General features: G+C 63.9%; 55 protein-coding genes and 4 pseudogenes. 25 read left to right on the forward strand and 34 right to left on the reverse strand.

The window, feature by feature from the left end; all coding sequences use genetic code 11:
• Positions 1-912 (reverse strand): efflux RND transporter permease subunit (locus tag VK804_RS06830; protein ID WP_325369200.1); only part of this gene is annotated, 912 nt, incomplete at its 3' end.
• 151 nt (positions 913-1,063) lie between these two features.
• A complete protein-coding gene (locus VK804_RS06835) occupies positions 1,064-2,170 on the reverse strand; it encodes an efflux RND transporter periplasmic adaptor subunit (protein WP_325369202.1) in 1,107 nt (368 codons plus the stop codon).
• A 457-nt stretch (positions 2,171-2,627) separates the two neighbouring features.
• Here VK804_RS06835 and VK804_RS06840 point away from each other — a divergent pair, with 457 nt between their 5' ends.
• From VK804_RS06840 to VK804_RS06855, 4 genes are all read left to right on the forward strand, one after another.
• The gene (locus VK804_RS06840; protein WP_325369204.1) at positions 2,628-4,142 is read left to right on the forward strand and encodes a DUF4173 domain-containing protein; all 1,515 of its coding nucleotides are present in this window, start codon (positions 2,628-2,630) and stop codon (positions 4,140-4,142) included.
• 5 nt (positions 4,143-4,147) lie between these two features.
• Positions 4,148-4,846, forward strand: coding sequence for a response regulator transcription factor (locus VK804_RS06845; RefSeq protein WP_325369206.1), 699 nt, complete (start codon positions 4,148-4,150; stop codon positions 4,844-4,846).
• Positions 4,843-6,456, forward strand: a complete 1,614-nt coding sequence (locus VK804_RS06850; protein ID WP_325369208.1) for a HAMP domain-containing sensor histidine kinase — start codon at positions 4,843-4,845, stop codon at positions 6,454-6,456. Before VK804_RS06845 ends, VK804_RS06850 begins: the two co-directional genes overlap by 4 nt.
• Before the next feature lie 147 nt (positions 6,457-6,603).
• Positions 6,604-6,987 carry a DUF2809 domain-containing protein gene (locus VK804_RS06855; RefSeq protein WP_414642730.1) on the forward strand — a complete coding sequence of 128 codons (384 nt, stop codon included), beginning with the start codon at positions 6,604-6,606 and terminating at the stop codon, positions 6,985-6,987.
• Positions 6,988-6,994: 7 nt separating this feature from the next.
• Here the strand turns inward: VK804_RS06855 and VK804_RS06860 are convergent, their stop codons facing one another.
• From VK804_RS06860 to VK804_RS06890, 7 genes are all read right to left on the reverse strand, one after another.
• Positions 6,995-8,158 (reverse strand): winged helix-turn-helix domain-containing protein, encoded by a 1,164-nt coding sequence (locus tag VK804_RS06860; RefSeq protein ID WP_325369212.1) that lies wholly within the window; start codon positions 8,156-8,158, stop codon positions 6,995-6,997.
• 42 nt (positions 8,159-8,200) lie between these two features.
• Positions 8,201-9,283, reverse strand: a complete 1,083-nt coding sequence (locus VK804_RS06865; RefSeq protein WP_325369214.1) for a WD40/YVTN/BNR-like repeat-containing protein — start codon at positions 9,281-9,283, stop codon at positions 8,201-8,203.
• Positions 9,284-9,361: 78 nt separating this feature from the next.
• Entirely contained in the window at positions 9,362-9,595 is a 234-nt protein-coding gene (locus VK804_RS06870) for a hypothetical protein (protein WP_325369216.1), read from the reverse strand.
• 174 nt (positions 9,596-9,769) lie between these two features.
• Positions 9,770-10,024 carry a hypothetical protein gene (locus VK804_RS06875; protein ID WP_325369218.1) on the reverse strand — a complete coding sequence of 85 codons (255 nt, stop codon included), beginning with the start codon at positions 10,022-10,024 and terminating at the stop codon, positions 9,770-9,772.
• Positions 10,025-10,277: 253 nt separating this feature from the next.
• The gene (locus VK804_RS06880; RefSeq protein WP_325369220.1) at positions 10,278-11,678 is read right to left on the reverse strand and encodes a caspase family protein; all 1,401 of its coding nucleotides are present in this window, start codon (positions 11,676-11,678) and stop codon (positions 10,278-10,280) included.
• 174 nt (positions 11,679-11,852) lie between these two features.
• Positions 11,853-12,191: a helix-turn-helix transcriptional regulator gene (locus VK804_RS06885; protein WP_325369222.1), complete on the reverse strand. Its 339-nt coding sequence runs from the start codon at positions 12,189-12,191 to the stop codon at positions 11,853-11,855.
• On the reverse strand, positions 12,188-12,574 hold the full coding sequence (locus VK804_RS06890; RefSeq protein ID WP_325369224.1) for a type II toxin-antitoxin system RelE/ParE family toxin: 387 nt from the start codon (positions 12,572-12,574) through the stop codon (positions 12,188-12,190). The genes VK804_RS06885 and VK804_RS06890 overlap by 4 nt, the downstream gene beginning before the upstream one ends.
• 145 nt (positions 12,575-12,719) lie before the next feature.
• Here VK804_RS06890 and VK804_RS06895 point away from each other — a divergent pair, with 145 nt between their 5' ends.
• From VK804_RS06895 to VK804_RS06905, 3 genes are all read left to right on the forward strand, one after another.
• On the forward strand, positions 12,720-13,358 hold the full coding sequence (locus VK804_RS06895) for an OmpA family protein (RefSeq protein WP_325369226.1): 639 nt from the start codon (positions 12,720-12,722) through the stop codon (positions 13,356-13,358).
• A 132-nt stretch (positions 13,359-13,490) separates the two neighbouring features.
• Positions 13,491-13,814, forward strand: a complete 324-nt coding sequence (locus VK804_RS06900; protein ID WP_325369228.1) for a hypothetical protein — start codon at positions 13,491-13,493, stop codon at positions 13,812-13,814.
• Between the two features lie 140 nt (positions 13,815-13,954).
• Positions 13,955-14,311 carry a hypothetical protein gene (locus VK804_RS06905; protein WP_325369230.1) on the forward strand — a complete coding sequence of 119 codons (357 nt, stop codon included), beginning with the start codon at positions 13,955-13,957 and terminating at the stop codon, positions 14,309-14,311.
• Between the two features lie 33 nt (positions 14,312-14,344).
• On the opposite strand, the gene VK804_RS06910 is transcribed toward VK804_RS06905, so the two are convergent.
• Positions 14,345-15,607 carry a phospholipid carrier-dependent glycosyltransferase gene (locus VK804_RS06910; protein WP_325369232.1) on the reverse strand — a complete coding sequence of 421 codons (1,263 nt, stop codon included), beginning with the start codon at positions 15,605-15,607 and terminating at the stop codon, positions 14,345-14,347.
• Between the two features lie 283 nt (positions 15,608-15,890).
• Between VK804_RS06910 and VK804_RS06915 the strand changes: the two genes are divergently transcribed.
• Positions 15,891-16,610 carry a FecR family protein gene (locus VK804_RS06915; RefSeq protein ID WP_325369235.1) on the forward strand — a complete coding sequence of 240 codons (720 nt, stop codon included), beginning with the start codon at positions 15,891-15,893 and terminating at the stop codon, positions 16,608-16,610.
• Positions 16,611-16,819: 209 nt separating this feature from the next.
• Positions 16,820-17,839, forward strand: a pseudogene (locus VK804_RS06920) (hypothetical protein); the annotation flags it as partial.
• A gap of 9 nt (positions 17,840-17,848) precedes the next feature.
• On the opposite strand, the gene VK804_RS06925 reads toward VK804_RS06920, so the two are convergent.
• Positions 17,849-18,424, reverse strand: a complete 576-nt coding sequence (locus VK804_RS06925; protein ID WP_325369237.1) for a TetR/AcrR family transcriptional regulator — start codon at positions 18,422-18,424, stop codon at positions 17,849-17,851.
• A 124-nt stretch (positions 18,425-18,548) separates the two neighbouring features.
• On the opposite strand from VK804_RS06925, the gene VK804_RS06930 reads away from it, so the two are divergent.
• The gene (locus VK804_RS06930; protein WP_325369239.1) at positions 18,549-20,042 is read left to right on the forward strand and encodes an MATE family efflux transporter; all 1,494 of its coding nucleotides are present in this window, start codon (positions 18,549-18,551) and stop codon (positions 20,040-20,042) included.
• Here VK804_RS06930 and VK804_RS06935 read toward each other — a convergent pair.
• From VK804_RS06935 to VK804_RS06945, 3 genes are all read right to left on the reverse strand, one after another.
• Positions 20,027-20,506, reverse strand: coding sequence for a VOC family protein (locus tag VK804_RS06935; protein ID WP_325369241.1), 480 nt, complete (start codon positions 20,504-20,506; stop codon positions 20,027-20,029). The two genes, VK804_RS06930 and VK804_RS06935, sit on opposite strands and share 16 nt — an antisense overlap.
• 188 nt (positions 20,507-20,694) lie before the next feature.
• On the reverse strand, positions 20,695-21,711 hold the full coding sequence (locus VK804_RS06940; RefSeq protein WP_325369243.1) for an alpha/beta hydrolase: 1,017 nt from the start codon (positions 21,709-21,711) through the stop codon (positions 20,695-20,697).
• Between the two features lie 71 nt (positions 21,712-21,782).
• Complete coding sequence (locus VK804_RS06945) at positions 21,783-22,304, reverse strand: cupin domain-containing protein (protein ID WP_325369245.1); 522 nt, start codon at positions 22,302-22,304, stop codon at positions 21,783-21,785.
• A 131-nt stretch (positions 22,305-22,435) separates the two neighbouring features.
• Here VK804_RS06945 and VK804_RS06950 point away from each other — a divergent pair, with 131 nt between their 5' ends.
• Complete coding sequence (locus VK804_RS06950; protein ID WP_325369247.1) at positions 22,436-22,651, forward strand: CsbD family protein; 216 nt, start codon at positions 22,436-22,438, stop codon at positions 22,649-22,651.
• A 180-nt stretch (positions 22,652-22,831) separates the two neighbouring features.
• Here VK804_RS06950 and VK804_RS06955 read toward each other — a convergent pair whose 3' ends face one another.
• The 10 genes and pseudogenes from VK804_RS06955 to ggt all read right to left on the reverse strand — a co-directional run bounded on the left by VK804_RS06955 (position 22,832) and on the right by ggt (position 33,193).
• Complete coding sequence (locus VK804_RS06955; RefSeq protein ID WP_325369249.1) at positions 22,832-23,812, reverse strand: D-2-hydroxyacid dehydrogenase family protein; 981 nt, start codon at positions 23,810-23,812, stop codon at positions 22,832-22,834.
• Between the two features lie 18 nt (positions 23,813-23,830).
• On the reverse strand, positions 23,831-24,280 hold the full coding sequence (locus tag VK804_RS06960; RefSeq protein WP_325369251.1) for an FKBP-type peptidyl-prolyl cis-trans isomerase: 450 nt from the start codon (positions 24,278-24,280) through the stop codon (positions 23,831-23,833).
• A 199-nt stretch (positions 24,281-24,479) separates the two neighbouring features.
• Positions 24,480-25,316 (reverse strand): transglutaminase family protein, encoded by an 837-nt coding sequence (locus VK804_RS06965; RefSeq protein ID WP_325369253.1) that lies wholly within the window; start codon positions 25,314-25,316, stop codon positions 24,480-24,482.
• A 149-nt stretch (positions 25,317-25,465) separates the two neighbouring features.
• The gene (locus VK804_RS06970; protein WP_325369255.1) at positions 25,466-25,801 is read right to left on the reverse strand and encodes a low affinity iron permease family protein; all 336 of its coding nucleotides are present in this window, start codon (positions 25,799-25,801) and stop codon (positions 25,466-25,468) included.
• Positions 25,785-26,317: pseudogene (locus tag VK804_RS06975) on the reverse strand (DUF4142 domain-containing protein). The gene VK804_RS06970 and the pseudogene VK804_RS06975 overlap by 17 nt, the downstream one beginning before the upstream one ends.
• Before the next feature lie 136 nt (positions 26,318-26,453).
• Complete coding sequence (locus tag VK804_RS06980; RefSeq protein WP_414642731.1) at positions 26,454-27,383, reverse strand: SDR family oxidoreductase; 930 nt, start codon at positions 27,381-27,383, stop codon at positions 26,454-26,456.
• 100 nt (positions 27,384-27,483) lie between these two features.
• A complete protein-coding gene (locus VK804_RS06985; RefSeq protein WP_325369259.1) occupies positions 27,484-29,775 on the reverse strand; it encodes a xanthine dehydrogenase family protein molybdopterin-binding subunit in 2,292 nt (763 codons plus the stop codon).
• Positions 29,776-29,777: 2 nt separating this feature from the next.
• A complete protein-coding gene (locus VK804_RS06990; protein ID WP_325369261.1) occupies positions 29,778-30,794 on the reverse strand; it encodes a xanthine dehydrogenase family protein subunit M in 1,017 nt (338 codons plus the stop codon).
• A gap of 4 nt (positions 30,795-30,798) precedes the next feature.
• Complete coding sequence (locus tag VK804_RS06995; protein ID WP_325369263.1) at positions 30,799-31,434, reverse strand: (2Fe-2S)-binding protein; 636 nt, start codon at positions 31,432-31,434, stop codon at positions 30,799-30,801.
• A gap of 172 nt (positions 31,435-31,606) precedes the next feature.
• Complete coding sequence (gene ggt / locus VK804_RS07000; protein ID WP_325369265.1) at positions 31,607-33,193, reverse strand: gamma-glutamyltransferase; 1,587 nt, start codon at positions 33,191-33,193, stop codon at positions 31,607-31,609.
• 155 nt (positions 33,194-33,348) lie between these two features.
• On the opposite strand from ggt, the gene VK804_RS07005 reads away from it, so the two are divergent.
• Together VK804_RS07005 and VK804_RS07010 are read left to right on the forward strand one after the other, a co-directional pair.
• Positions 33,349-34,095: a rhodanese-related sulfurtransferase gene (locus VK804_RS07005; RefSeq protein ID WP_325369267.1), complete on the forward strand. Its 747-nt coding sequence runs from the start codon at positions 33,349-33,351 to the stop codon at positions 34,093-34,095.
• A complete protein-coding gene (locus VK804_RS07010; protein ID WP_325369269.1) occupies positions 34,092-34,307 on the forward strand; it encodes a SlyX family protein in 216 nt (71 codons plus the stop codon). Before VK804_RS07005 ends, VK804_RS07010 begins: the two co-directional genes overlap by 4 nt.
• A gap of 117 nt (positions 34,308-34,424) precedes the next feature.
• On the opposite strand, the gene VK804_RS07015 is transcribed toward VK804_RS07010, so the two are convergent.
• Both VK804_RS07015 and VK804_RS07020 read right to left on the reverse strand, forming a co-directional pair.
• Entirely contained in the window at positions 34,425-36,323 is a 1,899-nt protein-coding gene (locus VK804_RS07015) for a diguanylate cyclase (RefSeq protein ID WP_325369271.1), read from the reverse strand.
• A 268-nt stretch (positions 36,324-36,591) separates the two neighbouring features.
• The gene (locus tag VK804_RS07020; protein WP_325369273.1) at positions 36,592-36,780 is read right to left on the reverse strand and encodes a hypothetical protein; all 189 of its coding nucleotides are present in this window, start codon (positions 36,778-36,780) and stop codon (positions 36,592-36,594) included.
• Positions 36,781-37,250: 470 nt separating this feature from the next.
• Between VK804_RS07020 and hemE the strand changes: the two genes are divergently transcribed.
• Positions 37,251-38,297: a uroporphyrinogen decarboxylase gene (gene hemE / locus VK804_RS07025; RefSeq protein ID WP_325369275.1), complete on the forward strand. Its 1,047-nt coding sequence runs from the start codon at positions 37,251-37,253 to the stop codon at positions 38,295-38,297.
• A gap of 4 nt (positions 38,298-38,301) precedes the next feature.
• Here hemE and hemC read toward each other — a convergent pair whose 3' ends face one another.
• Entirely contained in the window at positions 38,302-39,285 is a 984-nt protein-coding gene (hemC, locus tag VK804_RS07030; RefSeq protein ID WP_325369277.1) for a hydroxymethylbilane synthase, read from the reverse strand.
• A gap of 161 nt (positions 39,286-39,446) precedes the next feature.
• Between hemC and VK804_RS07035 the strand changes: the two genes are divergently transcribed.
• Positions 39,447-39,692, forward strand: coding sequence for a hypothetical protein (locus VK804_RS07035; RefSeq protein ID WP_325369279.1), 246 nt, complete (start codon positions 39,447-39,449; stop codon positions 39,690-39,692).
• Between the two features lie 16 nt (positions 39,693-39,708).
• Here VK804_RS07035 and VK804_RS07040 read toward each other — a convergent pair whose 3' ends face one another.
• Positions 39,709-41,313, reverse strand: coding sequence for a choline dehydrogenase (locus VK804_RS07040; RefSeq protein WP_325369281.1), 1,605 nt, complete (start codon positions 41,311-41,313; stop codon positions 39,709-39,711).
• Between the two features lie 185 nt (positions 41,314-41,498).
• On the opposite strand from VK804_RS07040, the gene VK804_RS07045 reads away from it, so the two are divergent.
• From VK804_RS07045 to VK804_RS07060, 4 genes are read left to right on the forward strand one after another with little or no spacing between them, the layout of a single operon-like run.
• Complete coding sequence (locus VK804_RS07045; RefSeq protein WP_325369283.1) at positions 41,499-42,719, forward strand: CoA transferase; 1,221 nt, start codon at positions 41,499-41,501, stop codon at positions 42,717-42,719.
• Positions 42,720-42,777: 58 nt separating this feature from the next.
• Complete coding sequence (locus VK804_RS07050; protein ID WP_325369285.1) at positions 42,778-43,782, forward strand: tripartite tricarboxylate transporter substrate binding protein; 1,005 nt, start codon at positions 42,778-42,780, stop codon at positions 43,780-43,782.
• Between the two features lie 9 nt (positions 43,783-43,791).
• Complete coding sequence (locus VK804_RS07055) at positions 43,792-44,259, forward strand: tripartite tricarboxylate transporter TctB family protein (protein WP_325369287.1); 468 nt, start codon at positions 43,792-43,794, stop codon at positions 44,257-44,259.
• Positions 44,260-44,269: 10 nt separating this feature from the next.
• Entirely contained in the window at positions 44,270-45,778 is a 1,509-nt protein-coding gene (locus VK804_RS07060) for a tripartite tricarboxylate transporter permease (protein WP_325369289.1), read from the forward strand.
• Between the two features lie 39 nt (positions 45,779-45,817).
• On the opposite strand, the gene VK804_RS07065 is transcribed toward VK804_RS07060, so the two are convergent.
• On the reverse strand, positions 45,818-46,243 hold the full coding sequence (locus tag VK804_RS07065; RefSeq protein ID WP_325369291.1) for a DOPA 4,5-dioxygenase family protein: 426 nt from the start codon (positions 46,241-46,243) through the stop codon (positions 45,818-45,820).
• A 174-nt stretch (positions 46,244-46,417) separates the two neighbouring features.
• On the opposite strand from VK804_RS07065, the gene VK804_RS07070 reads away from it, so the two are divergent.
• The 5 genes from VK804_RS07070 (at position 46,418) to VK804_RS07090 (ending at position 51,208) form a co-directional block, all read left to right on the forward strand.
• Positions 46,418-47,209 (forward strand): alpha/beta fold hydrolase, encoded by a 792-nt coding sequence (locus tag VK804_RS07070; RefSeq protein WP_325369293.1) that lies wholly within the window; start codon positions 46,418-46,420, stop codon positions 47,207-47,209.
• Positions 47,210-47,250: 41 nt separating this feature from the next.
• On the forward strand, positions 47,251-48,138 hold the full coding sequence (locus VK804_RS07075) for an MBL fold metallo-hydrolase (protein WP_325369295.1): 888 nt from the start codon (positions 47,251-47,253) through the stop codon (positions 48,136-48,138).
• Positions 48,139-48,175: 37 nt separating this feature from the next.
• Positions 48,176-49,138 carry a tripartite tricarboxylate transporter substrate binding protein gene (locus tag VK804_RS07080; protein WP_325369297.1) on the forward strand — a complete coding sequence of 321 codons (963 nt, stop codon included), beginning with the start codon at positions 48,176-48,178 and terminating at the stop codon, positions 49,136-49,138.
• 46 nt (positions 49,139-49,184) lie between these two features.
• The gene (locus tag VK804_RS07085; RefSeq protein WP_325369311.1) at positions 49,185-49,631 is read left to right on the forward strand and encodes a carboxymuconolactone decarboxylase family protein; all 447 of its coding nucleotides are present in this window, start codon (positions 49,185-49,187) and stop codon (positions 49,629-49,631) included.
• Between the two features lie 152 nt (positions 49,632-49,783).
• Positions 49,784-51,208 carry a fibronectin type III domain-containing protein gene (locus VK804_RS07090; RefSeq protein WP_325369299.1) on the forward strand — a complete coding sequence of 475 codons (1,425 nt, stop codon included), beginning with the start codon at positions 49,784-49,786 and terminating at the stop codon, positions 51,206-51,208.
• 69 nt (positions 51,209-51,277) lie between these two features.
• Here the strand turns inward: VK804_RS07090 and VK804_RS07095 are convergent.
• Positions 51,278-51,562 (reverse strand): annotated as a pseudogene (locus VK804_RS07095) (type II toxin-antitoxin system RelE/ParE family toxin); the annotation flags it as partial.
• A gap of 26 nt (positions 51,563-51,588) precedes the next feature.
• Entirely contained in the window at positions 51,589-51,858 is a 270-nt protein-coding gene (locus VK804_RS07100) for a ribbon-helix-helix domain-containing protein (protein ID WP_325369301.1), read from the reverse strand.
• 548 nt (positions 51,859-52,406) lie between these two features.
• Between VK804_RS07100 and VK804_RS07105 the strand changes: the two genes are divergently transcribed.
• Positions 52,407-53,852 (forward strand): DUF5107 domain-containing protein, encoded by a 1,446-nt coding sequence (locus VK804_RS07105; protein WP_325369303.1) that lies wholly within the window; start codon positions 52,407-52,409, stop codon positions 53,850-53,852.
• 25 nt (positions 53,853-53,877) lie between these two features.
• Here the strand turns inward: VK804_RS07105 and VK804_RS07110 are convergent, their stop codons facing one another.
• The 3 genes and pseudogenes from VK804_RS07110 to VK804_RS07120 all read right to left on the reverse strand — a co-directional run bounded on the left by VK804_RS07110 (position 53,878) and on the right by VK804_RS07120 (position 55,164).
• Complete coding sequence (locus tag VK804_RS07110; protein ID WP_325369305.1) at positions 53,878-54,111, reverse strand: hypothetical protein; 234 nt, start codon at positions 54,109-54,111, stop codon at positions 53,878-53,880.
• A 176-nt stretch (positions 54,112-54,287) separates the two neighbouring features.
• Positions 54,288-54,452 (reverse strand): annotated as a pseudogene (locus tag VK804_RS07115) ((2Fe-2S)-binding protein); the annotation flags it as partial.
• Positions 54,453-54,585: 133 nt separating this feature from the next.
• Complete coding sequence (locus VK804_RS07120; protein ID WP_325369307.1) at positions 54,586-55,164, reverse strand: DUF2939 domain-containing protein; 579 nt, start codon at positions 55,162-55,164, stop codon at positions 54,586-54,588.
• Between the last annotated feature and the right edge of the window lie 518 nt (positions 55,165-55,682).

Here is a 55,682-nt window from a genome sequence, read left to right on the forward strand (position 1 = left end):
TGCGACGTCCTTGCCCAATTCCAGAATATTCGCGCCCTTGGCGGTGACTACGCCGATGCCGAGCGCGGGCTTGCCTTCCTGACGCACCACGAAGCTGGGCGGATCGATATAACCGTGGCTGACGGTGGCGATGTCGCCTAAGCGAAACACCCGGCCATTACTTTCGACCGGCGTCTCCGCGACGGCCTTGACGCCATCGAGCGCGCCGGTGACGCGCAGCGGCACGCGCTGCGCGGACGTTTCCACCGTGCCGGTCTGTACGATGTTGTTCTGCTTGGCGAGGGAATCGAACAGCGCTTGTGGCGTGATGCCCAGCGTCGCCAGCTTGGCGTGCGGAAATTCAACGTAAATCTTTTCGTCCTGCGTGCCGTAGAGATCGACCTTGGTGACCCCAGGCACTTTCAGCAGCCGCTGGCGCATGCCTTCGGCGGCCTTCTTCAACTGCGCGTAGTCGGCGCCGTCGCCGGTCATCATATAGAGAATGGAATCGACATCGGAGAATTCGTCGTTGACAAAGGGGCCGAGCAGACCCGCCGGCAGCTGCGGCTGCACGTCGGCGAGCTTCTTGCGCAACAGGTAAAACAGATAGGGCACTTCCTTCGGCGGCGTCGAATCGCGGAAGGTGACCTGCATCGCGGTAAAGGCCGGCTTCGAATAGGTCTGCACCTTTTCGAAATAGGGCAATTCCTGCAGCTTCTTCTCGATGGGATCGGCGACCTGGGCCTGCATTTCCTGGGCGGTCGCGCCCGGCCAGATCGCCGAGACGTTGACCACCTTCACCGTGAAGAACGGATCCTCGGCGCGGCCGAGCCGCTCATAGGAGAAGAAGCCCGCCGCGCCGAGCGCGATGACCAGGAACAGGATCAGGGCGGGATGGCTGACCGCCCAGGCCGAAAGATTGAAATGTTTCATCGCGCCCTCCTGAGATTACAAAAAGATCGTCATTGCGAGCCAACGGGTCGGCGCGAAGCGCCGCCCGATGACAGGCTCCGCGAAGCAATCCATCGTGCGGCAAAGAAAGTGTGGATTGCTCCGTCGCTTCGCTCCTCGCAATTGACGGGGACTAGAACGACAGTGACGACACGACCCGGACTTTTTGCGCCGGATCGAGCTTCTGCACGCCGAGCGCCACCACCCTGGCGCCTTCGTCGACGCCACCGGTGATGACGACGTCGTTGCTCTCGTAGGATTTCACCGTGACCGGCTTCAGCGCTACCTCGCCCTTGTCGTCGACCACATAGAAGGAGGGATCGCCGCCTTCGCTGAACAGCGCCGACAGCGGCAGCCGCGCCACCCGCGTGGTCGCCGGATCGGCAAGCGTCAGGGTTGCGGTCATGCCGAGCGAGACGTGGTCGCCGGCGTCGGGCAGCGAGAATTTCGCCAGATAAGTGCGCGTGGCGGGATCGGCCGCGGGCGCGATCTCGCGCAGCTTTGCGGCATATTTCTTGTTCGCCTCCGACCACAGCGTCACGCTCGCAGTGCCCTCCTTGGCGCGGCCCAACAAAGTCTCGGGGATCGCGACCACGGCTTCCTTTTCGCCAAAGCGCGCGACGCGGATCGCGGTCTGGCCGGAAGCCACGACCTGGCCGGGCTCGACCAGGGTCGCGGTGACGACGCCGCGGCTGTCGGCAACCAGCGTGGCGTAGGACAAGGAATTTTTGGTGAGTTCGACCGAACGCTGGGCGCGGTTGAGCCGGGCGCGGGCCTCGTCGGCGGTGGCCTTGGCCTGGTCGAGCTGGGCGTCCGTGGTCCAGCCCTTGACGCGCAGATCCTTGGCGCGGGTTTCGGCGGCGGCGGCCTGCTCCAGCACGCCGGTGGAGGCGCGCAATTCCGCCTCGGCCTGCTCGGCCTGCAGCTTCAGGTCGATTTCATCAAGGGTGGCGAGCGGCTGGCCAAGTTCGACGGTCTGGCCGACCTCGACCAGGCGCTTGGCGACCTTGCCCGGGACCCGGAACCCCATGTCGGCCTCGATCCGGGGCCTGATGGTGCCAACAAAGCTGCGCTCGGGGGATTCGGCCTCGTAATGCACCGTGGCGACCAGAACCGGGCGCGACGGGACCAGCTTCTCGGCGACCTTGTCATTGCAGCCAGCCAGCGCCACGACCAGAAGTGCCAGCGATGCACCCACTAAAAGCCTGGAATAGCTCGGCAAAACGGATCGGACGAACATGGTGGCTTCCCTCGTTTAAGCTCAGAGGGACTATCGATTGTCTATTGATGAATGTCAATATTCATCAGTAATCATGATTTCGTGAAGCACGAAGCCGGTTAAGGGGCGTGAATTCCTTCCGACCGGCTCAACCCGAACTGTCGGGAATCATGCCGGTCCAGGATTCCGACCATCGTTCCGGTCGGGCGCTTTTCTGCGCGAAACCTGCACGAAAATCCGCAAATCCTGAACGGCCTGAGCAAACGGGCTGCCAATCGGCCGGGCATGGTTGCGGCCATGGCGAAGATCATCCCCTTTCGATTTCGGCGATCGCGGCTGCCCCGGCGGCTGCTGGCGAAGCGCTGGTGGCTGACACCGCCCGTTCGATCCGTCGTCATCACGCTGCCGAACGCCGGCGCGCCAAAGCCAAAGCCCAAAATCCGTCATCTCACCCTCCTGCACCCCGGAAAGTGAAATCATGTCGATCGCGACCGCCTCCGATTTCGAGATTGCTCCCGTTCCCGCGCGCCTGCTGCTGCTGCCGCTTGCGGCCGCCATAGCCTGCGTCGCGTTGGCCGACTGGCTGTTCTGGGACTGGCAGACCATCGGCGTCTCGCTCGCACTGTTCCTCGGCGCGCTCGGCGTTGTCGCCGTCTTTATCAATGGTGCGCGCGCGCCAAAGAATACTCAAATCGTCATCGGCGCTGCGTTCGTCATCGGCCTGCTGGCCGTGGTCGAGGATTGCAGCGATCTTTCCCGGACGGTAGCCGAGTTGGCAACCGCGCTATTCGTCATCATCATGACCGCCCCTGAAGCATCGTCCTGGCCACGTAACCTGCTCGAAGCCGTGACGCTTCCGTTTCGCGGACCGTTTCAACTGATCGGCGATCTGTTCGGCGCGCTTCGTCGCATGAAAAGCTGGACGCCCAATTGGCTGGGCTCGCTGGTGGCCTGGATCGTTCCGCTTTGCGTTTTCGCGGTTTTCCTGGCGCTGTTCGCACAGGCAAATCCATTGATCGAAAACACCCTGATGCAGATCGACCTGCGCGCCTTCCTCAATCTGTTCAACCTCTGGCGGATCGCATTCTGGCTGATGATGGCCTGCATCACCTGGCCCTTGATCCGGCGGCGTCTGCGACGCAAGCCGGTTCGGGAATCCGAACCGCGCGCCGCCGTCGCCACGCAAACCTCCGATCTCGATTTTCTCCTTGGCACGCGGGCCATGTTGCGCTCGCTGATCCTGTTCAATGCGCTGTTCGCGCTGCAGAGCGGACTCGACCTGACTTATCTCTGGGGCGGCGCCAACCTGCCCGACGGCATGAGCCACGCCCAATATGCCCATCGCGGCGCCTATCCGCTGATCGCCACCGCGCTGCTCGCTGCGGGTTTTGTCCTGATCGCGATGCGGCCGGGCGGGCCGTCGCAACAGTCGAGGCTGATTCGCCCGCTGGTGCTGCTGTGGGTCGGGCAAAACATCCTGCTGGTGATCTCGTCGATCTTCCGGCTCGACCTCTACGTCGCGGCCTACTCGCTGACCTATCTGCGGTTTGCCGCATTCATATGGATGGTCCTGGTCGCCATCGGCCTCGTGCTGATCCTGATCCAGATTGAGCTGAAAAAATCCAATCGCTGGCTATTGTCCGCCAATGCCATTTCACTGGTGCTCGCCCTCTACGCTTGCTGCTTCATCAACCTGCCGTACCTGGTGGCCTCCTACAACGTGCAACATTCACAGGAGATCGCGGGCGCCGGGCCTAAACTCGATCTGTGTTATCTTGGGTCATTGGGTCCGCAGGCCGAGCCTGCGCTCAGGCCGCATCTGAAGCAGATACCGGCACTCGAACACGTGATTAGTAGAGGCAGGAACGCCAACCATCGCCTCGGTTATCACGAAAACTGGCGGGGCTGGGGCTTCCGGACATGGCGCCTGGAGCGATATTTGGCTAACAATCCCTATACCCCGCCTAATCCCGATCAGAGCGGCAAAGGCTAGCGCACGTGGCTCATTCCATTCTCGTCGTCGATGACGACCCCCACATCCGCGACGTCGTGCGCTTCGCGTTCGAGAAGACCGGCATGGCGATTTCGATCGCGCCTGACGGCAAGGAGGCGCTGCGCCAGTTCGACCGCAACGTCCACGACCTCATCGTGCTCGACATCGGCATGCCGGAAATGGATGGCCTCGAAGTCTGCCGGCAGATCAGGAAGACCGCCGATACCCCGATCCTGTTCCTGTCGGCGCGCGACGAGGAGATCGATCGCATCCTCGGGCTCGAGATCGGCGGCGACGACTACGTCACAAAGCCGTTCAGCCCGCGCGAACTGGTGGCGCGCGTCAATGCGATCCTCCGACGCGTGCGGACCCCGCCTGCGCCTTTGGAAAGCAAAGTGCTGAGCCATGGCGGGCTCGCGATCGATGCGGATGCCCGCACCGCGAGTTTCGGCGATACGCCGGTATCGCTGACGGCGCTGGAGTTCTCGATCCTGCGCACGCTGCTGGCGCGGCCCGGATTCGTGTTCACGCGCGAACTGATCCTCGATGCCGCCTATGCCGGCAATATCCACGTCGCCGACCGCACCATCGACAGCCACATCAGGAACATCCGTGCCAAGATGGCGGCCGCCGGCTGCGATTCCGTGATCGAGACCGTTCATGGCGTCGGTTTCAAGCTCGGACGCTGCGAGGCATCGCGTTGATCGACGACGCCAGACCTGTGCCTGCGGCGCTGCGGAAGTGGCGGCCGAGCCTCAGCCTCGTGGTTTTCCTGGTGCTGGCGAGCGTGCTGTCGCTGCCGCTGTTCAGCCTGTATTTCCTGAAAGTCTACCAGAACGAGCTGATCCAGCAGACCGAGTCCGAGCTGATCGCGCAAAGTGCTGCGCTCTCGGCGATGTTCCAGCGCGAGGTGGAGACCGCTATTCCATCGACCGTAGCGTTGGGGACGAAGGTCCCGCCTCCCCCGCAAAAGCCGCCGGACGAACCGTATCAGCCGATCTGGCCGAAACTCGAACTGGCAAACGAGAGCGTGCTGCCGCCGCGGCCGCAAGCCCGCGAGCCGGCCGCGCCGGCGGATCCCGCCTTCACGGCGCTCGGCGCGCGCATGATGCCCGATCTCATCGCAACGCAATACGTGACGCTGGCGGGTTTTCGACTACTCGACCCCAACGGCGTCGTCATCGCCGGCCGCGAGGAAGTCGGGCTGTCGCTGGCGCATCTGGAGGAAGTCGCCGAGGCGCTGCAGGGGCGCTTCAGCGCCGTGTTGCGCGTGCGCATCTCCAAGCATGACCAGCCCTCGCTCTATTCCATGAGCCGGGGCACCGGCATGCGCGTCTTTACCGCGATGCCGGTGATCGCCCGCGGCCAGGTCGCCGGCGTCATCTATGCCTCGCGCACGCCCAGCAACGTCTTCAAGTATCTTTACGAACAGCGCGGCAAGGTCATTCTCGCGATCCTTTCCATGATCGTGCCGACGCTGTTGATCGGGTTTCTGTTTCACCGCACCATCACCGAGCCGATGCGGGAACTGATCGAGCGCACCGGCCCGATCGGCAAGGGCGACCGCGATGCCCTGCGGCCGCTGAAGCGCCGCGGCACGTCGGAATTCGCGCGGCTGTCGCAAAGCTTTCTGGAAATGGCGCGACGGCTGAACACGCGCTCCAGCTTCATTTCGACCTTCGCCACCCATGTGTCGCATGAACTGAAATCGCCGCTGACCTCGATCCAGGGCGCCGCCGAGCTGCTGCGCGACGACGTCGAGGCGCCCTCGATGGACGACGAGGACCGGCGAAAATTTCTCGACAACATCATCGCCGACACCGACCGGCTCACGAAAATCTCGGCTCGCCTGCGCGATCTCGCCCGCGCCGAAAATCCGGTGGCGCTGGGTGCTGCCAAACTGTCAGACACCATCGCCGCCTTGCGTTCGGCATTTCCTTCGCTCGAACTTCGCACCTCCGGTGAACTCGAGACGCCGATGCGGATATCGGAGGAGAATGCTTCCATCATCTTCTCCAATCTCGCCGACAATGCCTTGCGTCATGGCAGCACGGCCCTCGAACTATCCGCCACGCGGCAAGACAACCTGCTGCTGATCACAATAGCCGACAATGGCGAAGGCGTTTCGCCCAACAACCGCACCCAGATCTTCGACAGTTTTTTCACCACCCGGCGCGAGAAGGGCGGCACCGGCATGGGGCTGGCCATCGTCCGCGCCATGCTGGATGCCCATGGCGGGGCGATCCGCCTGCTCGTTTCCGAACGGGGGACGGCGTTCGAGCTGACGATCCCGATCGCGGACGCGCCGTCGTGATGTTGAAGGCGCCGTCAGAATGATTCACTCCTCGTCATGGCCGGGCTCGTCCCGGCCATCCACGTCTTTCTTCCCTAAGTCCAGCAAAGACGTGGATGCCCGGCACAAGGCCGGGCATGACGAGCATCGAGTTCGGAGGCGGCAGTGATCCTCCGTGTCGGCCTTTGCCTATCGATCATCGTCTGCGGACTCGCCTTGCGCCGGTTCGGTCTCGGCCTCGGCTTGCCGTCGTTTGTCGTGAAATATGGCGGCTCGATCCTCTGGGGATCGATGGTCTTCTTTCTCGTGGCGATGGCTGCTTCAAATCGGTCGCGGCCATCGATCGCGCTGATCTCGGCGGCGATCGCCGTGTGCGTAGAGCTGTTCCGGCTCGTCCATGCCCCCTGGCTCGACACTTTCCGGCTGACGCTTGCGGGCGCGCTGCTGCTCGGCCGCATCTTCTCGGTCTGGGACTTGGTCGCCTATGGCGTCGGGATCGTCCTGGCGATCGGGCTCGATCGCTTTGCAAGCTCCGTTCACAAGATTGCGTAGGATGCAATCACTCCCCCAGCTGAAACCGCTCGAACCGGTGCAGCTCTTGCTCGATACGGGGCTTCAATTCCTTGCGCGCGTCGCGCCTGGCGCCGGCGCCGACCCAGCTCCATTTCTGCACCAGCAATTTCCGGTTCTTGCGGTCGGTCTTCAGATCGAGCGCAGCGACGATGTCGCAGCCGGCGAGGACCGGCAACGCGAAATAGCCGAGCACCCGCTTTTCCTTCGGCACGTAAGCCTCGAAGCGATGTTCGTAGTCGAAGATCAGGTGCGTCCGCTTGCGCTGGATGATCAGCGGATCGAACGGGGAGAGGATGTGCACCAGCTCCGAAGCGCCGACATCCGAAACATCCAGCGCTTCCGGCCGCGCCCAGTGCTCCTTAGCTGCGCCTTCCAGCGCGACCGGGACCAGTTCGCCGGCGCGCACCCTCGCCTCGATCAGCCGGCTGACCTGCGCCTTGCTCGGCGCGTCGAGATGACAGATCGAATCGAGGCTGACGACGCCTTGCGCGCGCAAGCTCCGGTCGAGCAGATAGGCGGTGGTCTCGCGCGGCGAAGCGCCCTTCGGCTGATGGCCCCAGCCGAAATGCCGCGTCATCAGCTCGTAGGTCTTCAGCATGCCGCTGCGTTCGGAGATCGTAGCTATACCCTGGTAGAACAACAGCTGCAGCGCCCGCTTCGACGGCTTGCGGCTCGCCCATAGATGCTCCTTGTCGACCAGCACGTCGTCGTCGATGTCGCGGATGGTCAGCGCGCCGTCGCGGCGCAGCAGCCGCATCACCTTGCGCAGGTCGGCCGGTTTGACCGACGAGAGCCATTTGTGGCCCTCCCGCCGATGGCGCTTCATGGCGGGAATGAAGAACCGCAAATCCCGCGTCGGCACGTAGGACAACGCATGGGTCCAGTATTCGAATACGCTTCTGTCGATGCTCTGGGCCTGGCGCAGGTCGGCGCGGCGGTATTCGGGAATCCGGTTCCACAGAATATGATGGTGGCTGCGCTCGATGACGTTGATGGTGTCGATCTGGACATAGCCGAGATGTTCGACGGCTGCCGCCACAGCCTCCGGCCCCGCGCCGAACGGCGCCCGCGTGTCGAGGCGCTGGGCGCGCAGCCAGAGGCGCCTGGCCGCGGCCTTGGTCAGGGGATGTGAAATCTTCGGGCGGGACATCGCGCAGCAATGTAGCGGGATTCGCCCGTCCTGCCAGACCCGTCAGTGTGCCACGGGCGGAAGCTCGAGCTTGTAGATGTCCTTGCCGATGGCAAAGGCGGAGATGCCGCCATCGCGGCGTTGCACGAACCTGATCTTGTTGGTGGAAAGGCCCATGGCTTGCGCAGACCAGGTTTTGCCGCCGTCTGTCGTGCCGTAGCCGCCGGTCGAGCCGCCGACAAAGCCCCGCGCCTCGTCGATGAAGGCGATGCCATAGGGTATCCAGTCCCTGTCATGGCTGACGGTGAGGCGGTGCCAATGCTCGCCGCCATCTTCGGTCTTCACGACGTAGCCGCGCGCCTCGCCGGCCGGGGCCTGATAGCTGATGATGGTGGCGTAGCCGACCTTCGCGCTCGGGAAGGCCAGCTTCCAGTTGACGTCGCCGGCACGATCGCTGTCGAACACCGCGCGCCACGACCGGCCGCCATCCGACGTCTTCAGGATCCGCGCATGCGCCTTGTCTTCTTCGGCAGCACTTGCGCCGGCGATGAATCCGGTATTGGCATCGACAAAATGAATGTCGAGGATCATGCCGGTCAGGCGGCTCATGTCCCTGGCACGAAAGCTCTCGCCGCCGTCGAAGGATTCGAGCATGCCGGCCGGACCGCCGACCCGGCCCCCGGCGCGCACCGCCGCTACCTTGCCGTCGAGTTTGAGCACGTCGATCGCGCACACGCCGGTGATCTGGGCGCCTTGCGCCAGCCTGACCGCCGCCCAGTGCACCCCGCCGTCATGGCTCACGTAAAGCGGCTGCCGGTCGGTCACGCCTGGAAAATAGCCGGAGCCGACATTGCCGAGAAAGCCGGTATTTTCGTCGACGAATTCCAGCGCCCGCACATAGGTGCCTTGCTTGGTCCAGATCAAGGTCCAGGCCTCGCCGCCGTCATCGGTGCGATAGACGCGCCCCTCGCCGTTGCCGTACCAGCCGGTCAGGGCGTCGGCAAAGGCAATAGCATCCTGCTTGTTGTTCAGCGTGTAGGGCTCGGACGGCAGTTTCACCCAGCCGTCGCCCGCCATGGCTGGGGCTGCGAGCGCGAGCGTCAGTCCGATCGTCAGAATCGTCCGGTGCAGCCGGCGCGCCATCATGGGAACTTTCCGTCGCCGGTCTGCAGAAAGGCCGCACCGCCTCATCGGCGGCGCGGCGGTCTTCGGTCGCAGCCTTCGCTATTTCATCATGCTCATCTTCTGCGCCTTCATGTAGTGCATGCAGGCGCTGCGCGACTTGCCTTTGCTCATGTCCGTGTTGGCCATGGCCATTTCCTTGTTTCCGGGCGATTCGCCGGGGGGCATCATCATGGCGGATTTCATCATGTTGGCAGACGTGCATGCCATCATGGCCGCCGAAGCGGGTGACAGGGCCAAGGCCGAAAGCAGCGCAGCAGCGATCAATATCCTCATATGAACCTCGCTTCAGAGATGAAGCCAGCGGAATGCTGGCTATCGAGATACGTATTTTCTACCCGCCGCGTTTCAGCAGGAAGAAAATTTTGCATGTTGCAGCGCAATGAGAAGTCCCGCGTCAAGCGGGACAAGCGGAGCAGCCCGGCTTCGTGCGCGTCATGCGACGAAGACTCAGTGCTTCGGCTGCACGCCGATACTGCCGGTCGCGATGTCGGGCTCGCACGAGGCCTTGCCGCGTTCGGCGGCCTGGCATTTGTAGACGTTGCCGGTGAGACGGTCGATCAGCCACACATTATCGTCGTTCGGACTGTCCATGCCGATGAACCGCGTGCCGACCGCCGTGATCAGCGTCGACAACAGGATTGCGGCTGCGATGATGACAGCCCCGATCAAAATCGGTACCGAGCTTCCCTGGCGATCCGGCATAATCGCGCGATATCCCTGATACTCGCCGTATCTTTTCGGTGACTGAAACAAGGCCCTGACGCTTCGCTGTCTTTTGTTTTTCTTTTGTTTTGTACGCAAGCGTTTTCCTAGACGTGCATCTGGCCGATTTGTTGTTCGCACCCCGGCGCTGGCGCGACGGCTTTGCGACCTCTGCAAAGCCGGCACGAAAAAGGCGGCCCACAGGGACCGCCTTGATTTGAGAAGTTCCATCGGTCTTCTCGAAGAGTGACTTTCACCTCCGTCCGAACAGTCCGCCCATCATGCCGCCGAAGAACGCGCCCGGTCCGCCGCCGCGATAGTGACGACCACCGCCGCCTCCGCCGCCATAATGGCGGGAGTGGCGTGTCGACTCATCGTCGCCGTCGTCGGTCGAGGCAACCTTCGTGGCGGCGATTTCGGACTGCAGCGCCTTGAACTGCAGCGCGTTGAGGAAGCCGGACTTCGGATAGCCGCGCGCCGCCTGCCAGCGCGTGATCACGGCGCGGGTCTGCTCGTCGAACTTGCCGTTGACGCGGGTGTCGAAACCAACAGCGGTGAGGCGGCGCTGCACGTCGCGGCGCTGGCCCTTGTCGAGGCCGATCTGGTCCTCGCTGGTCTGGTCGGCGTCCTGGGTGAAGGTCGCCGGATCGATGCCGGTGGTCAGGTTGCGGGTTTGGGTCGAGGGGCCGTCCTGCAGCGAGGCGATGCGGGCCAGCGCCAGCGACTTGAAGGTGCCGTTCGGATAGTTGGTCAGGTAGGCGTTGAGTTCTTCCGGCTTGTTGGAGTCCTTGATCGAGCGCCAGAACTCGAGCTCGACTTCGGAAGCCGGGCTCGCGGTGACGGCCGGCGTATTCGGCGCCTCGGCCTTCTGCTCCGCCGCGCCCGCGACCGGATTGAGATAGACCGAACCGATCAGGTCGGTGTGGCCCCATGGCAATTGGTTCTTGTTGGTCTCTTCGTTGACCTGGGCGCGCACCCTGGTCATGGCCTGCTGGATCTCGACGCCGGGGGCGGCGATGTTGGCCAGCAGCGCGCGGGTGAACGGGCTGTTGGTGCCGGCCTCGCCGTCGAGCGCGGTCTGGCCGGGGCCGGTGGCGAACGCGATCAGCGTGCCCTCGCCGGATTTCATGTCGACAAGGCCAGACTCCACCGAGAGGCTGCGGGTCGCCTTGACGGAACGGAGCTTCGCCGCAAAGGGGTTATCGCGGCAGGCGTCGAGGAACACCAGCTTGACCTTGGCGTCGGCCATGGTCTGCTCCAGCGTCAGGTCGACGTTGATGGCGGCGCCCAGTTTGACGTCCATCTCGGATTTGAGATCGGCGTCGACCGGCAGCAGGTAGTTGGTGCCGTTCACGGCGATGCCGTGGCCGGCATAGAAGAACAGCGCGACGTCGGCGCCCTCGGCCCGCTTGCCGAAGTCCAAGAGCTTTTCCGTCATCTTGTCGCGGGTGAGATTGGTGCCCTCCACCACATCGAAACCGACATTGCGCAGCAGCGCCGCCATCGACTTGGCATCGACCGCCGGGTTGGGAAGCGGCGCCACGTTCCTGTAGGCGCCGTTGCCGACCACGAAGGCGACGCGCTTCTCGGCAAGGGCCGCGTTGCCGCTGACCAGAAATGCTGCGACTGACAGTGCTGCGATCCAGAAGCGCATGATCCATTCTCCCCTGCTCTAAGCGTCGAACTGGTTGGCCATGGGCCGAACCGTTGAGGACAATGTGCTCCAGTGTGCGCGGGCGTACTGTGATCCACGTCACTTTGAGCCGGAGAGCGATCGAACCGGGTCACGTCGGGCGGCGACGGGGCCGAAATGAGGGCCAGTTGCTCGTTACGCCGCATCAGACTTGAAGGTAATGCGTCCGGGCGTTCCCGCCTTGCGGTTCGGCTTCATGACAATCTCGATATCCTGCTCGAATGCGGTGAGCATTTTCATCAGGCGTTCCACTGAATAGTCGTCGAAATCGCCACGCAGGAGGAGCGAAAGGTCGGGCTGATGAATGCCTATCAGCTTGGCAGCCTTAACCTGCGTAAGTCCGCGCTGTTTGATAAGGCGATGCAGTTCGCTCACAATATTGGCCTTTAACAGCCGTTCTTCAGGATTGGGCAAGCCAAGGTCGGCAAACACGTTGCCGCTTCCTGTGTAAACGTCAATTTTGCGTTTTGTCATGGCTTGCGACCTTCATTTTCGGTGCTCTCACGGTAGTGCAATTGTGCATCGCGCAGGCGCGATCTAACGAGCTCGATTTCTTGCAAAGGTGTAGCAATTCCCTTCTTGGCCTTCTTCTGAAACGCGTGAAGCACGTAGACCACTCCGGCGAAACGCACCGTATAGACCGCTCGGTATGTGTTGCCGTCAAAATCATCGACCAGTTCCAGAATAGAACGTCCGCCGAATCCCTTCAGCGCCTTGGCGGAGGCGGGTTCTTCGCCCTCCTGCACCTCGAACAGGGCGTAACCCAAACGGTTCTGCACCTTGGCCGGGAATTGCTTGATGTCCTTGCGGCTGGAACCGACAAAGAAACATGGCTTCGGTTCGGGACGTTTACGCACACCTCAATATAGGGATATCCCTATATTGCGTCAAATCCTGACCGCACGTTGAGGGGGCGTGACCCAAATCACATTCGCCGCTTCGAACCTGGCCTATCCTGCCAGCATCAAATGCTTATCAGGCGTCACAACGAGGACCACGACAATGACCAGCTCTCTCAGACTTTCCGCGCTCAAGGCGATTACGCTCACTGCCGCGCTGTCGATGACGGCGGGGATTGCCATTGCCGGCGACAACACCGTCCCGGCGGACCAGATCATCCATGCGCTGCAGCCGAAGCCGCTGACGCGTGGCCTGTCGACCGAACAAGTCGATCCCGCGATCAAGGCCAAGGAAATCGGCTTCCTTGCCACGGTTCGCAACCGCAAGACCCGGTCGCTCTCGCTCGGCGAGCGTGAGGAAATCGCGGAGATCGCGTCCACCAAGCCGAAAATCGATCTCAATATCCAGTTCGAATACAATTCGGCCGAGATCAGCCAGACCTCGATGTCGTCCGTCCAGGAGCTGGGCAAGGCGCTCTCCAATTCCAGCCTCAAGGGTTCGACCATCGTGGTCGCCGGCCACACCGATGCGGTCGGCGGCGAAGGCTACAACCAGGACCTCTCCGAGCGCCGCGCCGATACCATCAAGCGCTACCTCGTCGACAGGTATGGCATCAATGGCACCGACCTCGTCACCGTCGGTTATGGCAAAACCAAGCCGATCGATCCGAACGCGCCGATGGACCCGCGCAACCGCCGCGTCCAGGTCGTCAACATGGACACCAAGACCGCGTCGAAGTGACGGTAGCCGTGTTCGTCCGCCTGCCCTGAGCGGCAGGCGGACATACGAAAAATCCAGGTTCGGAACAGCCGGTCATCGGCGGCCGGCCCACCGAAACACCTGACATCAAACCTGTCGACATAGGGGACTCCCATGAAGAAGATCATCCTTGCCGCGGCGCTTCTCACCATCGGCGCGTCGGCTCATGCCGGTACCTATTCCTACGAAGGCGTCACCGTTCACGTCCAGGACGGCTGCATGTCGTCCTCATGCGTGGCGGTCTACGCGCCCGGCTACGGCTCCTATAATGGCGGCCGTTCGGCGAAAATCCACAAGGCGCACAAGGACGGCGCGCGCGTTGCTTCCGCCAAGAAGGAAGACGCCGCCCCGGCTCCGGTCACCGCGGCTCCGGCCACAGATGCGACCCCGGCCAAGGCTCCGGAGGCTGCACCCGCCGATGTTGCGCCGGCCAAGTAACAACCGTCATTCCGGGACGCGCGTGAAACGCGTGAGCCCGGAACCCCATCACCACGACGGGGCGTATGGATTTTGGGGACCGCGCGTTGCAGCGTATCCCGAAAATGATACTCTCCCATCAGCATCCAGGGATGATTGAGATGAAAACCCATTTCACCGGCCTCGCCATCGCCACTTTGCTGGTCGTCGCTCCAGCTTTCGCGAGTCTTGCAGAAGACGCCCCCGCGGCAGCGACGCCGCCGGCGGCGGCCGCTCCCCAGACCGAGCCGGCGCCCGCGAGCGTGCCGCGTCCATCGATCGTGCCGAAGACGGCAGAGCCTGCACCGCCGGCCGCCGATGCCGAGCCGGCGCCGCGCCATCGGCGCTACGCCCATCGCCACTGGCACCGCTACGGCTATTACCGCACCGCCTATTGGGAGCCGTTTCCGATCTTCTGGCCCCATTTCTATCACAACCGGGTCCACTGGAGCCGGGTACCCTGGCTGTTCCGTTTCTGACGGTGACGCCGTCGACGGCCGCGCGTTGTCTGGTCATATCCAGTTCTGGAAAAGCATCAGCCGATTGAACGTCTCCATCGACGTCCCGACGAAGGCGGCCGAGATCGGCAGCATCGCGGCGAAGCCCGCGAACGCGACGGCAACGAAGGCCCACAACAGCCAGCGCGGGCTGCTGCCGCGCCGGAGCGCATAGACCAGCGCAAGGCTCGCGAGCGTGGCCGCAGGCAGATAGTAATAAAGAAATCCGAGGGTACGGGGCAGCAGCGCCCAGGCAAGCCAGGTCCCGAAATAGAACGCCACGATCAGGAAAGCGTCGGCGCGGCGCGCCATGATGAAGTCGCGCAGGCAGACGGCGAGCGCCACCAGCGCCGCCCACAGCACCACGGGGTTGCCGAGGAACACGATCGCCGCGATCCGGTCGTCGCCGACCTTGTCGAACAGGAACCAGACCGGCCGCGCCAATAGCGGCCAGGACGGCCACGAACTCATATAGGTGTGGCCGGCGATCGCGGTCGTGGTGTTGTCGGCAAAGATGCGGCGCTGCGCCTCGACCAGATCCCAGAACGACAATCCATAGAGCGGGACGAAGCTCGACAGATAAACCAGCGCCGGTATCAGGACGAAGCAGACGGCGAAACCAAGCATGCCGAAATCCGGCCATAGCCCCGGCCGGTACCAATCATCGGCGCTGCCGTCGGCGAATTCCGTGCGCCAGCTTTGCAGCAGGCGGACCGCGCCGATGATGACGATGCAGACGGCCAGCGGGAACAGGCCGCTCCATTTGCAGGCGGCCGCAAGACCGAACGCTGCCCCCGCAAGCGCGAAGTGGAGATGCGGCCTTAGCCGGCGGAAACCGTGCATGAAGGCCGCGATCCCGAACAGCCCGAAGGCGAGTGCGAAAATATCCAGCATCGCGATCCGCGACTGCACGAACACCATCTGGTTGAAGAAGGCGAGCAGCGCTACGGCCAAGGCCGGCTGTTGGCCCTCGAACAGCGCCAGGCCGCAGAGATACATCGCGACGATCGCGAGCGCCCCGAACAGCGTGCCCGGATAGCGCCAGCCCAGCGCATTATCCCCGAAGAAGCGGATCGACAGCGCGATCAGCTGCTTCGCCAGCGGCGGATGCATCGGATTGAGCATCGGCTGTGGCAGCACCGGCTCCAGCATCTGACGCGCGGCCGGCACATAATGCACCTCGTCGAAAACAAATTTCTCCGGCGTCGTCACCCCGACCAGCAGCGCGAAATGCGCGGCGAAAAATATGATGATGGCGACAATAGGGCTTTTGGTCATGGAATTCTTGCTTTGGAAATTTTTCTTGAGAATTCTTACCGGAATCGGCTTTGGGAATCTTTCAAAGACGAAGGTGTTTCAAGCGCTGTCTTCACGGATAGATGGCGTATGAGAACCCGGTCAAGTGCAGGCTGTCGAAAAATATCTTGTCCGTCGTGTTGAACGCGTTTCGATCTCGCGGTCACTAACCATTCGGCTAGTAACGCGTCGCTTGTGATAAATCTGCAACATCACATGCGCGCGTGATCCGGTACGATGTCGGGATAAATCGATCGGGATTGAAATGCACGTGCGTCATGTTCTCTTCGTCTCCGCGCTTTGCTTCGCGGCGGGGCTTGCGGTCGATCCCGCGCACGCGCAGGTCCGTGTCGGCGAAGCAGCCGTGATCCAGAACGAAGTCGTTCGTGTCACCGGATCGGCATCGAGCCAGATCAATGTCGGCGACGGCGTGCTGCGCGACGAAGTCGTGCGCACCGGGCAGGACAGCGCGGCGCGGCTGGTGATGGCCGACAGCACCAACCTCTCGCTCGGCCCCAGTGCGACCATCAAGCTCGACCGTACCGTGTTCGACGACGAGCACAGCTACCGCGAGATCGCGATTCGGCTGACGACCGGCGCATTCCGCTTCGTCACCGGCCATTCGGAAAAGGCCGCCTACAAGATCACCACGCCGCTGGCGACGATCGGCGTCCGCGGCACGGTGCTCGACGTCCTGTCGCTGCGCGGCCGCACCACCGTGGTGCTGCAGGAAGGCGCCTCACGGGTCTGCGCGACCGGCGGCCCATGCATCGAGCTGACGCAGCCGGGCGACACCGCGATCATCACCTCGACCGGCGGCAGGACCACGATCCAGAAGACCAACAATTCGCCATGGACCTTCGCTGCGAACTGCGCGGCGCTGGCGGGACTTTGCACCGTTACCGATCTTGCCGACGCCAGGCCCACGGTGACGCCGCCGGTCGATGACGGCAGCGACCCCACCGGCATGCTGTGCGGGCGCTGACGATGGCACGATTTGCACGCAGCGTCGTCGTTTCGGCCGCACTCACCGCGGGAATTTCGCTGGCGCTGATGCAGGGGCAAACCGTTCCCGCCTTCGCAGCCGAGGCGACCATTACAAATTCAGAAATCTGCAACTCGGACCACCCGTGCCCGACCTCCAGCCCTTCGCCATCGCCCTCTCCGACATCATCGGCAAGCCCGACGCCATCGCCTTCGCCGACATCGTCGCCAAGCCCGACGCCATCGCCAAGCCCGACGGCGTCGCCAAGTCCGTCCCCAAGTCCTTCGCCCAGTCCTTCGCCGTCGCCGAGCCCGACTCCCACCCCGACGCCGACCGGCGCCGGGTCCAGCGGGGCATCGATCGGCAACCTCGCCAACGCGCGCTTCAACCAGATGATCACCAACCGGGTGCTCGGCACGGTGCTGCTCGGCGTCAACGAACAGATCAATTGCAGCGACTGCATCAGCGCGTTCGGTTCGGCGGGATCGTTCTCGGCCGGCATTCACGGCCGCAAGGAAATCACGCCCAATTTGTCGTTCCTGGCCGGCATCGCCTACACCCAGTTCAGCGAAACCGGCTACAGCGTCACCAGCGCGCCGATCGGCGCATTCGCGCTGCGCTACGATTTCGTCGATTGGGGGACGTCGCGGCCGTTTTTCGACGTCGGCGCCATCCTGACGCCGTTCGAGAAGGTCCGCTACAGCCGCAGCTACCTGACGAGCCTGGGGCCGGTCGCGCTGACGAGTTCGACCGACAGCAGCGATTACGGCGTGTACGGCCGGGCGGGCTGGATCCGCCGGCTTTCGCCGCGCGACGAGGTCGCGGCCTCCGTCGAGATCTGGCAGTTGTGGCAGCGGGTCGACGGTTACACCGATCCGAATGCGGCGTTCAATCCGTTCGACGCCTCGATCGCGTCGGGCACCGACCGCACCAATCTGGTCAAGCTTGGCGGGCAGTGGACGCATCTGTTCGGCTCCAGCGTCGAGGGCAACATCAACGGCGGCTATGTGCAGTCGTTCGCCAGCCATTCCGGCATCGTCGCAACCGTCACCGGCGACGGCATCGTCGTGCCGACCATGGGCAACCAGGGCTGGTTCGAATATGGCGGCCGGCTCGGCTTCCGCATCACCAAGGGCTGGGTCGCCGACCTGTTCCTCAACGGCACGCTGGGCCCGCAACCGGTCGGCAACACCATTCACGGCGGCGTGGGACTGCGGATCAATTATTAGGCGGCCGCGTCATCGCTCGCCGGCCAGGGTGAGCGCCGCGGTCACGCCGCCTTCCAGGATTTCGTCCGACAACCGCCTGTCGTTGACGGCGCGCGCGAGCTGAAGCGTGCCCACCATCATGCCGTAGATCGCGACCGCCTTGCGGCGACGTCCGGCGGCCGAACGATCGCGGATTTGCGCGGCGAGCAGCGCGATGATTTCCGATATCTTTGCCGTGAACGCATCGCGCGTCTTGTTCGGATGGCGCGCGATCTCCGCGACCAAGGCGGCGGTCGGACAACCGCGGCCGGCACCGTCGCGGTGGCGTGCGGAAAGATAGTCGCGGATCACAGCTTCCAGCCCGGCGCCCGACTCCAGCGCCGTGCGAAGCGCGCCCTCGCGGCGGCTCAGCGCGTTGCGAAGCACCGCCTGCACCAGATCTTCCTTGGAATCGAAATGGGCGTAGAAGGCGCCATTGGTCAGGCCGGCGCCGCTCATGATGCCGGCAAGGCCCACCGCCGCGACGCCGTTTTCGCGGAATTGGCCGGAGGCCACATCGATGATGTGCTGGCGGGTCGTATCCTTGTGTCCTTTTTGGTAGCGCATTTTGCCTTCCTGTCGCGTCCCGGCGCATAGCTCCCACGCAACCCCGAGGCGGGTCGCCCATTGCATTATGGTCATAATAATGCATTATGATTGTAATTCAATATAAATCGCCGCGGACCAGAACATGAACATGCAATTGAAACGGGCGGCTATCTCGCCCGCGGCACGGGCGATCGCTGCGACGGCCGCGGAACATCGCACCAGGTCCGCCGCCGAGCCATCGAGCGAAACGCGCACGCTATCGCACGCCGATGCCGCCCGCGCGGCGCTCCTGACCGGCCCCATCCTCGCTACCCTGCTGAAACTGGCGTTGCCGACCATGACGGTGCTGCTGGCGCAGACCGCGGTCAACATCGCGGAAGCCTATTATGTCGGCTTCCTCGGCACCGATGCGCTGGCGGGCGTCGCGATGGTTTTTCCCGTCTTCATGCTGATGACGATGATGTCGAATGGCGGCCTCGGCAGCGGCGTTGCCTCGGCCGTGGCGCGCGCGGTCGGCGCCGGCCGCAGGGACGACGCCGACGCACTGGTCTTCCACGCCATCATCCTTGCCGTCATCGTCGGCGCGCTGTTTTCGATCGGCACCATTTGGGGCGGACCGATATTGTACCGCGCCCTCGGCGGCCGCGACGAGGCGCTCGATGCCGCGTTGAAATATTCCAATTACCTGTTCGCCGGCGCGATCCCGGTGTGGATCGTCAACCTGCAGGCGGCCGCATTGCGCGGCTCGGGCAATGTCAGGGTGCCCGCCATGGTAACGCTGGTCGGCGCGCTGGTGCTGATCCCGGCCTCGCCGATCCTGATCTTCGGTCTAGGACCTGTTCCGCGCCTTGGCATCGGCGGCGCCGGAATAGCGTTCGCGGTCTATTATGGCGCGGCGATGCTGGTGTTGCTGCGCTACATGGCCTCGGGCCGCGCCGGGCTGACGTTCCGGATCGTGCCGCTGCGCGGAAACCTGTTCGGCGACATCCTCAAGGTCGGCATTCCCACCGCCATCAACACCGTGCTGACCAACCTGACCGTGATTCTCGTCACCGGCGCGGTCGGCCTGTTCGGCACCGGCGCGCTCGCGGCCTACGGCATCGCCTCGCGGCTCGACTATGTCATGATCCCGCTATTGTTCGGCGTCAGCACGTCGGTGCTGACCATGGTTGGCGTCAACATCGGCGCTGGAGATGTGGCCCGCGCCCGGAAGATCGGCTGGACCGGCGGGCTGGTCGGACTGGCGTTGACGGGCAGCATCGGTTTGGCCGTGGCGGCGTTTCCGCTGCTCTGGCTGCGTCTGTTCAGCCATGATCCGGATGTGCTGCGCGAAGGCGCGACTTATCTGCGGATCGTGGCGCCCGCCTATGGCGCGCTGGGATTTGGTTTTGTGGTCGCCTTTGCCGCGCAGGGCGCGGGCCATGTGTTCTGGCCGTTCGTCGCCTCCGCGGCGCGCATCGTTGTCGCGGCAGGCCTCGGCTGGATCGCGGTCGGCACTTTCGGCGCGGGCATGACGGGGCTATCGGCGCTGGTGGCCGCCTCGCTTATCGCCTATGCCGCGCTCTGCCTGATCGTCATGCTGTCATCAGCGGTCTGGCGCGCTGAGCGCGATGGCCCGTTTCAGGCGCCCTCATAGGCCCGCCTGAGGCCCTCGATGTCGATCTTGACCATGCCCAGCAAGGCCTGCATGGCCCGTTGCGCGCCGGCGCCGTCCGCGCCGCCGAGATATTTCGGCAGCGCCGTCGGCACGATCTGCCAATAGACGCCGAAGCGATCCCTGAGCCAGCCGCAGCCCTCGGCCTGCCCGCCATTGGCGGTCAGCGCATCCCAGAGACGATCGACCTCGGCCTGGTCGGCGCAATCGATCTTGAACGAGACCGCATGGGTGTACTCAAACCGCATGCCGCCGTTGAGCGCCATGAAACGCTGGCCGGCGAGGGTGAATTCCACCACCAGCACGGTGCCGGCCTTGCCGCTGCGACTGTCGACCGGGTTCCTCTGCACCTTTTCGATCCGCGAATCCGGCAGCAGCGAAACGTAGAAGTTGGCCGCCTCCTCGGCTTCGCCGCCGAACCACAGGCAGGGGGAGATTTTGGACATGGGTGGGTTCCCTTTATGAGCGATCGGCCGGAGGACGAATGGGGCCAGGCGATGCCGACAGCCCGCTCGTATTTTTCAGCCGTCATTCCGGGGCGCACGTCAGTGCGAACCCGGAATCTCGAGATTCTCAGATGTGCAATTGCACATCGTAGTTCGCGTCTTCGACGCGCCCCGGAATGACACGGGCATTACGTCGCGATCGGTGCCGGCATCGTGAGGAACGACCGCGTCACGTGCCAGAACAATTCCCGGTTGGTGGCGAGCGTCACCGAATGCGCGGTGCCCGGCAGGATCACGAACTGGCGGTCGCCGTTCGGCAACAGATTGAAAAACTCCTCGAGGTCGGCGACGGTAGCGATGCCGTCATATTCGCCGCGCACCAGCAACACCGGGGCGAGCACCTTGTCGGGCTTCACCACCGGCAGATTGGCGGTCATGTCGAGATAGGTCCCGGTCGGCACCTGGTCGCCGAACTGCATCTCGGCATCCGCCAACGCCTCGACCGCGGCCTGGTCGCTGGTGCCGGGCTTGTCGCGGGTCGCGATCGAGCGGATCATGTCGCGGTCGCGCTTGCGCATGTTGTGGGAGCGATAATAGGCAAGCTGCTCGGCGCGCTTGGTCAATGTCGGCGAGCCCTCGCCCTTGTAGGTGAAGGCGGCGAACACCAGCCGGTCGATCCGCTCGGGTGCGGCCATGGCATAGGCCCCGGCGCGCAGCGCGCCGGAGGATTCGCCGAGGAAATGATACTTTTGGCGACCGGTTTCCCTCGCGACGATTTCGGCCGCGGCCTTCAGATCCTCAACCCCGCTGGCGATATCGGCATTGCCGGAGGTGCGCCCCGACTTGCCGTAGTTCTCATGATCCATGGTCCAGCAATCGAACCCGTAGCGGGCGAATTCGTTCATGACGGAATATTCGCCGTGTCCGGGTACATTGAGGTCGAAGACCCGCGACGAGACCGAGGAGCCATGCACGAAGAAGATCACCGGCCGTGGCGGCTCGCCCGGTTTCGGCGCCCCCACCCGCTTGCGAAACATCCACAGGGGAATGTCGCCCTTCCTGGCCCAGTACTCGCTGCTCCAGATTTCGCCGGATTCGGAGGTCTCGGCCTGGGCAACCGGCGTGGATAGCGCGCCGGCCATGAGGCCAAGTCCGGCGCCCCTGATGACCGCGCGACGCGGTAAGGCGTCATCGAGTTTTGTCATGTTTCTCTCCCGTTATTGTTTCGTCATTCCGGGGCGGTGCGAAGCACCGAACCCGGAATGACGATGAGACCCTATTTCACCTCCGCCGGATCGCGGTGCACGGGATCGACCCACAGCACCGTCTCCGGCTTCTCCACCGGCTCGATGTCGAGATTGATCGCGACCGCCTGGCCGTCGCTGCGCACCAGCACGCATTCCAAGACCTCGTCGCGGCTGGCGTTGATCTCCTGATGCGGCACGTAGGGCGGAATGAAGATGAAATCGCCGGGGCCGGCTTCGGCGGTGAACTGCAGCTGCTCGCCCCAACGCATCCGCGCTCTTCCCTTCACCACATAGATGATGCTTTCGAGATGGCCGTGATGATGCGCGCCGGTCTTGGCGTCGGGCCTGATGGTCACGGTGCCGGCCCACAATTTCTGCGCGCCGACGCGGGCGAAATTGATCGCGGCCTTGCGGTCCATCCCCGGCGTCGAGGGCACGTTGGGATCGAGCTGGTTGCCGGGAATGACGCGGACGCCGTCATGCTTCCAGCGCTCGGCGTCACCGTGGTCGTGGGAATGATCGGAGTGGGTATGGTCGTGGGGGCCTGTCATTGCGTTGCTTTCCGCCAAATCTGTCGCCGCGGACGGTACAGAAAACCGTGATCGCAGGCCAGACGGAACGGGGAACATTTCACGCAGGCGGGACTTGTCTCTACGAAGCTTGACAGCAAAGGAGAGTTCCCATGGGTGCAACGGCAGACAAGGTTAAAGGCGCCACCAACGAAGCCATCGGCAAGGCCAAGCAGGGCGTCGGCGAAGCCGTCGGTTCCGACCGCCTGCAGGGCGAAGGCGCGGTGCAGGAAATCAAGGGCAAGGGCCAGAAGGCCGTCGGCGATGCCAAGCAGGCCACCAAGGACGCCGTCAACAAGGCGGCCGCGGCGGCGAACAAGAATCTCTGATTCCCGCTGAACGATATTTGAACGGAAAGGACCGGTCCGAAAGGGCCGGTCCTTTTTGTGTAAGTCGGGCGCCGCTCTTTCATCATCATGCCCGGGCTCGTCCCGGGCATCCACGTCTTTCTTTCCAGCGGGCAATGAAGACGTGGATGGCCGGGACAAGCCCGGCCATGACGAATTGGACTACCGCCTTTTCCCCATCACATCGGGATTGACGACATTGGTCGGCGTGCCCGCCGCATAGGCGACAATCTGGTCGAAAATATCGGTGAATTGCAGCTCGTATTCGTCACGCGTGACGTAGCCGATATGCGGGGTGGCGACGACATTGCGCATCAGGAGCAGCGGATCGCCGGGATCGCGCAGCGGCTCCTTTTCGAAAACATCCACCGCCGCCATGCCGGGCCGTCCGGCGTGCAGCGCGTTCACCAGCGCGTTCGGCGCGATCAGCGGCGCGCGGCTGGTATTGACCAGGATGGCGGTTGGTTTCATGCGCGCCAGATCGTCTGCGGTGACGATGCCGCGGGTGGCCGGGACCAGGCGCATATGCAGCGAGAGCACGTCGCATTGTTCGAAGAATTCCGCCTTGCTGGCCGCGGTCGCGTAGCCGTCGGCACGCGCTTTCGCCAAGGCCTGATCGCGCGCCCACACCAGGACCTGCATGCCGAACGCGTTGCCGTATCCGGCAACCACAGCTCCAATCCGGCCGTAGCCGTAGATGCCGAGCGTTTTGCCGCGCAGCGTCTGGCCGACGCCGATCTGCCATTGGCCCGCCTTCAGCGACGCCACCTGCTGCGGTATCGAACGCGCGGCGGCGAGTACCAGTGCCCAGGTGAATTCGGCTGTCGCATAAGAAGGCGTGTCGGCGTGCTGATCCGACGACACCACGATGCCGAGTTTGGTGCAGGCGTCGATATCGATGTGCGGATAGACGCTACGCTGGCTGATCAGTTTCAGCTTCGGCAAGCGCTCCAGCAGCGGCGCGCGGATTTGCGTGCGCTCCCGGATCAGCACCAGCGCTTCGGTGTCGCCCAACCGCTCCGCCAGCCCATCGACGTCCTGGACATGGTCGTTCCAGATTTTGACATCATGTCCGGCGAGCTTGCCGAAGCATTTCAGCGTCCGCACGGTGTCGAAATAATCGTCGAGGATGGAAATCTTCACGAAACCCTCCCTCTCCGCCTACTTCACCGCCAGCAATTCGACGTCGAACATCAGCGTGGCGTTGGGTGGAATAGCCCCGCCGGCGCCGCGGGCGCCGTAGCCGAGCGCCGGCGGAATGATCAGGGTTCGCTTGCCGCCGACCTTCATGGTGGCGACGCCTTCGTCCCAGCCGGCGATCACGCGATGTTGCCCGATCGGAAATTCGAACGGCTCGTTGCGGTCGACGGAAGAATCGAATTTCTTGCCCTTCTTGCCGTCCTCGTAGAGCCAGCCGGTATAATGCATGACGCAGGTCTGGCCGGGTTTTGGCGAGGCGCCGGTGCCGACGGTAGTGTCGATGATCTGCAGGCCTGAAGCTGTGGTCATGGTTTTCCCCGCGGTCTGGGCCGCTGCTGTGGAAGGTACCAAAGCCGCAGCAACGAACATTGCCGCTACCATCGAGATTATCACGCGCTGGATGTGTCGCATCTTGGGGCACCTTCCGTTTCGGATCGGGAGGGTGTCTAGCGCAAGGAGGGCCGCGAGGCCAGACCGTCAAAACGCGCCGTCATTCCGGGATGGTCCGAAGGACCAGACCCGGAATCTCGAGATTCCGGGTTCGATGCGGAGCCTGTCATCGGGCCGCGCTTTGCGCGGACCCGTTGGCATCGCCCCGGAATGACAGCGCTCAGGCGGCCCTGGAGACCCGTACGCCCGCCGGTGCCACTTCCTCGGTGATCACCGAAAATCTCACCAATTGCACCGCGCCGAAATTGGTCGAGATCGCGACATCGGCGGCATCGCGGCCGCGCGCCATCACGATGCGGCCGATTCTCGGATGGTTGTGACGGGCGTCGAAGGTGAACCAGCGTCCGTCCAGATAGACCTCGAACCAGGCGCTGAAATCCATCGGCGCCGGGTCGATGGGCACGCCGATATCGCCGAGATAGCCGGTGCAGTAGCGCGCCGGGATGTTCATGCAGCGGCACAGCGCCACCGCCAGGTGCGCGAAGTCGCGGCAGACGCCGATGCGCTCCTGATGGCCTTCGGAGGCGGTGCGGTCGGCGCGCGCGTGATGATAGCCGAAGCAGATCCGGTCATGGGCATAATCGCAGATCGCCTGCACCCGCCGCCAACCCGGCGCGGTGCCGCCGAACAGCGACCAGGCGAGGTTCGAAAGCTTTTCAGTGTCGCAATAGCGGCTGCCCAGCAGATAGATCAGAACGTCGTCCGGCAGTTCGCCGACCTCCAGCTGCCGCGCATCGGGCGCGACTTCGTCCGCCAGACCGCTGTCGGAGATCAGAAACTCGTTGCGAATCTCGACCAGGCCGGGCGGCGCGACGATCCGCGTGCAGGTGTTGCCGAACAGGTCGACATAGTCCCGCGCCTCAAGCTCGGGCGAAAACCAAATCCGGTGCTCGCCCAGCAAATCCTTCACCCGCGCCGGCTCGATGCTGAGCATCAGCACCATCGGGGTTTCCTGAAAACACTGAAACGCAATGTCGTACCCTGCCCGAATTTCCACGTCCTATCTCCTGTTGGGAATCGTCAAACACAAATGATGCGAAATAAGCCGTCAGTGCGGCGTTCGTTCCCGCTAATAGCCTGATTGGGATGCAGAAAATTGAGGCAATCACTGCCGATGCGATTGGTCGGCTGCACGACCAATCCGGTTCAGGCGCCGGCCTTGCGTACTTCCTCGTCGCGATGGCGCACGATGGCCTCGGGTTCCTGCTCGTCGAGCTGGGTGAGTTCCGAACGCGCCGCATGATCGACCCGCAATAATTCGTCGAGCTTGGCATGCAGCGCCAGATTGTCGCGCCGGTTGGCGCGCTGGATGAACAGCGTCATCATGAACACCGCCAGCGTCGCGATCGCGTTCCAGTCGAAGCTGGCGCGGTCGAAGAACAGCCACAGCAGGGCATAGACCACCACCACAAGGAAGGCGGCGGGATGTCCCGCCGCCTGCCCGACATGCGTCGTCCAATGTCTCCTAAGTTGACCCGCCACTCTTTTTCTTCAGGTTCTGCGCCATTTCCAGATGATGCCTGAGCGCCGGAAGGGTTTTGCCGGCCCAATCCTTCAGGTCAGGATTGTCGCCGCTCTTGGCATAACGCTCGAACAGCGACACCGCGTCCTTGTGGCCACTGACCTGGTCGGCGTCAAAGTCCGAACTGAAGTCCTTGCCGCTCTCGCTCTTGAGCTTGTCGAGCTGCTTCTGGTGCGAACTGTCAAGTGCGTCAGGCAAATCCGCCTTGACCTTGCCGCTCGAGACGAGGCCCTTGAGCTCGGTCGAGGTCTTGGTGTGGTCGGTCACCATCTGCGAGGCAAAGGTCTTTCCAGCGTATTGCCCTTGTCCTGGGCGAGCTTGCTGGAATCGATTTCGAACATGTCGGAAATCGCTACTTCCTTGACGAAGTCGGCGGTACTGGGGGCGATGCCGAGCGTCGAATTGACGCCGGTCTTTTCGCCGACCGACTGCGCGAGCACCGGACCCGCCAGCAGAAGGCCGCCCACCGCGACCATCGAGGCATTCACGATGAAGTTTTTCGAAAGCAGTCCCACGTCTCTCCTCCATTCAAAATGTCAACGCCCGAAAGCGGGCCTGCGGGTCAACATTTCTCGAACGTCGGAGTTCCCGCGCGACAGATGATGGTCGCCGTCACGGCTGACCCGACCCGCCCGCCGAACCGTAGACCTGACCGGTGGCATAGCTCGCATCCGCCGCCGCGAGCTGGACGTAGATGGAACCCAGTTCCGCCGGCTGGCCGGGGCGGCCGAGCGGCGTGTGGCCGCCGAATTTTTCCAGCTTCTCCATCGTGGCGCCGCCGGAAACCTGCAGCGGCGTCCAGATCGGTCCGGGCGCCACGGCGTTGACGCGGATGCCCTTCGGCGCAAGCTGCTTGGCCAGCGACTTGACGTAGTTCATGGTCGCGGCCTTGGTCTGCGCATAGTCATAGAGATCAGGCGAGGGATCATAGGCCTGCTCGGAGGCGGTTCCGATGATCACCGAACCTGGCTTGAGATGCGGCAGGGCCGCCTTGATAATCCAGAACGGCGCGTAGATGTTGGTCTTTATCGTGGCATCGAAATCCTCGCTGCTGATATCGAGGATGGAGGCGCGGGTCTGCTGCCGACCGGCGTTGCTGACCACGATGTCCAAGCCGCCGAGACCTTGCACCGCGCGTTCGACCAGCTGCCGGCAGAATTTTTCATCCCTGAGATCGCCGGGGATGGCGAGACCGACCCGTCCCGCCGCCCTGATCAGGTCGATGACTTCCGCGGCATCCGGCTCTTCGGTCGGAAAATAGTTGATCGCGACGTCGGCGCCTTCGCGCGCATAGGCGATCGCAGCCGCCCGGCCCATGCCGGAATCGCCGCCGGTGATCAGCGCCTTGCGGCCGGCGAGCCGGCCGGAGCCGCGATAGCTCTGCTCGCCGTGATCGGGCCGCGGATCCATCTTGCTCGCCAGTCCGGGCCATGGCTGCGATTGTCGCTTGTAGGGAGGTTTTGGATATCTCGCGGTCGGGTCCTGCAGCACAGCCTCTTCACTCCCCGGCAAATTTCCGTTGGCACTCGTGGAAGCGAGCATGGCGGCCGCATCCACGGCCGCTCTGCCGGCGGCGCCGTCGATGGATCGTCGCGAGGGTTTGGGATCAGCTGACATTTTACTGTTCTCACTCTTCCTGTTGCTAGATTTCCAGGTTTTCCAGCCGCACCGGCAGCGTGCGAATCCGCTGGCCGGTGGCGTGGAAGATCGCGTTGCAGACCGCCGCATTGGTGCCGACATTGCCGAGTTCGCCGAGGCCCTTGACCCCGGCCGGATTGACGCGATCATCCTCCTCCGACAGCAGGATCACCTCGACGCTCGGAACGTCCGCGTTCACCGGCACCAGATAGTCGGCGAGATTCTTGTTGACATAGCGCGCATAGCGCTCATCGAGCTCGGTCGCCTCGTGCAAGGCGGCCGACATCCCCCAGATCAGGCCGCCCATCAGCTGGCTGCGCGCGGTGCGCGGGTTCATGATGTGGCCGGCGGCAAAGGCGCCGACCAGCCGCGGCACCCGGATCTCGTGGGTCCACCGGTTGATCCCGACCTCGACGAATTCGGCGCCGAAGGCGTAGGCGATATTCTTGCCGAACTGGTCGCCGCCGACCATGCGCATCTGGCCCTTTTGCATGGCGCGGAACGAATCCATCGGTGCGCCGTCGGGCTTCCACTCGCCATATTCCTCGACGACGCTGACGCCGAGCGCATCGAACGCCTGGTCGAGGTCGAGCGGGCGGTCGCTTTTGGCGGCCTGCGTGCTTGGCGTCTGGCCCATGCCGACGGTCTCCTTGGCCTTGTCGACCAGGCTTTCGTTCGGCATCAACGCCTTGAACAGGCGCTGCCTGACCTGATCGCAGACCATCATCACGGCCGAGCATGTGCTCGCGGTCGAGTTGGAGCCGCCGGCGACCGGCGCGGGCGGCAGGTCGCTGTCGCCGATGAACACCGCAACCTTTTCGAGCGGCACGCCGAGTTTCTCGGCCGCGGCTTGCGCGATCACGGTGTAGGCGCCGTTGCCGATCTCGTGGCCGGCGATCTCGACGCGGGTGCGGCCGTCGCGCTGCAGGCGGACGCGCGCCGCCGCCGGCGCCATCTGGGTCGGATAACAGGCGGTGGCGCAGCCATAGCCGATCAGCCAGTCGCCCGAAACCATCGACCTCGGCCGGGCACTGCGATTCGCCCAGCCGAAGGTTTTCGCGCCGGCGTCGAAACAGGCCATCAGCGAGCGCGACGTATAAAGCTTGCCGCCGATCGGCTCCTTCATCGTGTCATTGACGCGGCGCAACTCGATCGGGTCCATGTCGAGCTTGACGGCAAGCTCGTCCATCGCGCTTTCGAGCGCGAACATGTAGGGCACTTCCGGCGGCGAGCGCATGAAGCCGGGCGTGTTGCGGTCGGCGCGGACGATCGACACCATGCTTTCGACGTTCGGGCAGGCGTAGAGCCGCGTGGTGGTCTTGGTCCCGCCGACGGCGTAGGCGTCGGCGCGCGAGGAGATTTCGGCGCCTTCGTGGCGCAGCGCGACCAGCTTGCCGTCACGGCCGGCGCCGAGCTGGATTTCATGCCGGGTCTCGGCACGATAGGTCGCAATGGTGAACCCCTGATCGCGGGTGGCGACCAGTTTGACGGAACGGCCGAGGCGGCGGGCGATGCTGGCGATGATCGCGGTGCGCGGCGTCATCGAGCCCTTCGAGCCGAAGGCGCCGCCGACATAGGGGTTGATCACCCTGACGTTGTCAGGCTCGATCCCGAGCTGTTCGGCGACGCCGTTCTTGAGGCCGTAAACATACTGGCTCGGCTCATAGATCGTCAGGCTGTCGCCGTTCCACACGCAACTGGTGGCGAACAACTCCATCGGATTGTGGTGCTGCGGCGGCGTCTCGTAACTGGCCGTCACCTTCACCTCGGCTTCGTCGAACGCCCTCGCGAAATCGCCGACCTTCGGGTCTTCCTTGAACTGGGCGAGCTGACCCTTTGCGCGCCCCGTGGTCGTGCCCGCCGAATCGAAGGTCGTGGTCGCGGGCGCCGCGGTATAATTCACGCTGACCCGATGCGCCGCCTCGCGCGCGGCCTCGAAACTTTCCGCGAGCACCACGGCGATGATCTGGCCGTCCTGCGCGATCTCGGCCGATTTCAACGGCTGGATGGTGGAGGAAGTGTAACCGCCGTTGCTGAACAGTTTTGCTTCTTTCAGTTTCTCGGCATTTTCGTGGGTCACGATGTCGATCAGGCCGCGGACTTGTCTGGCCGCCGCCAGATCAAAGCCGTCGATGCGGCCCCTGGCGATCGAACTGGTGACGAGATAGGCATAGGCCGGACGGTTCAGCCGCGTGTCCGCGGCGTATTCCGCCTTGCCGGTCACCTTGGCGACGGCATCGTAGCGCGGCACGGGCTGGCCCATATTGGCTTTCGGCTCGGGAGCGGCAATCGACATGGTCAAACCTCCATCGCTGCGGCCTGGTGCAGCGCGCGCGCCACCACGCGCTGGCCCAGCGCGATCTTGAATGCGTTGTGCCGCCTCGGCTTGCCGCCCGCAAACGCCGCCTCGGCGGCGCGGCTCGCGAGGTTTTCGTCAAATTTCCGGCCTTTCAGCAGTGCCTCCGCCTCACGCGCGCGCCATGGCACGGTTGCAACGCCGCCGAGCGCCACGCGCGCGTCGCGCACGATGCCGTCCTGGACGTCGAGCGCGACCGCGGCTGAGGCCAGCGCGAATTCATAGGACTGCCGGTCGCGCGCCTTCAAGTAGACCGAGCGCGGCCATTGCCCGGGAATGCGGAAGGCGGAGATCAATTCGCCTGGCGCGAGGATGGTTTCGATTTGCGGAGAGTTTCCCGGTTGCTTGTGCAGCTGGTCGAACGGCAGGCTGCGAACACCGGATTTTCCGGTGATTTCAACCGCGGCATCGAGCGCGATCAGGGCTTGCGCGAAATCGCCGGGATAGGTGGCAATGCACTGCTCGGATGTGCCGAGCACCGCATGGCTGCGGTTGGCGCCATCGAGTGCGGCGCAGCCGGATCCGGGAATGCGCTTGTTGCAATTGCTGAAGCTGACGTCGCGGAAATAAGTGCAGCGGGTGCGCTGCAGGACGTTGCCGCCCAGGGTGGCCATGTTGCGCAGCTGCGGGCTCGCGGCGAGCTTGAGTGAATCGGCGACGACGGGATAGTTGCGCTGCACGTCCGGATTGGCGGCGACGTCCGACATCCGCGCCAGCGCACCGAGCCGCAGGTTTCCGCCGCCGGCATCGATCGCCGACCACATACCCGCCAGCGGATTGATGTCGACCAGCGTCGATGGGCGCATCACATCGAGCTTCATCAGGTCGACCAGCGTGGTGCCGCCCGCGAGCGGCTGGATCGCGGCGACCGTCAGGGGATCGTTGGCGGGCGCTGCGGCCGCCAGCGCCTGCACCGCGGACGACGGGTCGGTTGCCCTCTGATATGCAAAAGGTCGCATGGGGCTAGCCTTTCTGCTGGTCGGACAGGATCGCGGGGGCGGCCTGCTTTACCGCCGCGACAATGTTCGGATAGGCGGCGCAGCGGCAGATGTTGCCGCTCATATATTCGCGGATATTGTCGTCGCTGTTGGCATGCCCCTCGGTCACGCAGGCCACCGCCGACACGATCTGTCCCGGCGTGCAGTAACCGCACTGGAACGCATCCTGATCGATGAAGGCCTGCTGCATCGGGTGCAGCTTACCGTTCTTGGCGAGACCCTCGATGGTGAGGATCTGCTGGCCCTCGGCAGCAAGTGCCAATGTCAGGCACGACACCACTCGCCTTCCGTCGATCAGCACCGTGCAGGCGCCGCATTGGCCGTGGTCGCAGCCTTTCTTGCTGCCGGTCAGACCGATATGCTCGCGCAGCGCATCGAGCAGCGTGGTCCGTGGATCGATGCTAATCGACTGGCTCGCGCCATTGACGCGAAGCGTCACATTGACAGGCGCCGATGCATCCGGCGCGGCGGCCGCCTCCGCCGGCGTTCCGGCGGCCCTTGCGGTGAGCGGAACCATCGCCGTCCCCGCGGCGCCGGCCATCAGGATGAAGCTGCGCCGGTCGAATTCGGACGTAGTCGGGGAGTCGGTGTTGTCGGTCATGACGGCCTCCGCCGCGGGATCAGAGCGACGCGCACGCCTGCGCGCCTCACCGTCCTAACGGGGAGGAGGAGGACCGGTTCCGAGGCCACGCGAAGCCGGGCAATCCACCGTCAGCTTCCATTGTAAATTTTTACTGATGGAACGGCGACAAGTTCCCTTGCTTGCTGCCGCCTCAATAGCCCAGCGCGCAGCCGTCCTTGCGCGGATCGGAACCGGCGGTCAGCGTGCCCTTGTCCCAGTCGATCCAGATCGCCTGGCCGCCGCCGAGCGGCCCGACCACGCGTGTGGTCTTGTGCCCGAGTTTTTGCAGGCCCTCCACGATGGACGCGGGCACGCCGTCCTCGAGCTGGTAGACGCCCTCGTAATGCAGCCCGCGCGGCATGTCGATCGCCTCCTGCACGTCGCAGCCATAGTCGAGCATGTTGGTCAGCACATGGACCTGGCCGACCGGCTGGTACTGCCCGCCCATCACGCCGAACGGCATTTGCGCGCGTCCGCCTTTGGTGACGAGAGAGGGAATGATGGTGTGCAGCGGGCGCTTGCCGGGCGCGATACAATTGGGATGGCCGGGCTGGATCCGGAAACCGCCGCCGCGGTTTTGCAGCAGGATGCCTGTGTTGTTGGAGACGATCGCCGAGCCGAAGGCATGCGCGATCGAGTTGATGAAGGAACAGACGTTGCGGTCGCGGTCGACCACGGTGATGTAGACCGTCGACGGATTCATCGGCGGCGTCACGGCGGGCAGGTCGAGCATCCGGTCCATCCGGATCTTGCTGCCGTATTCCTCGGCGAATTCCTCCGTCAGGATCCTGGCGACGTCAACATTGACCTGGGCGGGATCGCCGATGTGCTGCTCGCGCATCATGTAGGCGATCCGCGCGACCTCGGCTTCGAGATGGAATCGCTCGACGCTCATCGGAGCGAATTTCTTCAGATCGAAGCGCGACAGGATGTTCAGCATCACCAGCATGGTGATGCCCGGACCGTTCGGTGGGCACTGCCAGACGTCGTGACCCTCATAGAGGGTGCCGATCGGCGCGGTGGTCTCGGTGGTGTGTTCGGCAAAATCCTCCAGCGTGTGCAGGCCGCCGATGCTGCGCAGGGTCTCGACCATGTCCTCGGCGATGGCGCCATAGTAGAACGCATCGCGGCCGTCCTTGGCGATCGCCCGCAGCGTCTTGCCGAGTTCGGGCTGATGGATGACGTCGCCGGCGACCACGGGCTTGCCCTGCGGCAGCAGATAGCGTCCGGTGTTGGTGCCTTTCTTCAGCTTCTCGAACTGGTTCTTCCAGTCGAAGGCGGTGCGGGGCGTCACTACATAGCCCTCTTCCGCGGCCTTGATCGCCGGCTGCAGCAGGGTATCGAGCCCGAACTTGCCGTGATCGCGCAGGATGATCGACCAGGCGTCGACGGAGCCTGGAATCGAAACCGCATGCGCCGAGGTCAGCGGGATCGCGTGCATATTGCGATCGAGATACCATTCGGCCGCAGCCGCCTTCGGCGCCCGGCCGGAGCCGTTGTAGGCCACGATCTTGCCCTCGCCCTTCGGCTGCACCAGCGCAAAGCAGTCGCCGCCGATCCCGGTGGATTGCGGCTCGATCACGCCGAGCAGCGCGCACGCCGCGATGGCGGCATCGACCGCGGTGCCACCGGCGCGCATCACTTCGACCGCGGTCAGCGCGGCCAGCGGATGCGAGGTCGCCACCATCGCATTCTGGGCGTGGACCGTGGAGCGGCCGGCGAGATGGAAATTCCTCATGAAGATTGGCTCACTTTGTCGCGATATCGTTGTTTTTCGGGTCTGAATTTACATGGCATATTCATGCTGGGATAAGCAATGGCGGGGGCGCATAGCTCGAACCCTCCAGACCGCCCCGGCTTTCCCCGGCGACCCCCTGCTGATAGACCACCGCCATGCCCTGCGAGGTCGCCACCTTCTACCAGTTCGCCGCGCTGCCGGATTTCCGCGAATTGCGCGAGCCGCTGCGCGCCGTCTGCGCCGGCCTCGGGCTGAAGGGCAGCGTGCTGCTCGCCCGTGAGGGCATCAACGGCACGCTCGCGGGCAGCCCGGAGGCCATCGCCGGATTGATCGATGCGCTGGGCTGTGGCGGCCTGTTCGGCGGCCGGCTCGACCGTCTCGAACTGAAATTTTCGCAGGCGCAAGCGATGCCGTTTCGGCGCCTGAAAGTCCGTCTCAAGAGGGAGATCGTCACCCTCGGCGATGAGGCCGCCGATCCGACCCGGCAGGTCGGCATCTATGTCGACCCCGCCGACTGGAACGATCTGATCGCGGCTCCCGATACGCTGGTCATCGACACCCGCAACGCCTTCGAGGTGGCGATGGGCACGTTTCCCGGCGCGGTCGATCCCGGCATCGGGTGTTTCGGGCAGTTCAGGGATTTTGCCGCGCGCCATCTCGATCCGGCAAAGCACCGGCGGATCGCGATGTACTGCACCGGCGGCATCCGCTGCGAAAAGGCCTCCAGCTATCTGCTCGCGCGCGGCTTTGCCGAGGTCTATCACCTCAAGGGCGGCATCCTGAAATATCTGGAAGGCATTCCGCAAGGAGAGAGCCGCTGGCGCGGCGAATGTTTTGTGTTCGACGAGCGCATCGCGCTCGGCCACGGCCTGCGGGAACGCCAAACGGAAAGCGATCAATGAGTGAGACGAAAACCTTGAGCGATCGCATCGACGCGCTCGAGGCACGCGCGATGTTCCAGGATGATGCCATCGAGACATTGAACAAGGCCATCACCGAGCAATGGCGCACGATCGAAGCGCTGACGCGCCAGCTCGCGGCCTTGAGCGAACGGCTGCGCGAAACCGAGACGCAAGCGCCAGGCGCCGCCGACGAGCCGCCGCCGCACTATTAGCGGCCGATCTCGTCATTCCGGGATGGTCCGAAGGACCAGACCCGGAATCTCGAGATTCCCCGATGTGCAATTGCACATCTGAGGTTCGCGCTAACGCGCGCCCCGGAATGATGCGTCTCATCCCACGAGAGATCTATCCAGCAGCTGCAACGGCCTCACCGCCATCACCAACCGGTCGCGGCCGCCATTCTTCGCGGCATACAGCGCCCGGTCGGCCGCCGCAATCAGCGACGCCTGGTCCGCCGACTTGTCGGCGCCGGAGCGCACAACCGCTCCGCCAATGCTCGCAGTCACCAGCCCGGAAGGAGGATTCAGGCGGTGAGGCATTGCCACCTTCCTGATCTCCCGCAGAATGCCTTGCCCGATCCGTTCGCAGCCCGCGGCATCCGTATCCGGCAACAGCACGGCGAATTCCTCGCCGCCATATCGCGCCGCAAGGTCGGTGGTACGCTTGGCCTGCCTGGCCAATATGCCGGCGACGGTGCGCAGACAGTCGTCGCCGGCGAGGTGTCCGTACTCGTCGTTGAACTCCTTGAAATGATCGAGATCGATCATCAACAGCGCCAACGGCCTGCGCTCGCGATGGGCCCTGCCCGATTCCTCCAGCAACCGCTCGTCGAAGCGGCGGCGATTGGCAAGGCCGGTGAGGCCATCTTCCGTGGCCAGCGTCTCCAGTTTTTCTTCCAGATCCTTTTGTTGCGTGACATCGCGGGTGATGCCGACAACGCCGTCGACCTCGCCATCGACCGTCCGCGTGACGCGCAGCGTGGACTCTACCCAGATTTCGGATTTATCCCGATGGCGGGTGCGGTAGGCGATGCGCGCTTCCTCGGCCTCGCCGCGCTTCAACGCCGCGACGGCTTGCTCGACCCGCGGCAAATCCTCCGGGTTGACGCCGGCCAGCGCCGACGTTCCGACCAACTGCTCTGGATCCCAGCCCAGGACACGAGCCGACGAGGGCGAAGCGTAGGTGACCCGCTCATCCCGTCCGACGCGGGTCACCATGTCGCTCGATCCTTCCGCCAGCACGCGGAAATTGGCTTCCTTGGCGGCGAGAGCGGCCGCCATGCGCTGTCCCTGCAGCAACTGCCGCACGAGGTAGAGCCCCATCACCGCAATCAGCGTGACTAGGCCCGTTACAAACATCAAGCGCGTGAGGGCAGCGTGACGCCATTGCGCGAGCACCTCATCCTCGGTTTTGCTGGCCAGAACCATAAAGGGATAGCGGCTGCTTTGCTGGTAGGAGCCCACCCGCTGCAAACCATCGAGGTTCGATCGGAAATAATCCGTGCCCGAAGACACGCCGGAGGTAACGCTCTTGAAGAAGGGCCCATCCGACAGGTCGCGTCCGACGAAGCCGTCGTCGGGACGGCGCGCCAGAGCGATCCCGTCGGTAGAGAGCAAGGTGATGCTGCCGCTCGCGCCGATGTCGAACTGGCCGTAGAATTTCGCGAAGTAGGGAGCGCCGATGGTCGCGATCACGACGCCGGCAAAGCTGCCGTCGCGGTGATTGAATCGCCGCGACACGGTCATGACCCATTCGCCGGTCAGGCTCTTGACCGGACGTCCGATAAATGCACCCGGATCGGTCGATTGCAGGTGGTGGCGGAAAAATTCACGGTCGTCGAGGCTTTGCCCGCGCGCGCCCGACGACGCCAGCCAGTTGCCATTGTCGTCGACGATCGCAAACCCGCTGACCCGGTTCGACGCCGCCTTCCGCGCCACGAAAATGTCCTGCAGCTTGGCAAGCGTCGCAGGCGTGGCTCCATCGGTCTCGAGGCGGCCGACGGCGCCAAGGATGCTGGCATCCAGCAAGTCGAAACTGTCTTCGGCGTGCTGGATCAACGACCGCGCGAGGTTGGCGAGTTCCACCTCCGAGGCCTTCAGCGTGGCAGCCCGCGTGTTCCACTCGCGCAAGCCGCTCAACCCGAGAATGGTAACGCAAACCAGCGCAATGAACAGCGCGGCCCGAAAAGGCAGACGCATCAGGCCGGCTTTGTGAGGGGCGGCGTCCATCTCGCGAAATTCTCCGAATGACGGACAATCCCATGGACACCTTATTTATCCCTGAAGTTAATATGAGAAAACGTCGTCAAAACCATGCAACCCGTGCCGTAGTGTTACGGGAACCTCGACGGCCGAATCAAGGATGCTTACGATTTCACTGCAAACCATATCGCCACTGCGACGATGGCCAGTACGATCATGGCCCATACCACGGGCGTGAAATGCTTCGAACTCCCGCTCCGCGGCGAGTCGTTGGCGGCATGGTTGAACTCCTGACTCATTCGGGCGTCCGCTCGCGACGAGGCTTCGAGGGCGCCGGCTGCGCCGCGCTCACGGGATCGGATGCCGGAAACGTGTCGATCAGGCCGGCCTCCAGCCTGGCGTGAGTTTCCAGATCGGCCTTCGCGGCCTGTCGGGGATCGTCGGCATGCTTGTCATGCGCCGCAGGATCGAATTTTTCAGCCATGTTCGCCTCCAGGGTGGGTCAACGCGCCGACAAACCGGAGGTTCCCCGCGAATGGCCCGGAGCCGTTCCATCGGCGCGGTTATGCACGCCAGCGGGCAAACGGGTTTGAACAGCAATCTTTCAGGTTATGACCAATAACGCACAGACAATGGCGGCAGCTTGGGGTCGACTATCGTGTCGGTGAGACTGCACCCTCATCGATGAGGCAAACTCGCGGCGCTCCAAAGACAAATTCCGACCCCAGCCCGTTTGGAATTCCAATTTGGGGCGACCGCCGGACCTAATCGCCGGGCCGGAGGACTGTGCGCTCAAGGTCCAATTGTCGCGACATCGCGACGGAAAGCAACGTTTCGCCGCCCGCTGCCTGCGAGATGGCAGGCAGCGGGGGCGATCGTGGCTTGGCCAAGCCCGTATCCGCAGTGTATCAGGAGCGACCCTCGCCCCTCGATCGCCCTCGCGGACTCAAGCGCTTGACCCCAACCGATCCCACCAAACCCCTGCTGCGCGTGCTGGCCGGCGATCGAATGCCGGTACCGCCGATCTGGATGATGCGACAGGCCGGCCGTTATTTGCCGGAATATCGCGAGCTGCGCGCCAAAGCGGGCGGCTTTCTCGAGCTCTGCTTCACCCCGGAATTCGCCGCCGAAGTCACGCTGCAGCCGATCCGCCGCTTCAATTTCGACGCTGCGATCATCTTCTCCGATATTCTCGTCATTCCCTACGCGCTCGGTCGCGAGGTGCGGTTCGAGGCCGGCGAAGGCCCGCGGCTCGATCCGCTGGATACGCCGGCGAAGGTCGAGACGCTGGCGGCGCAGGCCGACTTCGGCAAACTCGAGCCGGTCTATGAAGCGCTGCGCCGCGTGCGCCGCGAGCTCGATCCCAAAATCGCGCTGATCGGCTTCTGTGGCGCACCGTGGACGGTTGCCACCTACATGGTGGCGGGGCAAGGCACGCCGGACCAGGCGCCGGCGCGGATGATGGCTTATGCCCACCCCGAGGCGTTTTCGAAAATCATCGACGTGCTGGTGCGGAATTCCGTCCGCTATCTGCTCGGGCAATTGGCGGCGGGCGCCGACGTGCTGCAGATTTTCGACACCTGGGCCGGCATATTGCCGCCGCGCGAATTTTTGCGATGGTCGATCGAGCCGACCCGGCGCATCGTCGAGGGCGTGCGCGCGAAGGCGCCCGATGCCAGGATCATCGGCTTCCCCAGGGGCGCCGGCGCGCAGCTGCCTGACTATGTGCAGGCGACCGGCGTCGATGCCGTCAGCATCGACTGGGCCGCCGAGCCCTCGCTGATCCGCGAGCGCGTGCAGGCCAAGGTCGCGGTGCAGGGCAATCTCGATCCGCTGGCGCTGATCGCAGGCGGCGCCGCGCTCGACCAGGCGGTCGATGACGTGCTGGCGAATTACGGCAAGGGCCGGCTGATCTTCAACCTCGGCCACGGCATCCAGCCGGAAACCCCGATCGCCCATGTCGAGCAGATGATCAAGCGGGTGCGGGCGCATAAGGGCTAACCCGCTATTGCGGCCGGCTGCGTTCGATGATGTCGGCCGCGCCCCTGGCGAGCAGTTCGAGCCCGACCGCGCGGCCAAGCTCGCGCGGCCGGTCGGCGGGGCCCGCGCGCGTCGCTTCGATGAACAGGCCGCCGGTCTCGTCCAGCACGGAAGCGGTCAGCGTCATCCGCGCGCCGTCGATGGTGGAAAATCCCGCGATCGGCGAATTGCAATGGCCGTTGAGCACCCACAACACCTCGCGCTCGGCGTCGGCGCTTGCGTGCGCGGCGGGGTCGTCGATTGAAGACAGGATACGCCGCGTCTGCCAATCCTGTGCCGCGCATTCCACCGCGACGATGCCCTGGCCGACCGCCGGCAGCATTTCCGAGATCGAGAACTCGTAGGCGATACGGCCGGCGAGGCCGATGCGTTCGAGCCCGGATCGCGCCATGATCAGCGCGTCCGCGGGTCCCACCGCGCCGCCGTCGGGCAGCCGCTGCATCTGCAGCCCATCGAGCTTGCGCACGCGGGTGTCGGCGGCGCCGCGATAATGGATCACCTCGATATCGGGGAACAGCCGCCGCGCATAGGCCGCGCGCCGCACCGCGTTGGTGCCGAGCTTGAATCCCCTGCCGCGCGAGGCCCTGAGATCGTCGACCGAGACACCCGGGCGCAGCACCAGCACATCGCCGGGCGGATCGCGCGACAGCGTCGCGCCGATCACGAGTCCCGGCGTGTCTTCGTTGCCGGGCATGTCCTTCAGCGAATGCATCGCCGCCTGTAGTCCGCCTGAAATCACCGCCTTGCGGATTTCGGCGACGAAGGCGCCGCCCTTGCCGCCATGCGGCAACAGCTTGCCGACCTGATCCGAATCGCCTGACGTTTCGAACTTCACGATCTCGACATCGAGACCGGGAACGGCCGCGGTCAGGCACCTGGCAATTTCCCCGGTCTGGGCCAGCGCCATCACGCTTTTGCGCGTGCCGATCCTCAATTGAATTGCCGCCATTCACGTTTCCTTCACCGCGCGGTGATCGCGGCGATCCAGACCTTTGCTAAACCCGAATTTAGCTTTGCGAATTCCAATTTAATGGTCGGGGAATTTTCGGCCCCCATCTCCGATACAGCAACTGATGCCTCAGCGAGAGGTCACAATCAAGGAGCCAAACCATGAAGATTTATCAGTTCCTGACGGTGTTGCCGTTTGCGTTGTCGCTGGCGATGCCGTTGGCGGCCCAGGCGCAAGGCGAGCGAAGCGTGGCGCCGGCGCGGCCATATCAAACCGAGGGCCGCGAGGTCGCAGCGCCCTCCTGGAGCGACGCCTGCACGACCGATCAGGGCCCGAGCCAGTGCGGCGAGCCGATGTGGGTCTATGGCAGCCCCGTCGCGCTCTCGCGCTACAAAAGCGCCTTCTGAGTTCGCCCGGGAGCGGCTAACTAGCGATCCCTAGAATCAGGTCGGAGGCCTTTTCGGCGATCATGATGATCGGCGCGTTGGTATTGCCGGACACCAGGTCCGGCATCACCGAGCCGTCGACCACGCGCAAGGCCTCGATGCCGCGAACGCGCAAGCTTTGATCGACCACCGCAAGCGGATCGCTTCCCATCCGGCATGTCGAGGTCGGATGGTAGATCGTGCTGCCGCGCGCTCGGCAATAGGCCAGCCATTCCTCATCGGTCGAGACTTTCTTGCCGGGATCGACCTCCTCGACCACGAACGGCGCGAGCGCCGGCGCGTGCAATATCTTTCGCAAAATCTTCAGGCCTTCGACATTGGCGGTGCGATCGGTCTCGGTTGCGAGATAGTTGATGCGGATTTCCGGCGCCGCCGCGGGGTCGGCACTGCGGATGCGCAGCGAGCCGCGGCTCTCGGGGCGCAACTGGCAGACGGATGCGGTAAATCCGGAAAACGGATGCAGCTTCTCGCCCATCTTGTCGGTCGAGAACGGCAGGAAGTGAATCTGGATATCGGGCGTGGCTAGCCGCGGATTGGTCTTGAAGAAGGCGCCCGAGGTGCCGGCGGCGATCGATAGCGGGCCGTCGCGGAACGCGGCATAGCGCAGGCCGGCAAGGATTTTTCGCGCGGGGCTGTGGACGACGTCGTTGAGCGTGATCGGTTTCGTGCAACGCATGACGATCCGCACCTGCATGTGATCCTGCAGATCGCGGCCGACGCCCTCGGCATGCAGCACCACATCGATGCCGTGCTGGCGCAGCAACTCCGCCGGGCCGACGCCCGAGAGCTGCAGCAATTGCGGCGAGTTATAGGCGCCGCTGCAAACCAGGATTTCCCGGCGCGCCCGCGCCGTGCGCAAGACGCCTTCCCTGCGATATTCGACACCGACCGCGCGGCGTCCCTCGAACAGAATGCGCTGCGCCAGCGCCGAGGTTTCGACCTGCAGATTCTTTCGTCCCAGCGCCGGCCGCAGATACGACACGGCCGTGCTCGCGCGCCTGCCGTAGCGGGTCGTGGTCTGGAAGAAGCCCGCGCCTTCCTGGGTGGCGCCATTGAAATCGGGATTCCTGGGAATGCCGGTTTCCACCGCGGCCTCGATGAAGGCCGCCGACAGCGGATCGGCGTCACTCAATTCGGATACCGGCTGCGGGCCGCCGACGCCATGGAAATCGTCGGCGCCGCGTACCTGGTTCTCGGCCTTCTTGAAATAGGGCAGCACGTCGTCAAAACCCCAGCCGACATTGCCGCGCTGGCGCCAGCGGTCGTAATCCTCGTGCTGGCCGCGTACATAGAGCAGGCCGTTGATGGAGCTCGATCCGCCCAGCGTTTTTCCGCGCGGCTGGAACACACTCCGTCCGTTGAGCCCCGGCTCGGGCTCGGTCTGGTACATCCAGTTGACGGTCTTTTCCTTGAACAGCCGGCCATAGCCGAGTGGAATATGGATCCAGGGATTGGTGTCCCTTGGTCCCGCTTCGAGCAGCAGCACCGAATGTTTGCCGTCAGCACTCAGCCGGTTGGCCAGCACGCAGCCGGCCGAACCGGCGCCGACGATGACGTAGTCGAATTCGGGAGTTTCGGACAATTTTCCACCGCGCGTTATGGAGCTTCATTCACCGATGAGGCCGGTGTTCTCGGCGACAATACAGGCGCGACGTTGCTGTGGAAATAGCCGCTGCGTCAGGAAATGACGAGTTCGACGAATCGGGCCTTGCGGAAGCCGGCTTTTGCATTCAGAACCTGTCCCATAAAAAAACCGCGGGAGAAACCATGGGGCCTCTGACCGGATTGAAGGTTGTCGACCTGACGCATGTGATGGCCGGTCCGACCTGTACGCTGATGCTCGCCGACATGGGCGCCGAGGTCATCAAGATCGAGAAGATCCCGGCCGGCGACGACACCCGCTACATGGTGCCTCCCAAGATCGGCGACCAGGCGGCGTCATTCCTGATGATGAACCGCAACAAGAAGGGCATCGCGCTCGACCTGAAGAAGCCGGGCGGCGCCAAAGTGCTGCGGCGCCTGATCGCAAAGGCCGACGTGCTGGTGGAGAATTTCGGCCCCGGCGTGATGGAGAAGCTCGGCTTCGCTTACGCCGACCTCGCAAAGGATCACCCTGCCCTAATCTATTGCTCGCTGTCCGGCTTCGGACGGACCGGGCCCTACAAGCATCGCCGCGGATTTGACCTGGTGGCGCAGGCGATGTCCGGGATCATGAGTTTTACCGGGGAGCGGCCTGACGGGCCGCCGGTGAAATGCGGTTCCCCGCTGTCGGACATCACCGCCGGGATTCTCGCCGCGCTCGGCATCGTCGCCGCCTACACCCATCGCCTGAAAACCGGTCAGGGCCAGTGGGTGGAAACCTCGCTGTTCGAGGCCGCCCTGGTGCAGACCTATTGGCAGGCGGCGATTGCGCTGGCGACCGGCGTGGCACCGAAAGCCATGGGTTCGGCCCATCCGCTGAATGCGCCCTACCAGGCCTTCGAGGCGTCCGACAAATGGATCGTGGTCGGCGGCGCCAACCAGAAGCACTGGATGCGGACGCTCGAGGTATTGGGCATTCCGGAACTGGCAAGCGATCCACGATTCAAAACCGGCGGCGACCGGATGGCGCATCTGAAGGAACTGGAAGCCCTGCTGTCCGCGCGATTCCGAACCCAAACCGCGGAACACTGGCTGGCTGCGCTTGAACAAGCAGACGTCCCCTGCGGGCCGGTCAACGACATGCTGCAGGCATTGAGCGATCCGCAGACGATTGCCCGCGACATGGTGGTCGAAGTCGGGCATTCATCGCTCGGCAAGGTCAAGACCATGGGATTGCCGATCAAATTCTCGGCGACACCCGGCGGGGTGCGAAGCGGCGCGCCGCTCTATGGCGAGCACAGCGACGAGGTGTTGAGCGCTTATGGTTTCGACGCCGCGGAGATCGCCGCACTTCGGCAGGAAGGAGCGGTAGCTCCCGCGGGCGTCCTCAAGGAAAAGACCGGCTAATCAAAGACCGAAAGCTTCAAGAAAAAATCGACAAGAATAAAATCAACGGGAGGACCTGATGTCTTTGAAGACGAAATTCGCAGCCATCGCTTTCGGTCTGGCAGCCGGTTTGCCGGCGGCGGCGGACGCCGCGTGGCAACCGACCAAGCCGATCGAATTCATCGCCACCGCCGGCCCGGGAGGCGGCACCGATAATTTCGCACGCGCGGTGCAGGGCATCATCACCAGGCACAAATTGATCGATCAGCCGATCGTCGTCACCAACAAGGGCGGCGGCAGCGGCGCCGAAGGCTACACCTACACCAAGGCGATGGCCGGCGATCCCTACAAGATCGTGTTCGGGACCTCGAATGCCTGGACCCAGCCGATGGTGTCGAAGGTGGCCTATAACTACACCGACCTGACGCCGATCGCCGCCATGGTGCAGGACGAGTTCCTGCTATGGGTCAAGCAGGACGCGCCGTATCAGACCGTGCAGGACTATCTCAAGGCGGTCGCCGCGAAACCATCAGGCGATTTCAAGATGGGCGGCGCGCAGTCCAAGGACACCGACGAAGTCCTGACCCGCCTGATCGACAAGGCCGCCAATGTCAAGTTCACCTACATTCCCTTCAAGAGCGGCGCGGAAGCGGCCGTGCAACTGGCCGGCGGCCATATCGATTCCCACGTCAACAATCCCAGCGAAAGCATCGGACAGTGGAAGGGCTCGACCCAGCGCCCGCTGTGCGCCTTCAGCCCAAAACGCCTTCCGGACGGCCCGAAGGTCACGGAAACGCAGAACTGGCACGATATCCCGACCTGCGTCGAAAGTGGCCTCGACATTCCGCAATTCGAACAGCCGCGCACGGTGTGGCTGCCGGGCAAGGTCACCGACGAACAGGCCGCGTTCTACGTCGACCTGATGAAGAAGGTGCAGGCCACGCCGGAATGGAAGGAATATGTCGAGCGGACCTCGCAGGTCGACACCTTCCTGACGGGCGAGGCCCTCACCAAATTCATCAACGAGGACATCGAGCGCAACCACAAGATCGCGGCCGACCAGGGCTGGCTGGTTTCGCACTAGAGTCCGGTCATGGTCTCCGGACGCAGCCTTGAAACGGCGACCGCGCTCCTCACCGGCGCGTTCGGCCTCGCCGTCGTCGTCTCCAGCCTGGATAACGGCATCGGCTGGGGCGAAGGCGGCGTCGACGCCGGCACCTTTCCGTTCATCGTCGGCCTGATCATCCTGAGCGGAAGCCTGTTCAATCTGGTGCAGGGCTGGCTGCAGGCGCGCGATGTGATCCTGCGGGCGAACGAGCTGAAACGGTTGGCAGCGCTGTTCGTCCCGGCCGCCGTCTATGTCGGCGTCATTCCCTTGATCGGAATGTATGTCGCCTCGGCGATCTATGTGTTCGGCGCGCTGGCCTGGCACAAGCGCGGCTCGTTTTTGTTCTCGGCCGTCGCCGCGATCGGTACCGCGGTCGCGCTCTATCTGACCTTCGAGCTGATGTTCCAGATCTCGTTGCCGCGCGGCGTGCTCGGCGATTTCTTCGGTTTCTGAGGGGAATGCGTTGGAAAATCTCGAAGCCCTGATGCACGGTTTTGGCATCGCGCTGTCAGGCAATCATATCTTCCTGATGCTGATCGGCGTGCTTCTCGGCATCCTGGTCGGCGTCTTGCCCGGCCTCGGCGCGCCCAACGGGGTGTCGCTGCTGCTGCCGCTGACCTTCGGCATGCAGCCGGTATCGGCCATCATCCTGCTCTCGAGCATGTATTGGGGCGCGTTGTTCGGCGGCTCGGTCACCTCGATCCTGTTCAACATCCCCGGCGAGCCCTCCTCGGTCGCGACCACGTTCGACGGTTATCCGATGGCGCGCGACGGCAGGCCGACCACGGCGCTGGCCACCGCGTTCGGTTCGGCCGCCATCGGCGCGCTCGCCGGCGTCGTGCTGATCACGCTGTCGGCGTCCTGGGTTGCGAAGGTGGCGCTGGCGTTCGGGCCGCCGGAATATTTCGCGGTGTACTTTCTGGCGTTCGCCAGCTTCGTCGGCATGGGCGGCTCGCCGCCGGTCAAGACGCTGGTGTCGCTTTCGATCGGCTTTGCATTGGCGGCGGTCGGCATCGACACGGTCTCCGGCAGCGTGCGGCTCACCATGGGCATCGACGAGCTGGTGAAGGGCATCAGTTTCGTGGTCGCGGTGATGGGCCTGTTCGGCATCGGCGAATTGCTGATCGCGGTGGAGGACGAGTTTCACGTCAAGGCGATCTCCTCCAAGGTCGAGTGGCGCGAGGTATTCCGCACGCTCGCGCATCTGCCGCGCTATGGCTGGGTGCTGTTGCGCAGCGCCGCGATCGGCTGCTGGATGGGCATCACGCCCGGCGGACCGACCGCGGCGTCCTTCATGAGCTACGGCATCGCCAAGCGGCTGTCGCCGCGTCGCGCCAATTTCGGCAAGGGCGAGCCGGAAGGCATCATCGCGCCGGAAACCGCCGACCATGCCGCCGGCACCAGCGCGCTGCTGCCGATGCTGGCGCTCGGCATTCCCGGCTCCGCCACCGCCGCCGTCATGATGGGCGGGCTGATGATCTGGGGCCTCAATCCCGGACCGATGCTGTTCATCGAGCAAAAGGATTTCGTCTGGGGCCTGATCGCCTCGATGTATCTCGGCAACGTCGTAGCCGTGATCCTGGTGCTGCTCACCGTGCCGATCTTTGCCGCCCTGATGCGGGTGCCGTTCTTCATCATCGCGCCGCTGATCGTGATCATCTGCACGGTCGGCGCCTATTCGGTTTCCAATTCCTATCTCGACGTCGTGATGATGATGGGTTTTGGCGTGCTGGGATATCTGTTCGAGAAGCTGCATTATCCGCTGGCGCCGATGGTGCTCGCCATCGTGATCGGCGACAAGGCGGAAGATGCCTTCCGCCAGTCGATGCTGATGTCGCGGGGGTCGCTTTCGATATTTTTCAGCAACACGCTGGTGACGAGCCTGGTGCTGCTCGGCGCCGCGCTGCTGTTGCTGCCGCCGATCTGGCAGGCGGTTGGCAGGATGACCGCGCGGCCGCCGATGAAACTGTGAGGATCGCGCCGCCCAATGACGGAGCCGGCGGCGCGACGATCAGGGACGGTGATGCGGATGCGTATTCGGCGCGGGCGCGTGCTCCGCCTCGGTCTCTTCCGGAAGCTTCTCGCCATGCACGTCGAGCGGCGCGCCGATCCACAGCGGATTGACCAGATGATCGCGGCGCGGGTTTTTGGTGTTCGGATGCACCAGCACGCTCAAACTGCCATGGTTGAGCATCAGCCACGGCACCAGGGTCGGAAACAGCTCCGAGGCAAACGCCACCTGATACATGGCCTGATCGTGCGGACCGACCTTGACGTCGTGCCAGCGCCCGAGCGTGACCGCAAAACGCTCGCCCATCCATCCGCGCAGCCGTTCGGCCTCGGGCCGCGTGGTCGCCGGATCGTAATAGACATGGGCGTGATAGCTGGCGATCTCGCTCACCGATCGCGGGCTGGCATTCTCGGGCAGGTCGGTCATTTCCGTCATCTTTCGCTGCAACGGCAGGATCGCGCACCAGCATGAACGGTGTCAACGCAACCGCCGCCATTCGAAAACGAATATTGCCAGATCGCGCATTTCCGGGTTGATTGGCAAAACCCCGCGAACGGGTGCTGAACCAAGAAAATCACACAGGGCAACCGGAAACGCCGCATGGATTTCATCGAACTGGACGGCGTCGCGTTGCGCTACGAGTTGTGCGGCAAGGGCGAGCGCACACTGGTGCTGGTGCACGAGATGGGCGGCTCGCTGGAGAGCTGGGACGACGTCGTCCCACGCTTGTCGAAATCCCGCCGCGTGCTGCGCTACGATACCCGTGGCGCCGGACTGTCGCAGAAGGCCCGCGGCGAACTCGGCATCGACACCATGGCCGACGATACCGCCGCCCTGCTCGATGCGCTCAAAATCGAAGGCCCGGTCGCGCTGGCCGGCATCGCCGTCGGCGGCGCGATCGCGCTGCATTTCGCCGCGCGATACCCCGAGCGCACCAGCGCGGTGGTGGTCGGCAGTCCCGCGACCGGCGTCGCGCCGGAGCGGCGGCCTGCGGCGCTCGATCGCGTCGCCAGGATCGAGGCCGCCGGCATGGCCTTCGCGGTGGAGGATTCCATGCGCAACGGCTATGCCCCGGAGCTTCGCGGCGACATCAAGCGCTTCGAGCGCTACCGGGCGCGATGGCTCGGCAACGACCCCGCAAGCTATGCGACGATCTGGCGGATGCTGGCAGGCCTCGACATGCAGGACGAACTGGGCGGACTGCGTTGCCCCGTGCTGGTGATCGGCGGCAGCCTCGATCGCGTGCGTCCGCCGCCGCTCGCGGAAGCCACCGCGAAATCCATCCCCGGCGCGCGCTATATCGAACTCCGCACCGGACATTACATGTCGGTGCAGACGCCGGAGCTGATCGCCGACGCCATCGGCGAATTTCTCCAGACGGTCGGCGCATAATCGAACCTCATCCCGTCTCTCCTGACCCAAGGTCTTCCCCCATGACAGCGCAGCCCGCACAGCAGATTCCCGGCGTCTACCATCGCCAGATCGGCGATATCGTCGTCACCGCCATCAGCGACGGCTATCTCGACGGCAACCTCGACGTGATGCGCAATGTCGATGTCGAACAGGCGCGCCGGTTGTTGCGCGATGCGTTCCGGCCGGCGCGGCGAACCAATGTCAACGCTTTCGTGATTCATTCCAAGGGGCGTAGCGCCATCGTCGACACCGGATCGGGCAATTATTTGCTGCCCACCGCCGGCTTCGTGCAGCGCAATCTCGCCGCCGCCGGCGTCGACGCGAAGTCGATCGACACCGTGCTGCTGACCCATATGCATCCGGATCACTCCGCCGGCCTGACCGACATGTCGAACGGCGAGCGGCTGTTTCCGAACGCGGAACTGGTGATGCACGAGAACGAGCCGAAACACTGGTTCGATGACGGCGCGATGGCGAAGGCGGACGAGCGTTCGAAAAAACTGTATTTCCTCGCCGGCCGCGAGCAGGTCGAGCCCTACAGGGATCGCACGCGGCTGTTCACGCAAGGCGAGGTGTTTCCCGGCGTCACCGCGGTGCCGAGCACAGGGCATACGCCGGGCCACACCGCGTTTCTGATCGCCTCGGGCGACGAGCAGCTGATGATCTGGGGCGACACCGTGCACGTGCCGGAAGTGCAGACCGCGCTGCCCGAAGCCGGCATGGCCTTCGATACCGATCTTGCGGCGGCCGCAGCCGCCCGCAAGCGCATGTTCGATCGCGTCGCCACCGACGGCATCCTGGTCGCCGGGATGCACCTGCATTTCCCGTCTTTCTCCCACCTGGTGCGGCAGGGCGGCGCCTATGCGCTGATCCCGGAGCCCTGGGTTCACACGCTGGATGGGATGTAGCGGGCCGCTTGCGACAGGTCACAGGGAGAAACGCATCATGATCAAGACTGCAGCCTGGCTTGCCGCGGCCCTTGTGCTCGCAAACCCGGCGGCATCGGCGCAGACCTATCCGTCCAAGCCGATCACGCTGGTCATTCCGTTCGCGGCAGGTGGTTCCAACGACATCATCGGCCGCGCCATCGGCAAGAAGCTCACCGAGGCATGGGGTCAGCCGGTGGTGGTCGAAAACCGGTCCGGCGCCGGCGGCCTGATCGGCTCTTCCGACGTCGCCGCGGCAGCACCGGACGGTTACACGCTGCTGCTGGTGTCGTCGACCTTCACGATCAACCCCGCGATCCGCAAGAGCATGCCGTTCGACACGACAAGGGATTTTGCGCCGGTCGCCTTCATCGCCCGCTCGCCGCTGCTGCTCGTCGCCTCGACCAGTCTGGCGGTGAAATCGGCGAAAGAATTGATTGCGCTGGCGAAGAGCAGACCGGGCCAGATCACCTACGCCTCGGCAGGTCCCGGCAGCATCAACCAGATTGCGGCCGAGCTGATTGCGCTGTCGGCCGGCGTGAAGCTGATGCACGTACCCTATCGGGGCGGTGCGCCGGCGCTCAACGATCTGATCGGCGGCCATGTCGACGTCTACGTATCCAGCCTGCCGCAGGTGCTGCAGCTCGCGCAATCCGGCAAGGCCAACGCGCTGGCGGTGACGAGCGTCAAGCGAACGCCGCTGCTGCCGGACGTGCCGACGCTGGACGAGGCGGGCCTCACAGGTTTCGACCTGTCGTCCTGGTGGGGCATCGTCGGTCCGGCCGGGATGCCGGCCGACGTCGTCAACGCGCTCAACGCCCAGATCGGCAAGATGCTGGCCTCGCCCGAGCTCATCACGCCGCTCGCCAATGAGGGCGCCGAGGCCGCAACCATGACCCCGCAGCAATTCGGAGAGCTGATGCGCATGGAAACCGAACGCTGGATCAAGGTCGCGCGCGAGGCGCATATTTCGATCGATTAGAGTAGACGCCGGCAGAACCAACCGTTCAACCTGGAGGACTACCGTGATGAAGTCATTGATGTCAGCGGCCGGGGCGAAGACCCGAAGAGAAGTCCTGGGCGACGAATGGGTCGACGGCAACAGCCAAAACGCCACCGAGTTCGATCGCGCCTGGCAGATGTATGTGACCAACATCAACTGGGCCGGAACGTGGTCGCGCAACATCATTCCGCCGCAGCAACTCAGCCTGGTCAATCTCGCCATGCTGGCGGCATCCGGACAGATGCACGAGTTCGAGCTGCATTTCCGCGTGGCGCTGTTGCGGACCAGGGTCCCGCTGGAGCAGTTGCGGGAACTGCTGCTGCACATCGCGCAGTATTGCGGAATCGCCACCGGCACCAGCATGTTCCGGATCGCGCGGCGCGTGCTGGCCGAGGAGGCGATCGACCTCAGCGGCATCGAGCCGCTGGATACGAATTACCTTTACAGCCTGTCCGGGGACGAGGCCGATTGAGAAAGCGGCTACGACCTCGCCGCCCCCGCGCACCGGTTCGGGGTCACATTTCAACCATGGGTTTAGGCGTACAGGCCATTTCTCATGATGGCATGGGTCTTGAATGTCCCGACTTCGGCATGCCCGCAACCGACGGGGAATGAGAGGCTTTCATGTGCATCCGCATCCTGCGCTGGACCGTCGCCGCGCTGACAGCGGCGATCGCCATCGCAAGCTCGGCGCTTGCCGCCGAGCTGCCTGCCTATAATGCCGCCATCGGCGAAAGCTCGATATCCGGCATTTCGTCGGGCGCCTTCATGGCCATCCAGTTCGGCACCGCATGGTCCTCGGTGATCAAAGGTGTCGGCGTGATCGCCGGCGGCCCCTATTGGTGCGCCGAGGCCGATATCGATGACGCCGTCACCTGGTTTTCGGGCCCGATCGCGCGCGCCTTGGGCTCCTGCATGACGGGACGGCCGCCGTCGGACCTGCAGCTTGGTGATTTCACCGGCAAGGCGGATGACGAGGCCAAGTCCGGCGACATCGATCCACTTGCAAACATCGCCCGGCAGAAAATCTACCTGTTCCACGGCACCAACGATAAAATCGTGGCCAGGGCCTCGACGGACGTGGCGGCCGATTTCTATCGCCACTATCTCGGCGACGCCGTCGGCAACCTGTTCTATCAAACCACGGTTGGAGCCGGCCATTCGCTGGTCGTCCGGCAGGACCAGCAAGGCGACGGCCTGAAGGACTGCAACGCCAATGAGAGCCCCTTCATCGATCGCTGCGATGATTACGATCAGGCCGGTATTCTGCTGCAACATATTTATGGCGCGCTGAACCAGCCCAATCGCGGCCAGCTTGGCGGCAAACTGCTGTCCTTCGATCAATCCGTCTACACCAGGCCGAAGGACGCGAGTGAATTGAGCCTCGGCGATACCGGCTACGTTTATGTTCCGGACGCATGCGCGCGCGGCGAGCCCTGCCGCGTCCATATCGCCCTGCACGGCTGCGCGCAGGATACGGGCGAAGCCGGCGTAGGCCGGCGCTTTGTCGAGGACACCGGCTACAATGCGTGGGCCGACACCAACCATCTCATCGTGCTCTATCCGCAAACGCAAGCGAGCTCGTCCAATCCGCAGGCCTGCTGGGACTGGTGGAGCTATGTCGATCACACCGATGATTACGTGACGAAATCCGGACCGCAGATCATGGCGATCAAGGCCATGCTGGATGCGCTGACCGCGCACGCGACGCCTGCGACCCCTCCCGCCGCGCCGCCGGCAACGGCGCCGGTGGGCCTCGCGGTGATCGATATGTCCGATACCGCTGCCGACGTCGCCTGGACGCCGGCGGCGGGAGCCACGACCTATCACGTCCAGCGCGCCGAGGCGGACGGTCCGTTCACGGCGGTGGGAGATGTTGCAGGATATAGTTTCGGCGATTCCGGGCTGAAGCCGCAAACCAGCTATCGCTGGCATGTCTCGGCGGTCGTGAATGGTGTGGAAAGTTCGCCTTCCAGCGACATCAACGCCACTACACGATCCACGCCTGCGCCCTGCGATACGCCGGGAAGCTGCCCGATCAATCCATGACGACCGGAATTGCCACGCGTCGTTAGCAGGGTCGAGCTGTGCGACGAGACGCCGAACGCGCGGGTCGGCTTAGAACAACTCGGTCAGATCGCGGCGGCCATCAACGATGCTGACAATCTCCACGGCCTCGACTGGGCCATCGGCCGTGTCGGGGTGCATTTCATAGAGTATCAGAAAATGTCCCTCGATCAGCAGCCGGGCGCCACGGGCGATATCGGGACGGCGCGGACCAAGCCGGGGGTGGTCGCGCAGCAATTCAATTTTTTCGCTGATAGCCAGCAAAATTCGGTCGGCGGCCGGTTCGTTGTCATTCTCCTCGGCGATGTAGCGCCAAATGGCGCGCAACTCGTCCTCGGCCCGGCGGGTTTAGACGATGCGGATCAACGGCGCCGGGCTTTTTTGGTTTTCTCGTCGGCAATCAAGTCGCGGATGGCGATTTCGCCCGCTAGGCCGCTGGCCTTGCCGGCATCCCAGCGGCGACGCAGTTCCTCGGCGTCGCGGGCACGCAGCTCGCGACGGGCCTCCCAAAGGCGAAGGGCATCGCGAAACACTTCGCTGGTGGAAGCGTATTCGCCGGCCTCAACCGCCGCGCGGACGGATGCGGCCATGGGTTCGGGCAAGGCGATGGTGACGCGCTCGATGTCGGCCATGAAATTACTCCGGTTATGAACAAGTATGTCATAAAGCATAATTGCTCACAACCGGTACTAACCGCTCGCTGGACGGATTGAGCCCTTCTCCAAACCCATCGTGAGACCCTGGGGTTTGAAACCTGTCTCGAATCTGGCAGAATCAAGACGTTGGTAGGCGTTGCGTGTCCTCTGATGATCGCGCGAGGTTAACATGCTGCAGCCACCCCGACCCACCCCCACCTGCGTCCACTTCCGGGTGACGGAAATGCCGTGCGTGAGATGCGGCGCGCAAATGAGGCTGGTCCTTTCGGAGCCTCGCAGCACACGGCTCGAACTGATGACCTACAGTTGCGTCTCCTGCGAGGCCGTCGAGAGCTTCTTGATGACGATCTAGCTTGCAGGATGGGCTGAGTTCTTCGCGAAACCCATCAAGCAGCCAAGGACGCTCGCCAAAGTGATGGGTTTCGCGAAGGCCCGACCCATCCTGCGGCCAGATTCTTCGCCATTTCCTCCAGCCATTTGATATTTGCCTGAAGATCGACCCCGCTCGTGCGAAGGCGAAGCACATGGCTATGGATGTTCCCCGGCCCGCCCGCGTCCGTATCGCGGTTGCCCTGGTTTCGGCGGTCGGTGCGTTTCAGGCGGTCGCGCATGCGGCGGCCGTATCCGACCGGGTGTCCCTCAGCGAATCGACGATCAAGTGGAACACCGTCAAATACGCCGTTGATGCGGAGAACGGATTCGTCTCGGGCTCGCTCGACGCGAACACCATCGTCGATCGCGCGTTCAAGGGCTACGTGCTCGAGAACAGCTATCTGAAGGCGACGCTGTTGCCCGAATTCGGCGGGCGGATTCTTTCCATCATCTACAAGCCGACCGGCCATGAACAGCTTTATCGCAACCAGGTCGGCGTGCCTTACGGGATGAAGGGCGGCACGTTCTACTACGACTGGATGATGGTGTATGGCGGCATCTTCCCGACCTTCCCGGATGCCGAGCACGGCAAGACCTGGCTAAAACCGTGGGAGTTCAGGGTGGTCAAGCAGAGCGCCGATGAGGTGACGGTGGCGATGTCGCTGAAGGACGATTTCGCCTATAGCGTGGCGCCGCCGAGGTTCAGACCGGGCTCGACCGGGATCGAAGCCACCACCTATGTCACGCTGAAGGCCGATCGCGCCGCGCTCGATACGCGCGTGGTGCTGAAAAATCCGCAAGCCCGGGCGATCGACTACGAGTACTGGACCTGCACGACGCTGGCGCCGGGATCGGATCCGAACAATCCGAAGGCGACCGGCGGCGCCGAAATCATCGCGCCGATCGAGGCCTACACCACGCCCCGCTGGTCGGCTACCCTCGCCGAAGGCGACGCGAGTCTCGGTCCGGGCCGGAGCCGTTTCGAAAACCTGCGCTACTTCAGGAACTGGCCCGTGGCGGGCATCGCCTACGCCGCGCCGGACATGGGCGGTGGGAGGTTCTGGGGGGTGATCAACCACGACAACGAAGAGGGGATCATCCGCATCGCCGACAATGCGGTCACGCCCGGCCTGAAAATGTGGACCTGGGGATTTCCGTCGATGGCGAACGCAACCGACCCGCGCAAGGACCCGAATCCGGCGCAGCCTTACGTCGAATTGTGGGCCGGCATGTCGGACCAGTTTTTCCACAGCGCCAGCTTTCCCGCACGGGGCGAAGTGTCGATTGCGGAAACCTACAGTCCGACGGTCGGCATGAGCAACGTGACGGACGCGAACCAGAACATCCTGATCAATCTCGTGGCCGAGGCGTCCGGCGTGAACCTTCAGTTCTTCAGCATCGAACCGGCCACACCACTGCGCGTCACGCTGAAACGCGGCGAGACGGTATTGTTCGACAAGGCCGTGACGGCCGACCCGGGCGGCGGAAATCGCATTTCCGCGCCGATTGCCGAAGGCCATAGCGGCGAACGGGTGCAACTGACGATCAGCACCGCGGAGGGCAAAGAGCTGATCGCGGCAGAGACAAACATCAAATGAACGTTTGCCGATCGCGCGCCATCTATCAGCCTTCGTGAGAGCCGCGGCTGGCGTTGTCCAGCCACTCCCGGGTCTGTTCGTCGGTCCAACCGGGAAGGGCGAAACTCGCTGGCGCCGTGACGCGTTGGCCGGGAGCGACCACAACGCCGCGGTGCGCGCGCGCCGGCGATTTGAAGCGATGCATCGTCGCGGCGTCCGCGGAAGCGCTGCAAGTGATCAACAGGCCCAGGACCAGGACCAAGGCCAGGACAGATCGCATCGCTTTTGCTCCCGCAAGCGCCATCGACGAAAGATGTGCGTACGGCGGCCTCGGTCCCCAAGCGGTCGCGGCCTCACGCTCGTTCAAATCTGCGGGATCGTGGTCTCGCCTGCCGCGCCGCCGGCAACGCCGCCGTCGCGGTCCTGTCAGAAATCGACAGGCAAAGTCGAGGCGGTGGCTTCCTCGATGATCGTCTTGATGGTCCGGGCGCACCGCCCGCATTCCGCGCTGCAGCCCAGGCGGTCGTAGATCTCGGCCACGCGAGGCGGCACGTAGGCGGGATTGCTCGCAATGGCGCGAACGTCCTGATCGCTCAGGATATTGCACGAGCAGACGATCATGGCTGCTTATATCCCCCACCCAACCAATCCGGTGTACCGCCCGCCAGGGCGAGGGAGCAAGGTTCCGGCCCGCTTCTATCGGAGTTTTTTTCGACAGTGTGTCCTTTCGGACCCTGGAGCCGCGGGGCTACCGCTACCGGCCGTTCTTGTCCGACAGGCGCTGCACGAGGGCTTCGATGGCCGCAGCCGGCAATTGCACGCCCGAGAGCTTCCATCCAAAGCCCTCGAAGTGAAGGCTGATCCCGCCGGCGTCATCGCCATCGCCGAGCCGGACCTGAAATTCGACCGGTTTGACGAACGACAGGCGGCCGATCTTCTGCAAGACCCCGCTGGCATCGAGGTCGCTCAACCGCTGCAGGTTGACGTCGGTCTCGCCGACCGCAACCCGGCCGTCCCGCAGGATCTGCGTGAGATTGTCCGCGGTCAGCATTTTCCCCACCATGGCGTCGGCGATGGTGGCGCCATAGGTCGAGGCGACCAGCCGTTCCATCGGCTTCACCGGCCGGTCCCGACCGACGCGCTTCAGATAGGCGAAGACGATCTGGTCGACCAGCGAATGCCGCAGCCGCGGCAGGTCCGTTCGCGACAGGATCGCGGCGCCATCGCCGGCGCGGACCGCCTCGACCAAACCGTTCAACGACAGGATGGCCGACCCGACATAGATCACGAGCGCGATGGCGAACGCGGCCAGGCCTCCCAGAAACCAGCGCATGACTTTCCCTTCTCGACGGCCCCGCCGCTATATGGGGATTGTCATCGCGGTTGGGTACGCAGCAATCCCGCTTCGACAACCGCGACGGTTTTCGCGAATAGCTCCTGCAATCGTGACCCGACGGGCAAATCACCTGGCTTGTCCGCCTGGACCGTCCGCCTTCTGCTGTCAAGCCTTGCGCGAAAAAATATTCTTCTTTTCAGAATATTCTGAATACCCTATATTGCTCCCCGTCCCGCCCCACCAAAGGGGCGTTGCGCAACGTCAACGACGCGGGGCGGGATGCGGTGGACGCGGATGCGCCTTTGACGAATGGCGCAGACCGCGGACGGAAAAGACGCGTGGTCCTGGCACCTCGACGCTGGTGTCAAGTTCGTGAGAAGCAAGCTTCTCAGGGGTGACGGTGGCCAAAGAGCCCGAGCACCGGGGAGAGCGCGCCCATAATCCGTAAACCATTGCGTGGGGAATGCCGGGTGATTCCGGTGTGACCTGCTAACGCGTGTGCGCTCTACCACTAC

It is taken from the genome of Bradyrhizobium sp. (assembly GCF_035484855.1).
Classification (GTDB): domain Bacteria; phylum Pseudomonadota; class Alphaproteobacteria; order Rhizobiales; family Xanthobacteraceae; genus Bradyrhizobium.

Bases quoted from the DNA above. Each gene is read 5' to 3' on its own strand.
- VK804_RS06835 (WP_325369202.1), bottom strand. From the start codon at position 2,170: ATGTTCGTCCGATCCGTTTTGCCGAGCTATTCCAGGCTTTTAGTGGGT.
- VK804_RS06840 (WP_325369204.1), top strand. From the start codon at position 2,628: ATGTCGATCGCGACCGCCTCCGATTTCGAGATTGCTCCCGTTCCCGCG.
- VK804_RS06860 (WP_325369212.1), bottom strand. From the start codon at position 8,158: ATGTCCCGCCCGAAGATTTCACATCCCCTGACCAAGGCCGCGGCCAGG.
- VK804_RS06865 (WP_325369214.1), bottom strand. From the start codon at position 9,283: ATGATGGCGCGCCGGCTGCACCGGACGATTCTGACGATCGGACTGACG.
- VK804_RS06870 (WP_325369216.1), bottom strand. From the start codon at position 9,595: ATGAGGATATTGATCGCTGCTGCGCTGCTTTCGGCCTTGGCCCTGTCA.
- VK804_RS06875 (WP_325369218.1), bottom strand. From the start codon at position 10,024: ATGCCGGATCGCCAGGGAAGCTCGGTACCGATTTTGATCGGGGCTGTC.
- VK804_RS06880 (WP_325369220.1), bottom strand. From the start codon at position 11,678: ATGCGCTTCTGGATCGCAGCACTGTCAGTCGCAGCATTTCTGGTCAGC.
- VK804_RS06885 (WP_325369222.1), bottom strand. From the start codon at position 12,191: ATGACAAAACGCAAAATTGACGTTTACACAGGAAGCGGCAACGTGTTT.
- VK804_RS06895 (WP_325369226.1), top strand. From the start codon at position 12,720: ATGACCAGCTCTCTCAGACTTTCCGCGCTCAAGGCGATTACGCTCACT.
- VK804_RS06900 (WP_325369228.1), top strand. From the start codon at position 13,491: ATGAAGAAGATCATCCTTGCCGCGGCGCTTCTCACCATCGGCGCGTCG.
- VK804_RS06905 (WP_325369230.1), top strand. From the start codon at position 13,955: ATGAAAACCCATTTCACCGGCCTCGCCATCGCCACTTTGCTGGTCGTC.
- VK804_RS06910 (WP_325369232.1), bottom strand. From the start codon at position 15,607: ATGACCAAAAGCCCTATTGTCGCCATCATCATATTTTTCGCCGCGCAT.
- VK804_RS06915 (WP_325369235.1), top strand. From the start codon at position 15,891: ATGCACGTGCGTCATGTTCTCTTCGTCTCCGCGCTTTGCTTCGCGGCG.
- VK804_RS06925 (WP_325369237.1), bottom strand. From the start codon at position 18,424: ATGCGCTACCAAAAAGGACACAAGGATACGACCCGCCAGCACATCATC.
- VK804_RS06930 (WP_325369239.1), top strand. From the start codon at position 18,549: ATGAACATGCAATTGAAACGGGCGGCTATCTCGCCCGCGGCACGGGCG.
- VK804_RS06935 (WP_325369241.1), bottom strand. From the start codon at position 20,506: ATGTCCAAAATCTCCCCCTGCCTGTGGTTCGGCGGCGAAGCCGAGGAG.
- VK804_RS06940 (WP_325369243.1), bottom strand. From the start codon at position 21,711: ATGACAAAACTCGATGACGCCTTACCGCGTCGCGCGGTCATCAGGGGC.
- VK804_RS06945 (WP_325369245.1), bottom strand. From the start codon at position 22,304: ATGACAGGCCCCCACGACCATACCCACTCCGATCATTCCCACGACCAC.
- VK804_RS06950 (WP_325369247.1), top strand. From the start codon at position 22,436: ATGGGTGCAACGGCAGACAAGGTTAAAGGCGCCACCAACGAAGCCATC.
- VK804_RS06960 (WP_325369251.1), bottom strand. From the start codon at position 24,280: ATGCGACACATCCAGCGCGTGATAATCTCGATGGTAGCGGCAATGTTC.
- VK804_RS06980 (WP_414642731.1), bottom strand. From the start codon at position 27,383: ATGCTCGCTTCCACGAGTGCCAACGGAAATTTGCCGGGGAGTGAAGAG.
- VK804_RS06985 (WP_325369259.1), bottom strand. From the start codon at position 29,775: ATGTCGATTGCCGCTCCCGAGCCGAAAGCCAATATGGGCCAGCCCGTG.
- VK804_RS06990 (WP_325369261.1), bottom strand. From the start codon at position 30,794: ATGCGACCTTTTGCATATCAGAGGGCAACCGACCCGTCGTCCGCGGTG.
- VK804_RS06995 (WP_325369263.1), bottom strand. From the start codon at position 31,434: ATGACCGACAACACCGACTCCCCGACTACGTCCGAATTCGACCGGCGC.
- ggt (WP_325369265.1), bottom strand. From the start codon at position 33,193: ATGAGGAATTTCCATCTCGCCGGCCGCTCCACGGTCCACGCCCAGAAT.
- VK804_RS07005 (WP_325369267.1), top strand. From the start codon at position 33,349: ATGCCCTGCGAGGTCGCCACCTTCTACCAGTTCGCCGCGCTGCCGGAT.
- VK804_RS07010 (WP_325369269.1), top strand. From the start codon at position 34,092: ATGAGTGAGACGAAAACCTTGAGCGATCGCATCGACGCGCTCGAGGCA.
- VK804_RS07015 (WP_325369271.1), bottom strand. From the start codon at position 36,323: ATGGACGCCGCCCCTCACAAAGCCGGCCTGATGCGTCTGCCTTTTCGG.
- VK804_RS07020 (WP_325369273.1), bottom strand. From the start codon at position 36,780: ATGGCTGAAAAATTCGATCCTGCGGCGCATGACAAGCATGCCGACGAT.
- hemC (WP_325369277.1), bottom strand. From the start codon at position 39,285: ATGGCGGCAATTCAATTGAGGATCGGCACGCGCAAAAGCGTGATGGCG.
- VK804_RS07035 (WP_325369279.1), top strand. From the start codon at position 39,447: ATGAAGATTTATCAGTTCCTGACGGTGTTGCCGTTTGCGTTGTCGCTG.
- VK804_RS07045 (WP_325369283.1), top strand. From the start codon at position 41,499: ATGGGGCCTCTGACCGGATTGAAGGTTGTCGACCTGACGCATGTGATG.
- VK804_RS07050 (WP_325369285.1), top strand. From the start codon at position 42,778: ATGTCTTTGAAGACGAAATTCGCAGCCATCGCTTTCGGTCTGGCAGCC.
- VK804_RS07055 (WP_325369287.1), top strand. From the start codon at position 43,792: ATGGTCTCCGGACGCAGCCTTGAAACGGCGACCGCGCTCCTCACCGGC.
- VK804_RS07065 (WP_325369291.1), bottom strand. From the start codon at position 46,243: ATGACCGACCTGCCCGAGAATGCCAGCCCGCGATCGGTGAGCGAGATC.
- VK804_RS07070 (WP_325369293.1), top strand. From the start codon at position 46,418: ATGGATTTCATCGAACTGGACGGCGTCGCGTTGCGCTACGAGTTGTGC.
- VK804_RS07075 (WP_325369295.1), top strand. From the start codon at position 47,251: ATGACAGCGCAGCCCGCACAGCAGATTCCCGGCGTCTACCATCGCCAG.
- VK804_RS07080 (WP_325369297.1), top strand. From the start codon at position 48,176: ATGATCAAGACTGCAGCCTGGCTTGCCGCGGCCCTTGTGCTCGCAAAC.
- VK804_RS07085 (WP_325369311.1), top strand. From the start codon at position 49,185: ATGAAGTCATTGATGTCAGCGGCCGGGGCGAAGACCCGAAGAGAAGTC.
- VK804_RS07090 (WP_325369299.1), top strand. From the start codon at position 49,784: ATGTGCATCCGCATCCTGCGCTGGACCGTCGCCGCGCTGACAGCGGCG.
- VK804_RS07100 (WP_325369301.1), bottom strand. From the start codon at position 51,858: ATGGCCGACATCGAGCGCGTCACCATCGCCTTGCCCGAACCCATGGCC.
- VK804_RS07105 (WP_325369303.1), top strand. From the start codon at position 52,407: ATGGCTATGGATGTTCCCCGGCCCGCCCGCGTCCGTATCGCGGTTGCC.
- VK804_RS07110 (WP_325369305.1), bottom strand. From the start codon at position 54,111: ATGCGATCTGTCCTGGCCTTGGTCCTGGTCCTGGGCCTGTTGATCACT.
- VK804_RS07120 (WP_325369307.1), bottom strand. From the start codon at position 55,164: ATGCGCTGGTTTCTGGGAGGCCTGGCCGCGTTCGCCATCGCGCTCGTG.